45 protein-coding genes, 1 tRNA gene and 3 pseudogenes are annotated in these 57,671 nt (G+C 46.7%); 27 read left to right on the top strand and 22 right to left on the bottom strand.

Features of this window, described 5'->3' with window-relative positions:
* Window positions 1-52: 52 nt before the first annotated feature.
* The 5 genes from GTA51_RS10160 to GTA51_RS10140 all read right to left on the bottom strand — a co-directional run bounded on the left by GTA51_RS10160 (window position 53) and on the right by GTA51_RS10140 (window position 7,279).
* On the bottom strand, window positions 53-1,660 hold the full coding sequence (locus GTA51_RS10160; protein ID WP_160960852.1) for a sensor histidine kinase: 1,608 nt from the start codon (window positions 1,658-1,660) through the stop codon (window positions 53-55).
* 74 nt (window positions 1,661-1,734) lie between these two features.
* Window positions 1,735-2,433: a response regulator transcription factor gene (locus GTA51_RS10155; RefSeq protein ID WP_160960790.1), complete on the bottom strand. Its 699-nt coding sequence runs from the start codon at window positions 2,431-2,433 to the stop codon at window positions 1,735-1,737.
* Window positions 2,434-2,435: 2 nt separating this feature from the next.
* Window positions 2,436-3,974 (bottom strand): DUF4153 domain-containing protein, encoded by a 1,539-nt coding sequence (locus GTA51_RS10150; protein ID WP_160960788.1) that lies wholly within the window; start codon window positions 3,972-3,974, stop codon window positions 2,436-2,438.
* A gap of 275 nt (window positions 3,975-4,249) precedes the next feature.
* Window positions 4,250-6,430: a glutamine synthetase III family protein gene (locus tag GTA51_RS10145; protein WP_160960786.1), complete on the bottom strand. Its 2,181-nt coding sequence runs from the start codon at window positions 6,428-6,430 to the stop codon at window positions 4,250-4,252.
* A gap of 549 nt (window positions 6,431-6,979) precedes the next feature.
* Window positions 6,980-7,279, bottom strand: coding sequence for a MerR family transcriptional regulator (locus GTA51_RS10140; protein WP_160960784.1), 300 nt, complete (start codon window positions 7,277-7,279; stop codon window positions 6,980-6,982).
* Between the two features lie 235 nt (window positions 7,280-7,514).
* On the opposite strand from GTA51_RS10140, the gene GTA51_RS10135 reads away from it, so the two are divergent.
* Window positions 7,515-8,336, top strand: a complete 822-nt coding sequence (locus tag GTA51_RS10135; protein WP_160960782.1) for an alpha/beta fold hydrolase — start codon at window positions 7,515-7,517, stop codon at window positions 8,334-8,336.
* A 145-nt stretch (window positions 8,337-8,481) separates the two neighbouring features.
* Here the strand turns inward: GTA51_RS10135 and pheT are convergent, their stop codons facing one another.
* The 9 genes from pheT to GTA51_RS10090 form a co-directional block, all read right to left on the bottom strand.
* Window positions 8,482-10,887, bottom strand: a complete 2,406-nt coding sequence (gene pheT / locus GTA51_RS10130) for a phenylalanine--tRNA ligase subunit beta (RefSeq protein ID WP_160960780.1) — start codon at window positions 10,885-10,887, stop codon at window positions 8,482-8,484.
* A 49-nt stretch (window positions 10,888-10,936) separates the two neighbouring features.
* On the bottom strand, window positions 10,937-11,398 hold the full coding sequence (locus GTA51_RS10125) for a HepT-like ribonuclease domain-containing protein (RefSeq protein WP_160960778.1): 462 nt from the start codon (window positions 11,396-11,398) through the stop codon (window positions 10,937-10,939).
* Window positions 11,395-11,679 carry a nucleotidyltransferase domain-containing protein gene (locus GTA51_RS10120; protein ID WP_160960776.1) on the bottom strand — a complete coding sequence of 95 codons (285 nt, stop codon included), beginning with the start codon at window positions 11,677-11,679 and terminating at the stop codon, window positions 11,395-11,397. The genes GTA51_RS10125 and GTA51_RS10120 overlap by 4 nt, the downstream gene beginning before the upstream one ends.
* Before the next feature lie 92 nt (window positions 11,680-11,771).
* Complete coding sequence (gene pheS / locus GTA51_RS10115) at window positions 11,772-12,815, bottom strand: phenylalanine--tRNA ligase subunit alpha (protein ID WP_160960774.1); 1,044 nt, start codon at window positions 12,813-12,815, stop codon at window positions 11,772-11,774.
* The gene (rplT, locus tag GTA51_RS10110) at window positions 12,816-13,169 is read right to left on the bottom strand and encodes a 50S ribosomal protein L20 (RefSeq protein WP_160960772.1); all 354 of its coding nucleotides are present in this window, start codon (window positions 13,167-13,169) and stop codon (window positions 12,816-12,818) included.
* A gap of 41 nt (window positions 13,170-13,210) precedes the next feature.
* A complete protein-coding gene (gene rpmI / locus GTA51_RS10105) occupies window positions 13,211-13,408 on the bottom strand; it encodes a 50S ribosomal protein L35 (RefSeq protein WP_160960770.1) in 198 nt (65 codons plus the stop codon).
* A gap of 30 nt (window positions 13,409-13,438) precedes the next feature.
* Window positions 13,439-13,981, bottom strand: a complete 543-nt coding sequence (gene infC, locus GTA51_RS10100) for a translation initiation factor IF-3 (RefSeq protein ID WP_160960850.1) — start codon at window positions 13,979-13,981, stop codon at window positions 13,439-13,441.
* Complete coding sequence (gene thrS, locus GTA51_RS10095; RefSeq protein ID WP_160960768.1) at window positions 13,962-15,905, bottom strand: threonine--tRNA ligase; 1,944 nt, start codon at window positions 15,903-15,905, stop codon at window positions 13,962-13,964. Before thrS ends, infC begins: the two co-directional genes overlap by 20 nt.
* A gap of 73 nt (window positions 15,906-15,978) precedes the next feature.
* Window positions 15,979-16,053: transfer RNA gene (locus tag GTA51_RS10090), tRNA-Val, on the bottom strand.
* A 374-nt stretch (window positions 16,054-16,427) separates the two neighbouring features.
* On the opposite strand from GTA51_RS10090, the gene GTA51_RS10085 reads away from it, so the two are divergent.
* Both GTA51_RS10085 and GTA51_RS20940 read left to right on the top strand, forming a co-directional pair.
* Window positions 16,428-16,772 (top strand): hypothetical protein, encoded by a 345-nt coding sequence (locus GTA51_RS10085; RefSeq protein ID WP_160960766.1) that lies wholly within the window; start codon window positions 16,428-16,430, stop codon window positions 16,770-16,772.
* Between the two features lies 1 nt (window position 16,773).
* Complete coding sequence (locus tag GTA51_RS20940; RefSeq protein ID WP_246198079.1) at window positions 16,774-18,909, top strand: secretin GspD/PilQ domain-containing protein; 2,136 nt, start codon at window positions 16,774-16,776, stop codon at window positions 18,907-18,909.
* A 123-nt stretch (window positions 18,910-19,032) separates the two neighbouring features.
* Here the strand turns inward: GTA51_RS20940 and GTA51_RS10075 are convergent, their stop codons facing one another.
* Window positions 19,033-19,608 carry a MucR family transcriptional regulator gene (locus tag GTA51_RS10075; protein ID WP_160960765.1) on the bottom strand — a complete coding sequence of 192 codons (576 nt, stop codon included), beginning with the start codon at window positions 19,606-19,608 and terminating at the stop codon, window positions 19,033-19,035.
* Window positions 19,609-20,285: 677 nt separating this feature from the next.
* On the opposite strand from GTA51_RS10075, the pseudogene GTA51_RS10070 reads away from it, so the two are divergent.
* The 20 genes and pseudogenes from GTA51_RS10070 to GTA51_RS09980 all read left to right on the top strand — a co-directional run.
* Window positions 20,286-20,714 (top strand): annotated as a pseudogene (locus GTA51_RS10070) (flagellin N-terminal helical domain-containing protein); the annotation flags it as partial.
* A 36-nt stretch (window positions 20,715-20,750) separates the two neighbouring features.
* Window positions 20,751-21,320, top strand: a pseudogene (locus GTA51_RS21240) (LamG domain-containing protein); the annotation flags it as partial.
* Window positions 21,321-21,398: 78 nt separating this feature from the next.
* Window positions 21,399-21,797, top strand: a pseudogene (locus tag GTA51_RS10065) (flagellin); the annotation flags it as partial.
* A 423-nt stretch (window positions 21,798-22,220) separates the two neighbouring features.
* Window positions 22,221-22,376 (top strand): hypothetical protein, encoded by a 156-nt coding sequence (locus tag GTA51_RS10060; protein WP_156180977.1) that lies wholly within the window; start codon window positions 22,221-22,223, stop codon window positions 22,374-22,376.
* Window positions 22,377-22,506: 130 nt separating this feature from the next.
* Window positions 22,507-22,734: a hypothetical protein gene (locus GTA51_RS10055; protein ID WP_160960763.1), complete on the top strand. Its 228-nt coding sequence runs from the start codon at window positions 22,507-22,509 to the stop codon at window positions 22,732-22,734.
* Complete coding sequence (locus GTA51_RS10050) at window positions 22,721-23,110, top strand: DUF6573 family protein (protein ID WP_160960761.1); 390 nt, start codon at window positions 22,721-22,723, stop codon at window positions 23,108-23,110. Before GTA51_RS10055 ends, GTA51_RS10050 begins: the two co-directional genes overlap by 14 nt.
* 381 nt (window positions 23,111-23,491) lie before the next feature.
* Window positions 23,492-23,698 carry a hypothetical protein gene (locus tag GTA51_RS10045; RefSeq protein ID WP_160960759.1) on the top strand — a complete coding sequence of 69 codons (207 nt, stop codon included), beginning with the start codon at window positions 23,492-23,494 and terminating at the stop codon, window positions 23,696-23,698.
* 79 nt (window positions 23,699-23,777) lie between these two features.
* Window positions 23,778-24,692: a hypothetical protein gene (locus GTA51_RS10040; protein WP_160960758.1), complete on the top strand. Its 915-nt coding sequence runs from the start codon at window positions 23,778-23,780 to the stop codon at window positions 24,690-24,692.
* Window positions 24,693-24,813: 121 nt separating this feature from the next.
* Complete coding sequence (locus GTA51_RS10035) at window positions 24,814-25,587, top strand: hypothetical protein (protein ID WP_160960756.1); 774 nt, start codon at window positions 24,814-24,816, stop codon at window positions 25,585-25,587.
* A gap of 283 nt (window positions 25,588-25,870) precedes the next feature.
* A complete protein-coding gene (locus GTA51_RS10030; RefSeq protein ID WP_160960754.1) occupies window positions 25,871-26,809 on the top strand; it encodes a radical SAM family protein in 939 nt (312 codons plus the stop codon).
* 543 nt (window positions 26,810-27,352) lie between these two features.
* Complete coding sequence (locus GTA51_RS10025) at window positions 27,353-28,414, top strand: replication initiation protein (protein WP_160960753.1); 1,062 nt, start codon at window positions 27,353-27,355, stop codon at window positions 28,412-28,414.
* 1,497 nt (window positions 28,415-29,911) lie between these two features.
* Window positions 29,912-30,274 (top strand): hypothetical protein, encoded by a 363-nt coding sequence (locus GTA51_RS10020; RefSeq protein WP_160960751.1) that lies wholly within the window; start codon window positions 29,912-29,914, stop codon window positions 30,272-30,274.
* A 330-nt stretch (window positions 30,275-30,604) separates the two neighbouring features.
* The gene (locus GTA51_RS10015; RefSeq protein ID WP_160960749.1) at window positions 30,605-31,162 is read left to right on the top strand and encodes a tyrosine-type recombinase/integrase; all 558 of its coding nucleotides are present in this window, start codon (window positions 30,605-30,607) and stop codon (window positions 31,160-31,162) included.
* Window positions 31,163-31,286: 124 nt separating this feature from the next.
* Window positions 31,287-32,411 carry a tyrosine-type recombinase/integrase gene (locus tag GTA51_RS10010; protein ID WP_160960747.1) on the top strand — a complete coding sequence of 375 codons (1,125 nt, stop codon included), beginning with the start codon at window positions 31,287-31,289 and terminating at the stop codon, window positions 32,409-32,411.
* A gap of 77 nt (window positions 32,412-32,488) precedes the next feature.
* Window positions 32,489-32,746, top strand: a complete 258-nt coding sequence (locus tag GTA51_RS10005; RefSeq protein WP_160960745.1) for a hypothetical protein — start codon at window positions 32,489-32,491, stop codon at window positions 32,744-32,746.
* Window positions 32,747-33,914: 1,168 nt separating this feature from the next.
* Window positions 33,915-36,050, top strand: coding sequence for a methyl-accepting chemotaxis protein (locus GTA51_RS10000; RefSeq protein WP_160960743.1), 2,136 nt, complete (start codon window positions 33,915-33,917; stop codon window positions 36,048-36,050).
* Window positions 36,051-37,360: 1,310 nt separating this feature from the next.
* On the top strand, window positions 37,361-37,873 hold the full coding sequence (locus GTA51_RS09995; RefSeq protein ID WP_160960741.1) for a chemotaxis protein CheW: 513 nt from the start codon (window positions 37,361-37,363) through the stop codon (window positions 37,871-37,873).
* 55 nt (window positions 37,874-37,928) lie between these two features.
* On the top strand, window positions 37,929-39,935 hold the full coding sequence (locus GTA51_RS09990; RefSeq protein WP_160960739.1) for a methyl-accepting chemotaxis protein: 2,007 nt from the start codon (window positions 37,929-37,931) through the stop codon (window positions 39,933-39,935).
* Window positions 39,936-40,023: 88 nt separating this feature from the next.
* Window positions 40,024-40,371, top strand: a complete 348-nt coding sequence (locus tag GTA51_RS09985; protein ID WP_160960737.1) for a hypothetical protein — start codon at window positions 40,024-40,026, stop codon at window positions 40,369-40,371.
* A 259-nt stretch (window positions 40,372-40,630) separates the two neighbouring features.
* Window positions 40,631-42,727 carry a PAS domain S-box protein gene (locus GTA51_RS09980; protein WP_160960735.1) on the top strand — a complete coding sequence of 699 codons (2,097 nt, stop codon included), beginning with the start codon at window positions 40,631-40,633 and terminating at the stop codon, window positions 42,725-42,727.
* Between the two features lie 81 nt (window positions 42,728-42,808).
* Here the strand turns inward: GTA51_RS09980 and GTA51_RS09975 are convergent, their stop codons facing one another.
* From GTA51_RS09975 to GTA51_RS09960, 4 genes are all read right to left on the bottom strand, one after another.
* Complete coding sequence (locus GTA51_RS09975) at window positions 42,809-43,129, bottom strand: ArsR family transcriptional regulator (protein WP_160960733.1); 321 nt, start codon at window positions 43,127-43,129, stop codon at window positions 42,809-42,811.
* Between the two features lie 1,118 nt (window positions 43,130-44,247).
* Window positions 44,248-45,318, bottom strand: coding sequence for a GGDEF domain-containing protein (locus GTA51_RS09970; RefSeq protein ID WP_160960731.1), 1,071 nt, complete (start codon window positions 45,316-45,318; stop codon window positions 44,248-44,250).
* Between the two features lie 452 nt (window positions 45,319-45,770).
* Window positions 45,771-47,015: an EAL and HDOD domain-containing protein gene (locus GTA51_RS09965; protein WP_160960729.1), complete on the bottom strand. Its 1,245-nt coding sequence runs from the start codon at window positions 47,013-47,015 to the stop codon at window positions 45,771-45,773.
* 476 nt (window positions 47,016-47,491) lie between these two features.
* Window positions 47,492-47,968, bottom strand: coding sequence for a nitrogen regulation protein NR(II) (locus GTA51_RS09960; protein ID WP_211922521.1), 477 nt, complete (start codon window positions 47,966-47,968; stop codon window positions 47,492-47,494).
* Window positions 47,969-48,346: 378 nt separating this feature from the next.
* Between GTA51_RS09960 and GTA51_RS09955 the strand changes: the two genes are divergently transcribed.
* Both GTA51_RS09955 and GTA51_RS09950 read left to right on the top strand, forming a co-directional pair.
* Window positions 48,347-48,574 (top strand): hypothetical protein, encoded by a 228-nt coding sequence (locus GTA51_RS09955; RefSeq protein WP_160960727.1) that lies wholly within the window; start codon window positions 48,347-48,349, stop codon window positions 48,572-48,574.
* The gene (locus GTA51_RS09950; RefSeq protein ID WP_160960725.1) at window positions 48,561-48,950 is read left to right on the top strand and encodes a DUF6573 family protein; all 390 of its coding nucleotides are present in this window, start codon (window positions 48,561-48,563) and stop codon (window positions 48,948-48,950) included. The genes GTA51_RS09955 and GTA51_RS09950 overlap by 14 nt, the downstream gene beginning before the upstream one ends.
* A gap of 15 nt (window positions 48,951-48,965) precedes the next feature.
* Here GTA51_RS09950 and GTA51_RS20605 read toward each other — a convergent pair whose 3' ends face one another.
* Window positions 48,966-49,139 (bottom strand): hypothetical protein, encoded by a 174-nt coding sequence (locus GTA51_RS20605; protein WP_170300331.1) that lies wholly within the window; start codon window positions 49,137-49,139, stop codon window positions 48,966-48,968.
* Window positions 49,140-49,530: 391 nt separating this feature from the next.
* Window positions 49,531-51,351, bottom strand: coding sequence for a sigma 54-interacting transcriptional regulator (locus GTA51_RS09945; RefSeq protein WP_160960723.1), 1,821 nt, complete (start codon window positions 51,349-51,351; stop codon window positions 49,531-49,533).
* A 411-nt stretch (window positions 51,352-51,762) separates the two neighbouring features.
* Between GTA51_RS09945 and GTA51_RS09940 the strand changes: the two genes are divergently transcribed.
* Both GTA51_RS09940 and GTA51_RS09935 read left to right on the top strand, forming a co-directional pair.
* Window positions 51,763-52,911 (top strand): hypothetical protein, encoded by a 1,149-nt coding sequence (locus GTA51_RS09940; protein ID WP_160960721.1) that lies wholly within the window; start codon window positions 51,763-51,765, stop codon window positions 52,909-52,911.
* Window positions 52,912-52,964: 53 nt separating this feature from the next.
* A complete protein-coding gene (locus GTA51_RS09935) occupies window positions 52,965-53,855 on the top strand; it encodes a hypothetical protein (protein WP_160960719.1) in 891 nt (296 codons plus the stop codon).
* A 1,316-nt stretch (window positions 53,856-55,171) separates the two neighbouring features.
* On the opposite strand, the gene GTA51_RS09930 is transcribed toward GTA51_RS09935, so the two are convergent.
* Complete coding sequence (locus tag GTA51_RS09930; protein WP_246198078.1) at window positions 55,172-57,157, bottom strand: AAA family ATPase; 1,986 nt, start codon at window positions 57,155-57,157, stop codon at window positions 55,172-55,174.
* Window positions 57,158-57,671 lie beyond the last annotated feature (514 nt).

The following is a 57,671-nucleotide window of genomic DNA, read 5'->3' as shown; positions in this document are numbered from 1 at the left end:
TGACGCGCCGCCCCAGCCCCACTCCCTGCCCCGCTGACGTCTGCGCGCGTCCTTACGAATGACCACCAGGAATCCGCAGGGCAAAGACCGCTCCCAAAGCGCTTTCCAGCAGTTCAATCGACCCGCCATGCGCCGCCAGCATGGCGCGGACAATGGAAAGTCCCATGCCCGTGCCACCCTGGGTCCGCCGGGTGGTGAAAAAATTGTTGAAAATCTTGTCACGGTTGTTGGGGGAAATCCCCCGACCATTGTCGCGTACGGTCAGCAACACAGCGTCGCCTTGGTTTTTTGCGCGCAGAGCTTGTCCGTCCGGCGGCTTGAAAGCGTGCTCCACCCAGGCCCAGTCGCCTTTGTCCTCCACACTGAGAACAAGTTCGTCCGCGCCATGCCGCACGGCGTTATCCGCCAGATGCGCCAGCACAATACGGAGGTTTTCGGCCGAAATGGCCAACAGTTGCTCCGTGTCGCCGTGGAGAACAAAACGCAGCCCGGGAAAGCCGGCGCGCAAAGCGGCGCTCACCTGCGTAAGGCTCGTGCAGCCTGCGGTGGGCTGGGTTTCGGCTTGGGCGAGTTCGCGCAAACGGTTGACGATGGCGGCAAGCTGCTGCGTGTCGGTGATGATGTTATCGAGAAAGCGCCTTTTGGCCGCGTCATCCATAGCATCCGGCCCGGCGTCCAGGTCGTCGCGCAAGAGTTCCGCCGCCCCCTTGATCGCAGTCAAAGGCGATTTCAATTCGTGGGAAACATGGGCCGCAAACGTGGCCATAAAATCCGAGCGCGCGGCCAGACTGCCGGCCATATCGAGAAACCCCTGGGTCAAGGCGGCTATTTCCTGGGTGCCATGGCGGGATAACGGCTGGATAGCCTGCCGGTCTCCCTTGGCAATGGCCCGGGTGCGGACCACCAACTCGCGGATGGGACCAGTCAGGGTGCGGTGGAACAGCAAGCCGATAACCAAGGTGAGGGCCAGCATGCACAGCGTGGCCAACCCGACTTTGGTGCGTTCGATATAAAGATGTTGCAGCACGTTGGAGGGTGTGCGCGAGGCGTATATGACGCCAGCCACGTGGTTGCGAACCACAACCGGCATGGCGGTAAAAACGCGCACCCGACTTCCCCGGCTCAACGAATACAGCGGTGGCGGTTCATGCTTGGAGACCCGCAGCCGCAAAACACTTTGAAACGTGCCTTGTAAGGCCGCCTTGACCTCCTCGCACGCCGCCAGCGAAAGACCAATTTCTTCGCGGCCGGCAATCACCACGCCCTGGGGATCGAGCACGCGAAAACCGGCCAAAGTGATCTTTTGCGTCTCGACCAGTTCCGGGGCCAGCTCTTCGCCAAGGGCCAGGTAAAGCGGCGAAGGCGGCACAGCCGGCGGTTGCGCCTCGGGACGCCTGGGGCCCAGGGCGTCGCCGGCAAGATCAAGCCGGGGCAGAATCGGCCGGCGCGGATCAAATTCCAGCCCTGGCGGGCTTGGCGCAACCCAGGGGCCCAACAGTTCGTCCGGTATCGGCAAAGCCTCGATCTGTCGGCCCAAACGCGCGGCCAGCACCGCACTTTGCCCGATCAGTTCCGCTTCGGTCTGGTGGATGAGCTGATTTTCATAAATTCGGAAAAAAAAGAGGCCCATAAGCGGCAACATGAGGACGCTTAAAAGCATCAGGGCCACGCAAAGCCCGAGCCGAGGACGCCATTTGGGCCGGACCTGGGGAATACCTAGGCCTTGACTCGGGTTCACGTAGCCTTCTCGCAGGGACCAAGCTTGAAGCCGACCCCGTGGACAGTCTCCACCGCATGGGCGCAGCCGGCCTCGGCCAATTTGGCCCGGATATTGCGGATATGGCTGTCGATGGTGCGATCCGCCACCTGACAGGCCCCTGGGTAGGCCGCATCAAGGATTTGCTCGCGGGTGAGCACCTGGCTGGGCCTGGCCAGCAATGTTTTGAGAATGGCGAACTCAATGGCCGTCAACTCGACCAAAACGTTGGCAAACAGCGTGACATGGCCTGGCGCGTCAAGCTCCAGGCCGCCGTGGGAAAAACGCCCTACCCCGACAGGGAGCGGCTTTGGGCGCGACCGCTTTAAGATGGCGTTGACCCTCGCCACGAGTTCGCGAGGGCTAAACGGTTTGACCACATAGTCATCGCCCCCGATTTCCAGGCCCAGCACTCGGTCGATCTCCTCGTCGCGGGCCGAAAGAAACAGGATTGGCACCTCGCTGGTCTTGCGCAGTTGCCGACAGACCTCAAGCCCGTCCATTTCCGGCAGGCCGATATCCAAGACGATAAGCCCGGTCGGGGATGCCGCAAACAGCTCCAGCGCCGCGGCACCGTCCCCGGCAATCAGGGTTTCGTATCCGGCCTTGGCCAGGGCAAAACAAATAATTTCGCGAATATGCGGGTCATCATCGACCACCAGAATACTCTGGGCCATGCTTACTGCTCCGGGCCGTCAGACGGATGCGGTGCGTCCGATGCGGCTGTGCTGTCCAGGTAACGGGTCAAGCCCCAGGCTTCGAGGCCAAAGGCCCGCCAGTCCTGTTGCTGGGCGCGAAGGGCCTTGGCATAGGAACGGCGCGCCCGTTCAAGGCGAGTCGCATCGCGACCGCCCAGGCTGCTGGCCGCAATGGCCGCGTCCAGGGCCGGGATTGCCTGGGGTCCAAGTCCTATCAGATACGCTTCATCAAGTTTGCTCGGCCCATCTACACCCTGGGGAGACGCATGGGCAATATTGTACTGGCCGATCAGCAGGGGGAAATTGACAAAGCAGCAGCAGTAGAGCGTCACACCCACGGCCAGGGCGTTGACGCCGATGAGCCAGGCGCTGCTTTTATGATACACAATTTTAAGGCAAATAAGGAAAAGACCAAGCCCCACAAGACCCATCCAGAGAAAAGCCGCAACCCGCAAGGTCGTAAGCGAATAGGCCGCAACGTACAGATCAAGCCGTAACACCGAGGAAAGAACCAAAAAGAGGTTCTGGCCTACCCACAGCAGCAGCAAGGTGCGCAGCCGCCCGCAAGGGCCGGCCGCACCAAAGGTCGCCGACGACGCCAGGACAAACGCTGCGGCAATAATGGTCACGCCGCACAAGGGATAAGCCCCGTTATGGGCATAATCGGCATAGCTGAGGGTGTCGGGCAAGCGCAGCCCGCCCCACAGGTAGGCCATGTCCAGACCGGTCTGGACCGCAAAGAGCGCGTTAAAGACCAGGAGCGAACGCAACAGCACGGCCGGGTTTAATAACAGCCCAAGGTCAATCCGGCGCGAAATCGGATGTCGGGTTTGCCCGCGCCCGGCCATTGCCGGCTGCCGCCCGGAAGGCATGTGCAGATAGGGCCAGACGAGTCCCAAAACAAACAGCCAGAAGCACACTCTGGCCGGGGAAAGCGAACGCCAGAGAAAATGCAGGTCCACGACGCGCCAGACCTTGCCGATAAGGGGGTTGGCTGCGGCGAAAAGAGCCAGAAAAATCGTCCCCATAACCAGTGGCACAACCCAAAGCGTGAGCCGGGCAAATACGGGCTGCCTGGGCCTGCGAGCGCGCCACAATAAAAGTGCCCGCCCGATATCCCGGGGCAGCCAGAGATACCCGACCCAGAGAAAACGCCAATACTGCCGGATTCTGTCCGGCCATCGGGCAAGTTTCGCTCCGCTTAACATCTGGCTGTACAAGGCCATGGCCGCCGTGCCGAAGCAGAAAGAGAGGAAATTGAAGTCATAGACCACAGCCGCCAGCCCGGCTGCCAGTATCATGATCGCACGTTTGATTTCTTTGGCCGTGGCCCGCAGGGGATTCACACAGGCGCAAACCAGAGCCAGAAAAAAGAGGAACTGGGCAAACGAAATTCCAATCGTGTGCCTGAAAAACAGCCAGTCGGCCAAGACAAGGCACACGCCTGCGGCTCCTGCATGCAGGTACAGCCAGGCTTGGGGTGAAACCGGTCTGGTGATTTTGAGGCAAACAGCAGCCATGCGTCTCTCCCTTACGTACTCGTAGTTTCTTTGCAAGCCACCCAGCGTTGTCCATGCCCTTCATGGCTTGACCGGGGCCGTTAAGAGCGGACCGTAAGGGAAGCGCGTGCATGCGTTTTGGTGTTTCCGGTCAGAATTTGCAGGATTGTTGTGCAGAGTTTGTGCAGGCAGTCGCTGGGGCAAGCCCGCCTGACGCCCTCCCCGGCCGGGCGCGCAATAAAAAAAGGGCCGCCCCCGCAGGAGCAGCCCTTTAACGCGTCGTAAACGCGAAGCGGTTAGCGGATAAACAGCATTTCCTGGTAGCTCGGCAGGGGCCACAGATCGTCGGCCACCACGGCTTCCAGGGCGTCGGCCAGGGCACGGACCTCATTCATGGCCGGCAGGATGGTGCAGCACATGTACTTGGCCTCGGCCAGGGAGCCCTCGGCGCTGTGCTCCATGAGCTTTTCCAGCTCGGCGGTCTTGGCCTGGATGTCGCGCAGCTTGGTGGTGACGCACTCCAGGGTGTCCATTTTGAAGTTGTGGCCGATGGCCTTGAGGTTGGCGCAGGCACCGGCCAGTTCGCTCTGATACCGCACGGCGGCCGGGAAGATGACGGTCTTGGCCATGCGCACGACCAGATTGGCTTCGGTCTGAATCGTCTTGACGTACTGCTCCAGATAGATCTCTTCGCGCGACTTGAGTTCCGCCTCGCTGAAGATGCCGTAGGTGGTGAACAGCTTGACAACCTCAGGGCTGGTAATCTCCGGCAAAGCGTCCGGGGTGGTCTTTAAGTTGGCCAGGCCGCGCTTGGCCGCCTCGGCATGCCACTCCTCGGAGTAGCCGTCGCCGTTAAACACCACGGCGTCATGCTCGGTAATGATCTCCTGAATGACGGTCTGCACGGCGGCATGGAGCTTGGCCGGATCGCCGCCGGTAGCGGCTTCGAGCTTGGTGGCGATGTAGTCCAGGGACTCGGCCATCATGGCGTTAAGGGCCACCTGGGAGCCGGCGATGGACTGGCTGGAGCCCACGGCGCGGAACTCAAAGCGGTTGCCGGTGAAGGCAAAGGGGCTGGTGCGGTTGCGGTCGCCCGGATCCATGGGCAGCGGCGGCAGGGTATCGACACCGATGCTCATAACGCCTTTCTGCTTGGAGCCTTCAACCTTGCCCTTTTTGATCTGCTCGAACACGTCGGTGAGCTGCTCGCCGAGGTAGACGGACATGATGGCCGGCGGGGCCTCGTTGGCACCCAGGCGATGGTCGTTGGACGGGGTGGCCACGGTGGCGCGCAGCAGCGGGCCGAACTTGTGCAGGGCGCGGATGGCGGCGGCGCAAAACACCAGGAACTGGGCGTTGTCGTGGGGGGTTTCGCCCGGATCGTAGAGGCTGCCGAGTTCGGCGTTGCCGATGGAGTAGTTTAAGTGCTTGCCCGAGCCGTTGATGCCGGCAAAGGGCTTCTCGTGCAGCAGGCAGATCATGCCGTAGCGTTTGGCCACGGTGCGCAGCACGGTCATGACCATCTGGTTGTGGTCGGTGGCCAGGTTGGCGGTCTCGAAAATCGGGGCGATTTCGAACTGGCTCGGGGCCACTTCGTTGTGGCGGGTCTTGACCGGCACACCGAGCTTATAGAGCTCGCGCTCGACTTCCATCATAAAAGACAGGACGCGGCGGGGAATGACGCCGAAGTACTGGTCTTCAAACTCCTGGCCTTTGGCCGGCTTGGCGCCGAACAGCGTGCGCCCGGCGATGAGCAGATCGGGGCGGGAGAAGACGAAATTGCGGTCAATGAGGAAATATTCCTGCTCGGGACCGGCAAAGGAGCCGACCGGCAGCTTGGTCTCGACACCGAACAGATTGAGCACCCGTTTGGCCTGCTTGTTCAGGGCCTGGCCGGAACGCAACAGCGGGGTCTTTTTGTCCAGGGCCTCGCCGGTCCAGGACACGAAGGCCGTCGGGATGCACAGGAAGGTGCCGTTGGGATTTTCCAGGATGTAGGCCGGGCTAGTCACGTCCCAGGCGGTGTAGCCCCGGGCTTCAAAGGTGGAGCGCAGGCCGCCGGAGGGGAAGCTCGACGCATCGGGCTCGCCCTGGATCAGCATTTTGCCGGAAAATTCGGCCACGGCCCCGCCCTTGCCGTCGGGCACCAGGAAGGAGTCGTGCTTTTCAGCGGTCAGGCCCGTGAGCGGGTAGAACACGTGGGTGAAGTGGGTGGCACCGCGTTCGATGGCCCAGTCCTTCATGGTATTGGCCACGGTGTCGGCGATGGTCGGATCAAGCTTTTCGCCCAGATCAATGGTCTTTTTAAGGGACTTATAGACATGCTTGGGCAGGCGTTCGCGCATGACCTTGTCATTAAAGACGTTGCAGCCGAAGACCTCAGTGGGTTTCGTCTCGCTGAAATTTAAGGGGGCATGCGCCGGCTTGTAATTGATGATCGCCGAGATCGCGTCCAGACGAGCTTTGATTCCGCTCATAGGGTCCTCTTGCATTTGTGTTGAACAGGTTACACGCCAAGGCCCCGCGCCAGGCCTGCCCGCCCGTGGCCGCGCCCGTAAAACGGCGCGCCCGGGGTCGAATACGGCATTTACGCGTCGCGGCGACCCGTGTACCGGCCGGGCGATTGCCTCAGTGCATCGCCCTGTCCGGCCTCAAAAATTCCGCCTCTCGCCCCCGTGCGAATTCTCTCCACCCGCACGAGGGCAAACTAGCAATAATGTAAAATCCGTCCTGCGTCCAGAACCAATCAAGCCCCCAGACGCGCCCCGGACCAGTGCGCCTGGGCTCAGCGCATTGCAACCGGACCGCAACAATTGTGTAACGTGCTGTCCCCGCCGAGCTGCCACCCTGCCCCCCTGTCACTCGGCCGCCCTGCTACCCTGCCGCTCGGCCGCCCCGCCAGTCATCGGCCACCCGGCCATGGCCCAACCCGTCAGCTCCTGTCCGGTGCCTGCCAGGCGCGTGTGGCGAAGCGGGCTGGCTGCCACTGCCACAGGACCGGCATCTGTCCCGAACACGGCGCGGTTTCAAGTGGCAAGCATGCGTCGGATCACCGCCAGTTCAGCATAGACCTGTTTGAGGAGCGCCTTGTCCTGACCGGAACCGGCCAGCCGCTGCCGCGCACCGTCGATGGTGAGTTTTTCCTCGTAGAGCAAGGTCTTTATGGTGTTGACCAGGGCGAGGTGCTCGTCGGTGTAGGCCCGCTGGCCTTTTTTGGTGCGCACCGGGGCCAGCTGGGGAAATTCGGTTTCCCAAAACCGCAGCACGAAGGGCTTTAGCCCCGTCAGACTGGCGATCTCACCGATCTTATAGGTCTTTTGCAGCATATCCCCCCTTGTGCGCCAAGCCGCAGGCCAGGTCAAGAGTGCGGACCGGGCATAAATCTTTGCGCTTTGGCTTCCCGCAGCGCCCAAGAGGGGCTATGGCTTTTAGATTCGGAGCCCGCTCCCCCTTTCGGCCCGTCACGGGCAGGATGGCACGCGGCGGCAACTGTGACCTTATTCTTCCCAAACGCCGGTCGATCCCGCAAGGGACCAGCCACAAACCTCAAGGAGAACGACCATGGCGACGCTTACGACCAAAGACGGCACGACGCTGTATTATAATGATTGGGGGACCGGGCAGCCGGTGGTCTTCAGCCACGGCTGGCCCCTGTCGACCGAAGCCTTTGAGGACCAGATGTTTTTCCTGGCCGCTAGCGGCTACCGGGTCATCGCCCACGACCGCCGGGGCCACGGCCGCTCCAGCCAGCCCTGGACAGGCAACGACCTGGACACCTACGCCGACGATCTGGCCGAACTGACCCAGGCCCTGAACCTGACCGATGCCGTGCATATCGGCCATTCCACGGGCGGCGGCGAAGTGGTGCGCTACCTTGGCCGCTACGGCTCCACACGTGTGAGCAAACTCATCCTGATCGGCGCGATCACACCGCTCATGCTCAAAACGCCAGGCAATCCTGCCGGCCTGCCCCTGAAGGTCTTTGACGACATCCGGGCCGGGGTGCAAAAAGACCGCTCCCAGTTTTTCAAGGATTTGTCCCTGCCCTTTTACGGCTACAACCGCCCCGGGGTCGCAGTTTCCGAGGGCGTGCGCGAGGCCTTCTGGCGACAGGGCATGCTGGCCGGCTTTCCGGCCGCCTATTTCTGCATAAAGGCCTTCTCGGAAACGGATTTGACGGCCGATCTGCACAAAATCGACGTGCCGACACTCTTTTTGCACGGCGACGACGATCAGATCGTGCCCATTGATGCGGCCGCCCGCGCGGCCGTCAAGCTGGTCAAAAACGCCGTGCTCAAGGAATATCCCGGCGGCCCCCACGGCATCTGCACAACCCAAAAGGATACCGTCAACGCCGACTTGCTGGCCTTTATAAAGGCCTAAGGCTTTCGGACCCATTCCGGGCACCGCTGCAAACGCTGGCGACGGCGGGGCTTCCACCCGCTCCTCATACGCCTTTGGCACTAAAAAAGCCCCGGCACCTGAAGTGTCGGGGCTTTTTCTCGTTGGCAACGGCCAGAGGCTGGATCTACGGCCGCGTCACCGGCAACGTGGCCAGCACGGTCCCGACCAGCCCCTCGTGGACCTTGTCCACTTCCTTGTCCTTGAGTGTCTTTTCAGCGTGGCGGTAGGTCAGGCGGAAGGTCAGGCGTTGCCCCTCCCCGTCTTCGGGCTTGTAGGCGTCGATGAGCAGGACATCCTCAAAGATGGGCGCTTTGGCGGCAACCATAGCGTCCAGGATGGCCCCGACGGTCACGCCGGCCGGCACGGCCAGGGTCACGTCGCGGCGCACCGGCGGGAAGCCGGGCAGGGTCTTAAAGTCCCGGGCCACGCCGCCGGCCAGGGCGCGCAAGAGATCGAGATCAAGCTCGGCCAGCCACAACGGATGGCGGGCGTGGTAGGCGTCGGCCACATCCGGGGTTACCTGGCCAATAACGCCGAGCGTCTTGCCGGCCACGGCCACCGTCACTTGCGGGGCCAGCCACGGCAGGGCGTCGTCGCGGGTAAACGTGGCGGCCGGCAGATGGAACGCGGTCAAAAGCGCTTCGACCAGGCCCTTGATATCGGCGTAGCCGGCCAACTCATCCTTGGGCCAGGGGCAGCCCTCGGGGTGGCGCAGGCCGTGCAGGACAAATCCCAGCCGACCAGCCTCCCGGGCCGTGGACTCGGCTTCGCTGTCGGCAGTAAAGATGCGGGCCACCTCAAACAGGCGCAGATTGGCGTTGCCCTGGGACAGGTTGTGGCGCACCGTGCCCAGCAAGCCCGGAGCCAGCATGGGCCGCATGACGTTTTGGTCTTCGGTCAGCGGATTGGCCACCGACACCCGGCAGGCAGCGTCCAGGCAGAGAATGTCGAGATCGCTGTGGCCAACGAAGCTGTAGTTGACCGCTTCGCGCAGCCCCACGCCCACGGCAAAGGCCCGCACCCGCGACCAGAAGCCAAATTCCGATTCCGTCGGCACGTCGTCCAACGCCCTGGCCACCCGGGGCAGACGCGGGGCAATGCGGTCGAGGCCGTAAACCCGCCCCACTTCTTCGATCAGATCGGCCTCGCGCTCCAGATCCAGCCGATGCGACGGCGGGGTCACGGCGATGACGCCGGAGGGATCGGTGTCCGTCAGGCCACAGCCAAGGCCGGCCAGCACTTTGCGGCAAAAGGCCTCGGGCATGGCCTCACCGAGCAGCATGGTTGCCCGGGCCGGACGAAAGCCAATACCGCGCGGCGTGTACGGCTTAGGCTGCGCCGCCGCAACGCCGGGCAAGGCCGTACCGCCGGCGGTTTCGAGGATAAGGGCCACGGCCCTGTTCATGGCATAGACTGAACCGACCTGATCCACGCCGCGCTCGAACCGGTAGGAGGCTTCGCTCGGCAGAGCCAGGCGACGGGCGGTCTTGCGGATGGTCCCCGGACGAAAAACCGCGCATTCCAGCAGCACGTCGGTGCTGCCGGCTTCCATTTCGCTGTTGGCACCGCCCATGACCCCGGCCAGGGCCACCGGCTTTTCGGCGTCGCAAATAAGCAGGTCACGGCTGGTGAGCGCTCGCTCCTGGCCGTCCAGGGTGACGATGGTCTCGCCCTCGGTGGCATGGCGCACGCCAACGACATTGCCGGCCAGCTTGCTGCGATCAAAAGCGTGCAAAGGCTGCCCCAGCTCGAAAAGAACGTAGTTGGTGGCATCGACAATGTTGGAAATGGGGCGCGCACCGATTGCCAAAAGCCGCCAACGGATGCGGTCCGGCGAAGGGCCGACGGTGACGCCGCTTAAAAGCTTGGCCCGGTAGACCGGACACTGCTCACCGTCGGCAATGGCAATGGCCACCTGCCCGGCGGCGTCAGGGCCGGATTCGGGATAGGCAACGGCCGGCAAGGTCAGCGGCAGGTCAAAGGCCATGGCTGTTTCCCGGGCAATGCCAAGGACAGACAGGCAATCGGCCCGGTTGGGCGTGATGGAGACGTCGAGCACGCAGGTATCCAGGCCAAGGGCCACGGGCAGCGGCGTGCCGACAACGCAGGATTCGGGCAGGACCATGATGCCCGGACTTTTGACCTCGGCCAGACCCAGTTCCGATTCAGAGCAGATCATGCCCTCGGACGCCTGGCCGCGAATCTTGCTCTTTTTAATGGCCATCCCGCCCGGCATGACCACGCCGACCGTGGCCACGGGCACAAGCTGGCCGGCGGCCACGTTGGCCGCACCGCACACGATGGGCAGGATTTCCGGGCCGCCGACGTCAACGGTGCAGCAGGAAAGATGATCGGAATCGGGATGGGCCTCGCGGGTGACGACCCGCCCGACGACCACGCCCATGATGGCTTCGAAGGGATTTTTGATCTCTTCGATTTCCAGGCCCAACATGGTCAAACGGTCGGCCAGTTCCTGGGCCGTGCCGTTATAGGGGGTCAGTTCGCGAAGCCAGGACAGACTGAGCAGCATGATGCGTCTCCCGTTGGGGGGATAAATCCCCACGTCGCCGTGTGGCGGATCAGGCCGGGTGGTCGGCCGGGTAATTTTTCCGATAGGCCGTGGCGCGCCGCGCCGCCTCGTCAAGTTCGGGAACAAGCGCCTTGACTGTGGCAAAAAGTTCGCGGACATCAGCCAGGATGTATTCGTGGGCAATTTCGTTGCGCACGTCTTTGAGCTCGCGAATCCGCTCCGGATCATCAAAAAGGCCGCGCTTGTGCGCCCGGTTGACCACATCCAAAGTCGAACCGCCGGCGTCGAGTTCCACAGCGTCCATGGCCCGGTAGACTTTGTGGATGAGGAGATCCACAGCCCGGGCAAACCGGCTGGTCAGGTTTTCCAGGGCGTCGAAATCCGTTTCGGACAGGGGGCCAACAGGATCGATATCCCGGCAGCGCTGACTGGAACGCGAAAGCCAGCCCATGGCGGCCTGCAAGGCTGCCAGAGCATTGTCAAGATGGGCCAGACGGTCGGCCTGGGTCATTTGAGCCGCACCCCGCCATGTCGCGCCAACCGGGCAAAGGGATCGCCAAGGTCGCCCACGGCCGTGATATCGATTTTTTGTTCGCCGATGGCGTCCAGAATGCGCCGACGGATGGCCCGTCTGGCCTTGGCATCCACCAGGGCGGAGACCACAAGCAAATCGATGTCACCGCCCCGGGCGGCGTCATCGACCCGGGAACCGAAGAGATACACCTCGGCAGCGGCGTCCACGGTGGCGACAGCCGAGACAATGGCGTTTCGCTGCTGCGGCGTCAGGCGCATACCACCTCCGGGACAGGCGCGCGGGGCAGGGCAACCTGTCCCCTGCCCCGCGGCCCTACCGCCCCAACCGCCCTAAACCGGGTTGACGCGGCCTAGAATTGACTCAGAAACCGGATGTCGTTTTCAAAAAACATGCGCAGATCGCCAATGCCGTACTTGAGCATGGCCACGCGCTCAACGCCCATGCCAAAGGCAAAGCCGGTGTAGCGCTCGGTGTCATAGCCCACAGCATCAAAGACGTTGGGATCGACCATGCCGCAGCCAAGAATCTCGACAAAGCCCGTGCCCTTGCACACCCGGCACGGCCCGGCCGCAGTCGACCCCTTGCCGGCGCACATGACGCAGGAGATGTCCACTTCGGCGCTGGGCTCGGTAAACGGAAAAAAACTCGGTCGAAACCGGACGTTGGTGGCCGGCCCGAAGATGCGGCGCACAAAGGCGGTCAACGTGCCGCGCAGATCGGCCATGGACACGCCTTCATCGACCAAAAGACCCTCGATCTGATGAAACATCGGGGTGTGGGTGATGTCGGAGTCGCGCCGGTAGACCTTGCCCGGGGCGATGACCGCGACCGGCGGCTTTTGGGCCAGCATGGTGCGGATCTGCAAGGGCGAAGTGTGGGTGCGCAGGACTACCGCATCCGAGATATAGAGGGTATCTTGCATGTCCCGGGCGGGATGCTCCGGGGGCATGTTGAGCGCTTCGAAATTGTAGTAATCGGTTTCGATCTCAGGGCCGGTGACGATGGAAAAACCGAGTTCTTCCAAGGCCCTGCAAATTTCAGCCGTGACTTTGGTGACCGGGTGCAGACTGCCGCCAAAGGGGGCAAATCCGGGCACGGTGGGATCAAAATCAGCCAGGGCGGCGTCCATGGCGACCCGGTTGAGCGCAGCCAGACGGCCGTCGTAGAGACCGGTGAGGCGCTCTTTGACGGTGTTGGCGGCTTTCCCGGCCTCGCGGCGGGCGTCGGGGTCCAGCCCCGGCAGCCGGCTCATGATGGTGGCCAACTGGCCTTTGCGGCCGAGATACTCGACCCGCACGGCTTCAAGCTCCTCAAGCGCCAAGGCCTGGCCGAGGCGTGCAGCGCACGCTTCGACCAGGCCCTCAAGCTCAGCTACGAGCGAAGGTCCGGACACTTAATTCACCTTGGATTTAACCAGCTCCGCCAGCTTCACGAAGCTGTCCTTTTCACGAACGGCCATGTCGGCCAGAACCTTGCGGTCCAGTTCCACGCCGGCCAGGGTCAGGCCGTGCATGAACACGCTGTAGGACATTCCGTTTTCACGGGCGGCGGCATTGATGCGCAGAATCCAGAGCCGGCGCATCTGGCGCTTGCGCTGCTTGCGGTCGCGATAAGCATAGACCAACGAACGTTCGGCTACCTCGCGGGCGGTTTCGTACAGCTTGCTGCGAGCCCCGACGTATCCTTTGGCCATTTTAAGAAATTTCTTGTGCCGTTTATGGGCGGCTTGTCCCCTTTTCACGCGCATGTATCTGCTCCTTCAAGCGTGGATGCCAAGACCGGGAGGGCCTAGGCGTAAGGCAAAAGGCGGCTGACAGCCTTGATGTTGGCGGAATCGACCAGAGCGCCCTGTCCCAGACGGCGGGAACGTTTGGCGTTTTTCTTGGTCAGAATATGGCGCAGGTTCTGGCGACGGCGGGTGAACTTGCCGGAACCGGTCTTGCCGAAGCGCTTGGCGGCGCTACGGTTGGTCTTCATCTTGGGCATGACGGACTCCTTCAGTGACGCGCCGGGCGGTTACACCGGCGCGATGGGTTTTTTGACCTGGGGGGCCAGCAGCATGGTCATCATGCGCCCCTCTGTACGGGGCTCCTGCTCCACCTTGGCCAGCTCGCCAAGATCGACCACCACCCGGGCCAGAATGACCTGGCCACGGTCTTTGTGCACGATTTCGCGGCCACGGAAAAATACCGTGACTTTGCACCGGTCGCCGTCTTCGAGAAAACGACGGATGTGCTTCAGTTTGGTTTGATAATCGTGCTCGTCGGTTTTCGGCCGGACCTTGATTTCCTTCAGCTGAACCGTGGTTGCTTTCTTTCGGGCTTCCTGCACCTTTTTTTGCTGCTGGTACTTGAAGCGGCCGAAATCCATGATCCGGCAGACGGGGGGCTCGGCATTGGGCGCGACCTCGACGAGGTCCAGGCCCTTTTCCTGGGCCATGCGCAACGCCTCGCTGGTTGGGATGATGCCCACCTGCGAGCCGTCGTCGGCAATCACCCGCACCTCGCGGGCGCGGATCCGGTGGTTACACCGAGGATCACTACTGGGAGCAGAAGTTATAGCGCATCCCTCCACGCTTGAATGGTTCTTGGCAATCGGCCGTGATCAGCAACTCTACTTCGTCCAGGGTCTTGACACCAAGATTTTCCCCGGAACGCAGCCGCACGTTCAGGCCGCCGAGCTCCTTTTCCTTGTCCCCTGCCACGAGCATATAGGGGATCTTTTCTACCTGGGCTTCGCGTACCTTGAAACCCAGTTTCTCGTTGCGATCATCGAGCTCGGCCCGGATGCCGGCTGCTTTGAGCCGCTCCAGAGCCTGCTCGGCGAAGTCTTTTTGCGCATCGGTGACGATGAGGATGCGGGCCTGTACCGGGGCAAGCCACGTGGGCAGGGCCCCGGCGGTGTGCTCAATCAGCACGCCCAGAAATCGTTCCACCGCGCCCAAAATGACCCGATGCAGCATCACCGGCCGTTTCCGCTCCCCGTCCGTATCGGTATAAACGAGGTCGAAGCGTTCCGGCAAAGTGAAGTCGCACTGGATGGTGGCGCATTGCCACCGTCTATCTAAAGCATCTTTGAGCTTAATGTCAATCTTTGGTCCGTAAAAGGCACCGTCGCCTTCGTTGATTTCGTAGGGCAGTCCGATGGACTCCATGGCGTCGCTGAGCGCCTTGGTGGCCCGGTCCCAGTCCTCGTCGGAGCCGATGGACTTTTCCGGCCGGGTGGACAACTCGGCCTCGAAATCAAAGCCGAACAGCCCCAGCACATCCTGGACAAAGCGCACCACTCCGGTGATCTCGGCCTGCAACTGATCCGGCCGGCACAGGATATGGGCGTCGTCCTGGGTGAACTGGCGCACGCGCAGCAGGCCATGGAGCACGCCGGATTTCTCGTGGCGGTGCACCACGCCCAGCTCAAAATAGCGCTGGGGCAGGTCGCGGTAGCTGCGAATGCGCGACTTGTAAATGAGCATATGCGCCAGGCAGTTCATGGGCTTTATACCATAAGACTGCTCGTCGATCTCTGTGAAATACATGTTCTCGCGGTAATTGTCGTAATGCCCGGAGCGCTCCCAGAGTTCGCGGCGCAAAATCAGCGGGCCGCGCACCAGCTGATAGCCCCGGCGCAGGTGTTCGCGGCGCTCGAAATCTTCCAAAATAGTGCGCACCAGCTCGCCCTTGGGATGCCAGATGCACATACCCGCGCCCACTTCCTCGGAAAAGCTGAACATATCCAACTGCGTGCCGAGCTTGCGGTGGTCACGTTTCTTGGCTTCTTCCAGGTGGCGCAGGTACGTCTTCAAATCGGCTTCAGCGGCAAAGGCCGTCCCATAAATACGCTGGAGCATGGGCCGCTTTTCATCGCCGCGCCAATAGGCCCCGGCCACGGAAAGCAGTTTGACCGCCCGGACCATGCCCGTGGTCGGCACATGGGGACCGCGGCACAGGTCGGTAAAGGCGCCGTGGCGATAGAGCGATACCGTGTCCCCGACGATGTTTTCATCCATGATCTCGAGCTTGTAGCTCTCGCCCTGGGAAGCGAAAAGAGCCTTGGCGTCGGCCTTGGGCACATATGTGCAGGCAAACGCGGTGTTGGCGGCGATGCTTTTGCGCATCTCCGCCTCAATGGCTTCAAGATCTTCGGGGGTAAACGGGCGCTCGTAAGCGAAATCGTAGTAGAAGCCGTTTTCGATGGCCGGGCCGATGGTGACCTGGACAGCGGGAAAAAGCTTTTTGACGGCCTCGGCCATGATGTGGGCGGCCGAGTGTCGGATAACAGCCAGCCCCTGGGGGGTATCGGCGGCTATGGGCGTGATTTCGTGGGCATCGTCCGGCAGGGGCGAAGCGAGATCGCGGGCTTGACCGTCTACAAGACAGGCAACCGTATTTTTGTAACGCTTGCCGGAAATGGCCCGTGCCAGAACCTGGCCGCATGCCTCACCGGCTGCCGCCTCCAGGGATTGATCCTCAATTGTGACCTGCACGTCGCCTTCTCCGCGGGGCAGTAGCCCCATCGCGCTAGAAAAAAAGGGAGGCCAAAGCCTCCCTGTAAATTCGTGGTAGGAACGGGGAGATTTGAACTCCCGACCCCTTGCGTGTCAAGCAAGTGCTCTCCCCCTGAGCTACGCTCCTAAATTTCAATCAGGGAAGGGGATATCTATTCCAAACTCTTCCCGAAGTCAACCCGAAATTTTCCATTCCCCAGAAATTTTCGGGTACCAAAGACGTTGGCGCTTGTTGGCTCGTCGTTGGTCGGAGGGAACTACACTCCCACGGGCTGGGAGGTCAAGGGGAAATTTTAGGAAAAGTGCAGGTGGTGCTTATGTTAAATTTGACATGAGATAAATTTGGCGGGATACACCAAAAAATAACCCGTGAACATGGCCTTGATCATTCGGAATAATTGAGTTATTGGGAGGAACTTGTTTCGTTCAGAAATGCGTTGCATATTGAACGAAAAAATATAACTTTATTAAAAAAATTTGAGAGTTCGAAGGAGCTATTCTATGGTTAAGATCATAAATTTTTTCCCAAAAAAACTATTGCCCTTAATTTTAGCATTTGCTGTGCTTTTCGTACAGTTCGGTTGCGCAGAGAAACGAACGGCTATAAATCACATCGGATCCAGCGTTTCTTGCGTTGATAGTGACTTCAAGGCATTGAAATACACAGCCTATGTTGAATCTAATGCCAATAAGTTTGCCATTGTAAACGACAACGAATACCGAGCAGACGAGACAATCAAGGGAACGAATCTTTCGATAATTGAAATCACAAGATATAGGATCGAAGTGATGAACAAAATTACAGGTGTCAAAGAATTTGTCCTTCATGTCGATCAGGGCTTATAACATGAACAATCGAATTCTGATCAAGAGAAATGCAGGATTAAAGACCTTATATCGAGGTATCGTAATGAAATTTTTTCTTATTGCTTGTGTTCTTATTGGGACATTATCCGAGGGTTGCGTACAAAAACCTCAGAAATCTGCTTTCAAAGAACAATGGGATATTAAAGCAACTAAATCTGAAGGATTTTCCCCGAGTCCAAGGGAGCGGCGCATAGAATATTCAGAAGTAGTTGTTCAAGAAGAAAAAGAAAAGGATAAGAAAGAAGTAGTCAAGAAGCTACCCACTGACAGACTAACACTAAGAATGTATGACACGAATATTGTCACTGTACTTCGTGCAATGGCTAGAGTTGCAAAGCAAAATATAGTATTCTCCTCATCGATACCAGGCGTTAACAGTGGCGAAAAAGATAAAGCTATTTTAGTTAATATCGATGTAGACAATGCTCTATGGGATGAGACTTTTAAAGGATTGTTGTCTGCGAATCGACTGACATACGATATCAACGACAGCATTATTACTGTAATGAGACTAGAAGATCTTGAAGCACAAAATAAAATTAGCGCTGAACATAATAAAAGTCGAATGGAAGAAAAAACTAAGCGGAAGACGGAGGATTTCGCTACTGCAAAAATTGAGATTAATTACTCTGATCTTATAAGCATTAACAATACGATCTCCATGCTCTGTGGAAACAAGGCTACGGGCACGCCAGAACAAACTGATACTATAACAAGGAATGCTTCTTCCAATAACACCAGCCCGATTCAAGGTTCAACTCAGTTTACAAGTGCTGCGCAAGGACCATCAACAGCTCAAATAAATGAATATGGAAGGCAGCCTGGGCAACTGTATTGTTCAGTGGTACCTGACACACATAGCAACACTTTAATTGTCCAGGGTCCACCGTCTGATCTTAAAAAAGTAATTAAAATTATTGATAGCATAGACAAACCACCCTATCAAATCAAACTCAAAGCTTTTATAGTGGAAACATCCCAAGCTACCGCTCAGCAACTTGGTGTACAATGGGGTGGTCAGCTTAAGAATTCTAACTTCCAAATTACCCCAGCTCAAAGTGCTACCTCAAGTTCCACAACTACAGTTGGAAACGTAGGCAGTAATACGGCGACAACAAACGGGGCGACTAATAGCTCATTAAATACTAATGGGTCGCTTTCTTCTAACACAACAGGTTCAACCGTCTTAGGGAGAACGCAAAACGTTACAGATGCAACACGCACACCGCCAGGAGATGCAAACTTTCCGGGAGTTGACAACTATAATTCTACCAAGAACACTACAAACAATACTTTGTCTTCAAATAGTGCAACAGCAGCTGAAACTCTTGCTGCGTCCGTTGCTAGCGCTTTACTCGGTGCAACAGGCGCTTCTTCTAATGCTTCGACAGGAACCGCCACTTCAACGAATACGTCTATTCCTTTTTTTCAAGGTGGATCATCTGGATCGGGCTTTGGCTTGAATTATCCGACACTCACTAGTGCAGCTACAGCAGGCACAGGACTTAATTTTCTTTTTGGAAAGATTGGAGGCACTATACTTGAAGCGCAGTTAACTGCGTTAGCTGGAGAAAGTAAGGTTACAATTCTGTCAAGCCCTACGATAACTACGATGGAAAATCAAATAGCTTCAATTGAAAACGGAAAAGAAATCCCATACTCTACCACATCGCAGCAAGGAACAAATACACAGTATAAAAACGCAACACTTAAACTAGAAATAACTCCACATGTTGTTGACGGCACAAGCTTGCGTATGAAAATACTTGTTAAAGACGACCAAGTAGACGAAAATCAATCAAATTGGGTTCAAGGCACCCCGCCACTTTTTAAAAGGGAAACAAAATCCAATTTGGTGGTAGAAGATGGAGATACAATTGTTATATCTGGTTTGACTCGTGACAAAAATAGCGACACGGAAAATGGCGTTCCATTTCTAAGTAATATTCCTGGTCTCGGGTGGGCGTTTAAGTCTAAAGGTAAAGCATATGAGAAGTCAGATGTTTTGATTTTTATTACACCTACTATCTTGGGAGAAAAACCTATTGCATCCATTCCCCCCTCAACAGCCAAAGGATTAGGAACCTCTTCTCCGAATCAATCCTCTGGACAGTGACCTGTCCACCAAGAGTTTCCATTTTGGGCACTGCGGGGATGAAGAACATCCATAAAAAAACCCACGTCCACCACTTAACATGACAGACGTGGGCTTCTAAATTTTCATGAGTACGGTGAAACCCTACTCTTTTTTCTTTTTAGGAACAGGAACTTTCTCTTTCAAGAGTTCAAGCGCAGAAATACCCTTCTCTTTTGCTTGTGCCATCAAATCTACAAGGTCTGTGAATCCTTGTTTAATCACAAAAGGCTTTGCTTCTGCCCTCTTCAGGTTGTACTCTTTCATGACATAACTAAGGATAGTAAGTGAGTTGTCATCGCCCGTCTTGGCATGACGCTCGATTGTTCCTTGCATCTCCTTATCGTTAACACCGTACTTTATCATGTAGTCATCACGAAGAATGTTTTCATGTGTGTTTAAATGATTTTGTGATATAGATTTAAAAAGCTTACCACAGATAGCACACCTTACTTTACCATTAACGACTTCATGCTTAAACTTACTGTCAGAAGAAGCAAGTCTTTTATTTTGAGCACTAGTTGGAGTGACATCATACGTGTCTGGCACATCTTTAATATCAATCATTTGTTTATAAATTTCTTCTGTCACACTTCTAAGGTCTGAATAGTCAGCATTTCCATGCCGTACTTGAGCTTTCGCAAGGTTAAAGGCATCATCCCAGGTCTTTTTGTCAATCATAGATATCTCCTTTAGGAACTTTTTTTCGCTATAGCTCCGGTTTGGAGAAGATGTCAATTACCCACTAGAAAATTACGCATAAAATTTTCTTCCGCTTTTGGGTTCGGGAACGGCACGGCTCCTCATTCTCAGGACACCCCTCCCCTGCTCTCTACCGGCCCCTTCCTGGGGCTTTCCCCTGTCATCCGCCCCCTTCTATCCCCGGGACCACCAAACCCAGTCCTGGACCGTTCCGGGGCAATGTCCGTTGTCCGTTTTGAGTCAGGGTTCTTCCAGTATAATCCCGCCGCCCCCGTGACCACTTCCCCAAGGAATGGGTAACCTTCCCGTACCGGATTCCTTCATGATCCCGTTCGAACGTCAGTCTTTTGGCAGAACCATCTGATCGGTTTACCCCAATTTTCGAACACATTTCTATTCCTGTTCCGCCGGCGATTACTTACCTAACAATCTGATATTTAAACATATTATATGAGTATACCGGCTGTCTACTCAAGAATAAAATTCGGATGAGCAAACCGGGTATGCGAAATGCATTGAGTATCATGGAAACTATCCTGACTGCCCTTTTTTCCCACCGTCTCACGATCTCTAGTGATGTAGGTGCTGGGACACCGGAAATAATTGCCATCGAGAATGAGTGAAACCGCTTAGGACCTGGAAGGAGATGCCGTCGGATGGCATTGATCATAAACCACAACCTCATGGCGATGAATTCCGCCAGGAATTTGTCAGCCCACTATGGGGCGATGAGCACTTCTATCCAGCGGCTGTCGTCTGGATTGCGTATCAATTCAGCCGCCGACGACGCTGCCGGACTCGCAGTCCGTGAGTTGATGCGATCTGATGTCAGCACCTTGAACCAAGGAATCAGGAACGCTAACGATGCTATCTCAATGATTCAGACTGCTGATGGAGCTTTACAAATTGTTGATGAAAAGTTGATTCGTATGAAAGAACTTGCGGAACAAGCAGCAACTGGAACATATACATCAGATCAAAGAATAATTATTGACTCTGAATTTCAGGCAATGAAATCAGAAATTGAACGAATCGCACAATCAACAGAGTTCAATGGGACAAAATTACTGAATGGAGATTTAACAAGGATTGAAACAACAAAGAATCAATTATCCGACGATATGATGTTCAACTTAGATTTCAATGGCACGATTAATGATACATCAGGAAATGGATACACTTCCACTTCTACTGGTACATCATTTGTAACTGGGGTCGAGGGTAGTAGCGCAATTGAATTCAATGGTACGAACAGTGGTTTAACCACTGACTTTGGCATGACAGGTGATAAATTTACTATCCAGTTTTGGTTCAATACGAACAGTTTGACCGGACAAGAACAGCAATTATTTACATCTAATGCACCTTCAGGAAAGAGAAGATATGAGATTCAATTAAATTCAGCAGGCAATATTGAAGTATGGTATTCAAATAGTGTCTACACAAACCACTATTTGTCTCCAACTATGCCTTCTTTAAATAATTGGCATCTTGTTACAAATACATATGACAACGGCCAGTATCGTCTATACCTGGATGGTGATGAGGTAATTAGTTCTAACAATGGGACAGGAAACGTTGCATTTCTTGCTGATACCTATTTTGGCTACGACCCTTTTCAGGCAGTGCATGCTTACGAACGTTTTGACGGTTCAATGGATGACGTTCGAATTTATGATAAAGCACTATCTCCAGATGCTATTAAGGATTATTACGATGTGAGCGGTGATGTTAGCCTACTACAAGACAGTACACCCGACATCAACGACATAACCGTACATTTCGGGACAGGCAACAAAAAAGAAGAGGATTATTACAATGTAGGTATTGGATCTGTTTCGACAGATAATCTTGGGATAGCTAGTACAAGGATAGACACACAAGAAGGCGCAGAAAATGCGTTGGAATCTCTAAATCAAGCCATAGTCAAGAAAGACAAAATTCGAGCCAACCTTGGAGCAACACAGAATCGACTTGAAAACACTATTTCAAACATACAAACCCAAGCAGAAAATCTCCATGCCGCTGAATCGCAAATATCTGACACAGATGTTGCAGAAGAAATGACTTCATTCGTGAAAGAGCAAATACTTACACAAGCTTCAGTTGCCATGTTAGCTCAAGCGAACTCATTGCCAAAGATGGCATTACAAATCATCCAGGGATAAAGTGATATATTTTAATTTTAGATAGTTTGTAACAATATTCCATCCATACCCAAGCTTTACCTATAAACAACTTAATTTTCATGTTTCAAAGCACTTCCCTAGTTCTTTGTACTTTTCGGTTATCAGTACTAAGGGGAATTTTCTCCCCCATATCATCCCGACTTAGCCTACCCACCCGGACATCCCGCTAATTCGCGCCCTAGGCCCCCTTCCTGGGGCTTTCCCAGTGGCCTCCCCCCTTTGTCTCCCCCTGGGCCAAAACCCTAGGGAATCCCAGTTTAAGCCCAATGTCCGTTTCCAGTGCTCGCTGTCCCAACCACTCCACCTTCACCGTGACCTGGCCCCCGAGCCTAGGGTACTCTCACCCGAGTACCGGCACCTGCGACATTCCATCTCGATCCCAGTTAAACGGAGGTAATTCCTATGGTTGAGAATCCCTTTGGCCCCGTCTTTATCCCTGGCGCACCTGACCTCGGTCCTGATCCTGAACGTGAAGAGATGCATGACTCCTTCGAGCGTATGTCTCCTGCCGACCAGGAGCAGTTCGTTCAGGAGATGAACGACGCTTCCGACGAGTAAGTTTTATGCCGACTTCGCAGGGTGTTAGCAATAGCATCCTGCGAACTTTCTTAGTCCCAGCACTTCTTCTTGAGAAACTTCCACAACATAAAACATTCCTGACAACCTTTATAAAACAAAGGCGAGAACGATGGGGAAAGATCATCAAGACCTTCTTGATCTAAAAACGGAAATAATCAATGGATTTCATCCGATTGAACAACTTTTCAAGATCATGAGCAAACAATCTGAAGGAATCCATGACGACATGACCCGTTCATGTGCCGAGGTAGGTCTTGAATTATGCAATAGCTTTCGGATCAAACTCGATGCCCTTCTAACCACTCAAGAACAGGATCAAGAAGATGACCACCGATAACGAATGGAATCTTATTTATTCTTATACACGGCAACAAGCAATCGAGGACGGAGTTCTCATTGATGTCACCGATGCTGCCAGGGGAGTCGGGTTCAAGGTGAATACCGTCGTCACCGCTACCCTCTTTCACGGGTACGTCGAACCACCCACCGGACTCGAAGGCGAGGGTCAGTCCACAGCTGGCCGCCTCCACGACCTCCTGTTCCTTGTGCTGTGCGCTGCCAGAAAGAATCATGCCGGCGCGGATCGAGCGACAGTCCGGGTTGCTTTCCTCATGGCCCCTGGGAAAACGGAGACAGTCGAGGTCATCGCGCACATTGGCCCTGGTGATCAGGGGGAGCCAGTTCTGACCTTGATGCTGCACGAGGACGATTAGTTCTTTCAAAACATACTGATTTTATTCGATTTGTAACGCACAAATTCTATACAAAAATACGAGGAAATAAGTGCGTTGCTCTTCGAGCAAAAGTGGTGCAAAAAACCCAATAGCAACCAAGAACCACCAGATGAGTGGTAAATCCTAATCTCTAAACACGGATTTTCGAGCACTACCCCCTAAAAATTGGGATAAAAGTGGTAAATTGAGCATATTTACTGCAATCTCACAGTGAAAAAAGGTATCCACCGACACATTTGGCCGCGCCACCGGCACTTGACTTCAACCTCAAAGGTAATTACCAAAAGTCAATGACAAGTGCGCACTCTAATACAAATTTTTTAAAAAAGTAACAGCAAAATAATAGTACCAGGAAGTCACATGCAGCAATTAACCAGTGTTAAAGTCGAATATGAAGGGAAAACACCTGCACTGTGTTTATTACCACCCTATTTTATTCAACCGCTTCATCACTTTTATGCGACATTGCGTCGGGAGAACTTTGGTATAGATAAAGATAATTCCAGGAGGTATCTCGGCAAAAAGGTCACTGCTGTCTCACTTGCACATTTTTTTCAGTCATTTTAGCTGGTTAGAACAGATCGTCGGAAAGTTCGTCTTTTTATGCTAACTACCTTAAATTACTGATTATTTTTTGGAGATGAACATGATAGAGAATGATAACAACTTGCCCGTACTAGCAAATCAACAAGAACCCAACCAAAACCAAAGAAAACACCCAAATGAATGCCCTGAAGTTGAAGCTATTGACATTTTAATCAAGGAGAAATTATCAGATTCAGAAGAAAACTTAGAGAAGTTAAAACGAGCCTATACAGACCTTGAAATACGCATACGCCTGGATTCACATAAAGACGACATCTGGCAAGCAATCTTAAGAATACAATCAGGCAAGATAATATTGAAAGCAAAACAAACATGCACATACGGAACATGGGAAGTATTTGCAATAACACATTTTAATTTAAGCACTGAAGAACGAAAAATACGACAAAAAGTAGCCAAACTGAAAGACATCGAAAAGTACTACAACCTGGGCTGGAAAAGAATTAAGGCACTGGCTCAAGCAGTTGACACTCATAAGTTTACCGACCCAATCGATAAAATATTTCAAAACATTTCATACACCCTTGACCTTGACAAAGAAGATGACTTTGAAATGTTCACAATACTAGTTGAAGCATTCATAATTAACGAAAAATTATTTAAAAAGAAAAAAATAAATATACAGCTTGAGCATATAGCAGATGCAGTAGAAGTTGGATTAAAATTTGACAAAAAGCTGTTAGATAAATTGTACGAATCAAAAAATCCAACAGTAACACTTCTAAATATGATTGATTTTGAAACTCCTGAAACAAAACCTAGAAAACAACAAATTGCAAGATGCCGAGAACTAGCTTTGCTTCTAGAAAACCTTACAAAACTCGGAAAGCAAGCAATTGATCAAAGATATCCCATGAAATCAATCGAACTTTATCTCTTAGAAGATGGTGCACACTACATAACAGAACTTTTTAAAATAAAATGTAAAGAAGAAGGTCTTGATTGGGAAAAATAGCATGCGAATTTATCAATCATCAATAACAGCTGATATTTTGAGTAAACTTAATTCGAGAAGCCCTGAGTCCAAAATTAATGTCTTAAGATCCTATCGGACTGATGGCCCAGAGACATTGAGGATGATCGAAGAAAAACCTAAAAATATAAACTCATTAATACTTGACTCTGGAGTATGGGCTTTAAATCAAGGCACATTAAAGCACAAAAGTAACGTCAAAATATACTCGAAGTTTTTAACAAGGCGGAAACATTTATTCAATTTTTATTTTAACTATGACGAAAAATTTGATGGTGATCCATTAGAAATCAACTGGGCCAACCAAATATATTTGGAAGACAATGGACATAGACCAGTTCCAGTTATACATAGTTTTACAAAGCAAGAAATTAACCACTTTCTATCGTTTGAAGGCTACTATGATAAAATCGCTATTGGTTCAACTTTAAGCAAAGACCCACAACATTTGAAAGATGTTGTCGAATTATTTTATACCCATAATTTTAAAGTCCATGTTTTTGCATATGGTAGTTACAAAAGATTGCTTGGATTGAAAGCTTGGTCTACTGATTGTTCGTCTTTTGCTCGATGGGTGAGTGTTGGTAGAGTTATATTTTATTCTGAACTTATGAAAGAAGAAGTTACATTCTCTTTTTTGCCTGAAGACAGAAACGGCAATACAAACGATGATTTTATTGATGGTCATAAATACAAAAAGTATAATATACTCGAAGAGTACCAAGACTACATCTACACGAATCTTGGTTTAACTAAGAATGATCTGGCTACAGAAACTATTTTAAGAACTGTTGCAAATTCTTTTTACTTCAGCAGTTTGGAGAAAAAAATTACTGAACGGCAAATATCTGATGGATTAGTATTTGATACTTGGTGAAATCTTCAGTAGTTATTGCAAAATTTTATCCACTTAGTAGCAAAACGTATACTACGAATACCATTACAACAAACACCGATGTTCGATAATGAAAAAGGGTACGAAAGTGCCCTTTTTCTGTTTTATTTGCCTATAAGCATATCTTTTGCGTTCATTGACATTTTTCTGCACTAAAGAAACACAAAATTATAGATATTACAAGATGTGAATGTAAATATTTCGTGTAAAATCCCTGTCGTATGGTAAAACAACCAAACCAATTAGAAACAAAAGCAGGATGATTATGAATGAAATCAAAGAGTTTCAACGAAGTGTTGGTGTCACAAAGTCGGATGAATTCAAGAAAAAATATTTAGCAACCCATGCTATAAATGGAGGGTTAATCTGTGGACATGGTTGTGCTTATTGCTCTACGCCTTCTCTTTTACGAACCCACGCTCTTTTTCGAAATATTGGTGTTTCTTCTTTTCAATATTTTGAACAAGGTAATTCTATAGTTGATCCATGGACAGCAATTAGAGTTGGTAGACAGATAAGCAATTTAGGTCCAGAAGATATGGTCATGATCAGCACAATAACTGACTGTTGGTCACCAGAAGCACAGAAACATAATCTTGGAAGAAAGATTCTAGAACAAGTTCTTGTCAAATCGAAGTGCAAAGTTAGAATCCTGACAAAGAATGCTGCCGTTCAAAATGATTTTGATATCATCAAGCAATTTGGAGACCGCATTAGAATTGGATTAAGCATTACAAGTCCAGTTTCAAAAGAAAACATCATAAAGTTGATAGAACCAAACGCTTCCATGATATCTGAACGTATTGATACTATGATAAAAGCCCACTCCCTGGGGATTAAAACCTTTGGAATGATTTGCCCGGTATTGCCTGGAATTGGAAATGATACTGCAAGCTTTGAACAAATGCTTTCTTCTGTTTTAGAATGTGACCCTGAATCTATCTGGACAGAACCGTTGAACCCTCGTGGACCTGGAATAACTCGCTGCATGCAAATTCTTGAAAGTAATGGGCATAAAAGTATTGCTGCTCAATTTGACATGATTAGAACTTCGACTTTACATATGTTTTACGTGGAAGAGCTTATCAATATGACTACTGCTGTTGCAAAGAAATTGAACAGTGTCGATAAATTGAAAATATTGGTCTACGCGAACGGCGATGGTTACAAGGTTGACGATCAGGCTGTGATTTGGTTGAAATAGTATTTAACATTCAGTTGAAGGAGCCACTTGGTTGCCCCCAGGTGGCTCTTTTTTAGGGGTAAATAATCCTTGCAAAGGATAGGAAAAAGCAAAAAGACAATAAATAAAAACCAATGAGCATTCTTTCAACAGTCACAGCGTAAAATCACATTGATATCACAACCACATGAAATAATTAGATAAAAATTTCTATGGGCATAGAATTTTGCAAAATTTACCCCATAATCCTGGGTGATTGCCCACCACCGACAGGCCAACTTGACCGATCCCAGCAAACCTTACTGGAACGAAATTCAAGTTTCCTTAAAGTCCTAGAACTTTCTAAAAGGGCAATCGAAAGGATAGGTGAAATAGGCGTACCACCGGTACACCAACAAGTTTGAAGCAAAAATCACCTATAAATATCCTTATTGCTTACTTTATTTCTATATTATTTTGTTTCTTTCTTTATTATTAGTATTTTGACTTTGGCATTCAAAACATTACAGATATAAATTGACCATCGGCTATCACACCTTAAAGGTCTGATAAAGGTGGTCAATCATGATAAAATCGAATGATCCAAAGCAAAGATTCTATGACTTTCTTCCTGACAACCCATATTGGGGGAAAAATAAATCTCTAAGTAGAATTGGCAAGAAACAAGATATTATTACAACGGCAAATTACATTCAGCTTCCTACTCAAAAACGTGGCTACATATCTCTGGACCTAGATTATGATATGGCTGCATTTGCTTGGGAAAATGATATCCTTCCTGAACCAACTTTAATTATTATGAACAAAAAGAATCGACACGCCCAATACTTCTATGAGCTTGATAATCCAGTACTTCTGCCGTTAGAAAAAGGAACTATAAACATTAGCTGGAAAGCAATCCGATATTTCAATGCTGTGACAGCAGGATACCAAAATAAACTTGAAGCTGATAAGGGTTTTACCCAGTTTGGAATTAAAAACCCATTCTCTCCAATGTGGAGTGTTTTTTGGTCAAATAGGTCTTATGATCTAAAATATCTTGCTGAGTTTGTTAATCTTCCCTCCATCAAGTACAACGACGATGATGAATGGTTCTTCGAAGGTCGTCACATGCAAGTATTCCATCGTTGCAGAAAATTAGTTTATAAGATTGTAAAAGATTTTAATGACTATGATTTATTTAAAAATGAAGTCCAATCTATCTGTTTAAGATATACTGCTGAAAATATCTGGTATGGTGGACAAAACAAAGATTTTCTAAGAAATGAAGTTCTAAGCATAGCAAGATCGATAACTAAGTACACTTGGACTAAACGTCTTGATAAAAACTTTAAAAATTGGTCCAAAAATATCGGTATCATGGGTTTAAAGAAAAGAGAACTATCACTTGACTCTCCTGAAGAGAAAAAATTATTTATTAAAGATCATCAGTCACTTGGAGCTAAGCATACACATGAGGCGAGAAGAAGCAGTACACTAGAGACAATCAAGCAAACTATTGACTATTTAAAATTAAATAATAAAATTATAAACATAGATAACATAATAAGGTTTAGTAATTTATCCAAAAGTACAGTATACAAGTATAAGAATGATATTAAAAACATAATAGACAATATTAAATAAATTCATGATATTATTCCATTTATAACCTCTATCTTCAGAAGTTGTATTTGCTACCATCTAATATACCAAATGGGACTTGTTTTGTTCCTTCCCAATTTAAATTATGGCATTAACTAGCTTATTATTGAAGCTCTGAAAACACTAAAATAAACTAGATTAATATCAACTTATAATTAGCAAATATATTTCGATAATAATTTATCAATTGTATTTGATCAAGTATGTTCTCGACTCCTGCTACTCTCAGTATTTACCTAGATAAAGGCTATATCTTCTAGTAATTTAATTTGAATATAATTGAATTTTATCATAGATTTTTGATAGATATTAAAAACCATACACTTAGTTCTGTTAATCAGTATTGATAACACAACTTTTAAATATTTTAAATAATTGGTCATGGGAGCCGTGAAGCATCGATGTCCAAGTTCGTCAAGAATTAATCTTGGTGGACAAATAAGTCAAAAAATAAAAAGTCTCTTGAATAAGAGTTCTGATCAATTCCTTTTGAATCATGAACTCCATGAGATGAACCAATCCATCATTGAGCAATCAAGATGGAGGAGTGGTTGAGACAATCAGTAGCCCGCAATCTCTAGCGAGATGAAGCAGTGGTGGCCGATATACAGGATGAGAAACATGGCCGTTCGAAATCTAATACGAATGTATTCAAGTATATTGAAGCGATTATGCACGGGATGTTGAAAACAAGGACACCGATTTGACCACGGGAAGCCCATTTATACCAAACAAAGCAAAGGAAGCTTAAATAAATGGGTGGCTGCGGTCTGTAAGGGACCATTGAATGATGCAGTAATCATAGAAATTAGAATTTAAAAGTTAAATAAAATCATACTCAATTAAAAGAGCATAAAAAAGTTTATAATACCAAAATAATTTAAGAATTTTCTATACATTCTAGCACTGCATCATTCAATATAGCTGTATTCGGGAAAACCGAACGTACAGAAGTAACAAGGAGCTTGGACTGGCAACAATCCATTCGATCTTGGGGCTTTCTTGAGTATCAATTTAACTGATTGGTACTCAAGAAAGGCCAAAATGCTAGAAGAAGCTTGTTCCTTTATGGGATATGCTTCTTTTTCTATTTTTATCCCTTGATATGCGGATTATCGAACGGCCAGATCTCTTTTCCCTTGTCCTTGGACCCTCCCCCACTTCCGCCACCCAGGTGTGGCCAGAAACAGGCCCCCAAATTGCCGTTATTTTGGGCTTTCCACCCCGAACCCATAGTCTGGGGTCCGTACACCCCAAAAGGCCCGGGAATCGCGTCCTAGGGCCAAATTACGAATTCTATGCCCGTAGAAACATTTCTGAGGTCGCAACAACCGACGATTTCAAGCAAATTACTATGATTTTCTTAAAATTAAAGCATAAGATAAGGATGTCTTTTTAAACATGCTACTTTTTGCTTATTGTCTATTCAACTAAGACCTACAGATATTTAATAGTACAAATCCAACAAGGAGTCTTGTCATGTCGAAAAAAGACGATCAGCCCACCAAGGCACCGAAGATCGAATCGAAGTATAACCCGACCTTACTTCGAGAGTGCATCAAGAACAATGATTCAGCAACTGAAATCATGACGAAGCTTGGGATTGCCCACAAGCAAACCCTCAAGCAATACGTCTTGAAGCTGATCAGTGATGACCGCCACTTCTATGAAGTCAGGGGAATGTACGTTAAAAGTTCTACCAGACCAAAGGTCAATAAGAACAACGAAATCAAGCTCTATCTGAAAAACCTTGGACTTGAAGAACTTCAACTGGTTGAAGGCGACGAGTTCACAGTGATGGTGGAGAACGGTTCTATCGTTCTGACCAAGATTGAGCACTGACCATTTGTTGGATAATGCCATGCAAACACATGCTTGGCATTATTCTTTGTTTCGTCTTTAATTTCAATACGATTTACAAATAAATCAGCAAGATATATTCGCTCAATCTTGAATCTTCTTATGCGATTTTAAGCAAAAGAATATAGATATTCAAAAATATACCAATGTACGATTTTCCGTAAAAACGTACATTGGGAGTTAGAGGCTCCATAAGTCTTTGAATTCCAACAGGATCGTTCCAGTGTATCTGGGAGGTCCTGCTGAACCCCTGTTTTGAATGTACGATTATATAATCCTACAACTAAATTCGAACTTAGGAGGAACCTAGTTATGAAGGTAGACCCAATCATTGAGTTGAAAAATATTAAGAGCATTAAGAAGCTCTTAAGCAACAACCCTCGTGATCGACTACTTTTCACAATGGGAGTCAATTCTGGCCTGAGAGTGCAAGATATGCTTGCTCTTAAGATCAGTGATGTCAAAACATGCGACTTGGGAGAGAGAATCTCCATAAAGGAGAAGAAAACTGGCAAGGATAACGTGTTCATCATGAACAAAGAGATCTTTGCCGTTATGAACGAATATTTTCAAACCATTGACCTAGTTGATGATCACTTCCTGTTTAAAAGCAGGAAGGGTAAAAACTACCCGATAACCACCTATGCCGTTACGCAGATGGTCCAAAGATGGGCAGATGAGATAAATCTTATAGGCAACTTTGGAGCACATAGTCTTAGAAAGACTTGGTGTTACCATCAACGAAAAACATTTGGAGTTAGCTGGGAAGTTTTAGCTAAACGTTTAAATCATAGCAGTCCTTCCATAACTAGGCGTTATCTAGGAGTGCAAGAGGAGGAAGTTGAAGAAATTCTGCTGAATACCATTTAACTTACCTTAAAAGGGGTGTTCTGCCCCTTTTAGTTCAATTGATTACAAAATTCTGCTTTTGAAGATGAACATGTAACTTGTTCATCGTCTTTGTCTATTCTCAACTTCTACTCTGGAGTTTATTATGGGTATTTATCAACGTGATAGCCGATGGATGGTTTATTGGAATCAAGATGGTAAACGGCATGATAAGTCGTTTGGGAGAGGTGATCTCGCTCAAGCTCGTGCCGCTGCTTTCAACTCTGCGGTCCTTGATGCCCTTGAGCAGGGGCTTCCGATCCCTGATCCGGATTCGGTTGCCGGGGCCGTTCTGGCGGCTAATACGGCCAGTACAGGGGATATGGCGGCCAACCAGGCCATCACTCCGCAACCCTCCGGCATGACCCTGGCAGTTCTGGGAAAAAAATACCTCGATCACATGCGTGCTTCAGGGAGAACTGAGAAGCATATCAAAAACATTGATCATCTTCTGAATTATGTATTCGTCCCGGTGCTTGGTGACAAACCAATTAACTCCTTAACCTATCAAGATGACATGATTCCATTCATCTTACACTTCAAAGGAGTAAGTAACCGTACTGGCAAGGTTCGTTCACAGTATACAGTCAATAAATACTGTGACTATGTAAGTTTTATCTTCAACTTCGGTATCGACAATGGGTTTACTTCGGTCAATCCCTTGAAACACTGGAAGAAGCCAAAGGTACAACCATGGGACTTGAAATTAACTGTTGAAGACGTAAAGAAGATCATAGCACATGCTGAACCCCATTTACAATGGGCAATGGAAGTCTGCTTTAATCTAGGGACTCGTCCTGGGGAATCTGAACTTCTATCTTTGAGATGGCAGGACATAGATTTCAAAGATGGAACTATCCGTATCTATGCAAGCAAAACAAAAACATATCGAACTGTTCCAATCAATCCTGACTTTCTAAAACGAATGGAAGAGGTCAGAAAAAGTTCGATCTCTGGCTATGTAATTGAGTACATGGGCAGAAGCTTAACGACCATTCGAAAAGCATTTAAAAATGCTTGCCAACGTGCTGGGATTACCTATCCCACAAGAATGTATGATCTTAGGCATCTCTTTGCAACAACCTTGTTGAGCAAAGGAGCTGATCTAGCAGCTGTATCCAAGATGATGGGTCACTCCACCGTCAAGATGACTGCTGATACCTATTACCATTACATGGAAGGAGAAAAGGAAAGAGCAGTACGTTTACTACCTGGACTATCTATTGCCTAGGGATTGAAGCGGAATACCTCTACCAAGGTGTTCCGCTTCAACTATTTTTGTAAACTATAAAACTAACGAGAAATACTATGTCTAGAAAAACTTGTTTGTGGGACAACACCCATAAGTTTAATTGCAAAGTCGGTGAAGAGTGGAAGTTTCTTTGCAAGTCTTGCTATGCGAAGCATTATGTTCCAGTAAAAGATAAATATACTATGAATGAATTTAAATACAACATCAAAGCAATCAAAGCAGCAGAAAAAGCAAGATTTGACAGCAATTGTGAGACTTTTCATCAAAATCTTCAAGAAGAAAGAGATCTTGAAGCTTATTTTTGCAAGAAATAGGGGATGACCCGGAGGCAAGATACCTTAGCAGAGGTGTCTTGCCTCCATTTTTAAGTTGTCAAAGAACAATCAGACATTGACTAAGCTGGATTTAATATTATAACAAATCAATAAGTTTATCTTGTTTTAATTTAGCTTCGACTTCTGTAATTTTTTAAAATTCAATCTTTACGAAACACTTATTCGATTCTCTTTTAAAACAAAGATTCTCTTACAAACCCATGGAAACTCTTAAGGTTGAGGACGGAGGAGGATCTTTTAACGGCAAGTGTCGGGTTGTCCTCTGGGAAGTGTACCTGCCCTACCCCATGGGTATAACCAGTGCACATAAACCGCCACAGGGAAGGTCATTCCCCCGGATCATGGCCAGGACAGCGGGTTTTGACCGGATGCGGCGGACAGCCAGAATGGCACTGGTGCCAAGCAAACGTTAGCAGATGCCAGGGGAAAGAGAAACCGGCAGATTGGGAAAAGAAAATACCCAGGAGGTGGACCACAGTTTTATTCGGCACCAAACCCCAGAGGTGGCCGAGAAGGTCGATATTTGGCCCATAGAGAAGCCGGAGGCAGGCCCGGGGAAATGACATGGGCCAGGCCGTCCAAAGCCCAGGAGGGCAGATTTGGAACCGAGTTGGCTGGACCGCCACAGGCCGACCACGGATGCACCAAACAGGCCGAAAGTAGACCTAATAAAAACAGAAAATCCCGTTGGCTACTCGCCAACGAGATCACTTTTTCATAGGGATTTCTTTAAAGATTTTAGGGGTTTAAATCCTGCTTGTGGTGTGTCAAGCAAGTGCTCTCCCCCTGAGCTACGCTCCTAAATTCAAATCAGGGAAGGTGATATCTATTCCGAACTCTTCCCGAAGTCAACCCTAAATTTTCCATTCCCCAGAAATTTTCGGGTACCAAAGACGTTGGCGCTTGTTGGCTCGTCGTTGGTCGGAGGGGACTACACTCCCACGGGCTGGGAGGTCAAGGGGAAATTTTGGAAACAGTGATGTTGGAACTTGTGTTAAATTTGACATATGCCAAATTTGACTAGTACTTTCACATTAATTAATTATAGATATTACTTGCCCTCGGTCCCAAAATTGTGGTAAAAAATTACCAGACTGTGGCTCTAATCTCAGATCAATACAGTACGCTCCTAAAAGGATTTTTTGTTATGAAGATTTCCAGCAAGCTAATCGTTCTCGTAGCGATCCCACTCATCGCATTCTTAGCAATCAGTTTTGTCTATACAAAAATCAGCATAGATGAATCTAGTGTTATAGACAATATGGAGCATAATACAAAGCTTTTTGTGGCAGTATCCGACTTGGTACACGAGTTACAAAAAGAACGAGGGCGTACATCGATATATCTCTCCGGTGGTTCTCAAGATGATATGGCCAACCAGAGAAAATCTTCGACTAGCCAAATTTCACCTGTGATTAATGAATTAAAAACCGCGAAAGTCAGCGAAAGTACAAAAAACTTAACATCTCAAGCAATATCAGAAATTGATAAAATTCGAAACCGAGCTGACTCAAAAGGCTCGACAAAAGAAATTTTTGATGCTTACGGACAAATAATTGCAACTCTAATGGGAACAGAAACTGCTATTGCAAACTCAAAGACTACACGAGGATTCGGAAAAGCATTAACGACAATTATTATACTAGAAACTGCCAAGGAAAACGCTGGGAAACTCAGAGCCACTCTCTCTGGGATACTCACTTTAGACAAACCAATAAACGAAGAAATGTTTACTCGCCTCATAACGTTTAAGTCCAACATTGATGCAAATCTTGATTCAAAGGCTATGGTTTTGAGTTCACAGGCCAACACTCTGCTCGACGAAAGCAAAAAGTCACAAGCCTGGACTGACACAAACAAAACATTCAACACAGTCTTGACCAAAGCGAACGACGGGAACTTTGGAATAAATAGCAAAGAATTCTTATCCACAATAACGCGAGTTGTCGACTCGTTAAACGCGGTAAGAACGAAGGAAATGGCTTCCATTGCTGCAAATCTTTTAAAGATTCAGGATGAAATATCTTCTGCCTTAATACGAGTTTTCTGTGGCGTTGGTTTTACACTAATCTTGTCATTATCAGTCGCATACTTACTTGCGCGCTCGATAACTCACCCCATTAACCATCTAATTTTTTACGCAAAAGAAGTCTCTGACGGCAACCTTGACGCCAATCTTAACGAAAAGTTTTCGCACGAACTCGGGAGCCTTAAATCATCTTTAAACGTGATGATTTCAAACTTAAAATCTAAAATTGCTGAAGCAGAAGCAAATAGCCAAAAAGCTGAGGAAGAATCCAAGCATGCCAATGATGCTATGAAAGAAGCTGAAGAAGCAAAAGCACTTGCTGAACATGCAAAAGCTGAAGGCATGACTGCAGCGGCTAGTTCTATTGAAAGTGTCGTAGAAATTGTTAGCTCTGCATCAGAAGAGTTATCGGCACAGATAGAACAATCGACTCAAGGAGCTGAAATTCAGTCACAACGAGTAGCAGAAACTGCGACTGCCATGGAACAAATGAACGTTACGGTTATGGAAGTAGCAAAAAATGCTTCTCAAGCAGCAGAAACCGCAGACCAAGCTAAACATCAAGCACAAGATGGATTCACTGTGGTAACTGAAGTTGTCACAGGCATTGCTGAAGTAGAATCTACAGCTCTTGAATTGAAAAACGATATGACTTTACTTGGAAAACAAGCTCTAGAAATTGGGCAAGTTCTCAATGTTATTTCAGATATTGCTGACCAGACAAACCTTCTAGCCCTCAATGCAGCAATTGAAGCTGCTCGGGCAGGTGATGCAGGACGAGGATTTGCAGTAGTAGCTGATGAAGTTCGGAAATTGGCAGAGAAGACCATGACCGCGACGAAGGAAGTAGGCGATGCGATCAGGGGCATCCAGAACGAAGCCAATAAAAACATTGGAAACGTTGATTTAGCAGTAAAAAGGATCAGTTCGGTTACGATTCTAGCGACAAAAGCAGGTGATTCTCTCAATGAAATTGTCACGCTTGTTGATTTAACTACGGATCAAGTGCGGGCTATCGCAACAGCTTCCGAACAACAATCCGCAACTAGCGAAGAGATCAACCGAAGCATTGAAGACGTCAACAGGGTTTCCATGGAAACCTCCGATGGAATGAGACAATCGGCACAGGCAGTCGGTGAGTTGGCCACTCAGGCACAGGTCCTAAAGCGACTCATTGATGAGATGAAGTCGGACGGTGGTTCTAGTGCGTCTGCTCTTCCTGCCGGCAAGAAGTCACTTGCACTAGGGAAATAATGATGGAAAATAATATTTAAGCATATCAACCTACTGTCTGATCCGTTAGTGCATATCGTCAGTAGAAGCTTTGGCCAAGATCAACTGGGGTGAGTTCATATTATCTGAAAGACATTTGAGCTCACCCCCCAACCCTCAGAAAAAATATGCCCTACAAAGATCTTAGATTTATATCAAACGGCATTCTCGGCGAAACATATCCGTCCTCTTTTGAACGAAAGGTTCTACTCGTCATGTATTATTCTGAATTGTTAGCAATCAACTTTGAAGAGATCGAAAGTTTCCTGAATATGTATAGCAGGAAAAAGCTGCTCAAGATTTTTTATTTAGACATAAACTTTGTTGAACATATTTACACTGATTTTGTAAACTCAGGGATAGACACCATATTGCCTAAAATTTTCGATAGGCTCATAAAGATCCAAGAACTACTCCACCAGAGAGAAATGCTTAAATCTTGTAAAACTTTGGGACTCGCCCAATAATTGCTTTTCAGTCCAGTCAAAAACGAAAGAAAACTCGTATTTGAAAAATATATTATATTTTAGACAGATAGCTATGCCGTACGGCCCCTCCCCCACTCCAGGTCCAGGTACTGGACAGTTTCAAAGGGTTTGGTCGCTACCGGGGGCTGGAAATGGCAGGATTATGCCATCGGAAACCATCATTTTTGGTTCGAAATGGCATTCAGAGCCAACTAAGCGAACTTTCAAGCTATCTGCTGAAAATCAATAGTTCCAGTAAACTGGAATTTTCAAAAGTCGGTGATGTCACAGTTTATCTGTATACAAACAGCTAAAGCCCTTGCCCGGGATAAATTTGGGCTTGCGTTTCCCTTGGACACCCCAAATCTCTCTACCAGCCCCGTCTTGAGGCTTTTCCAGTGGCCGGATCCTTGGGGTTCCCTCTGGGGCAAAAACCCAGGAAATCGCAAACGTCATTGTTTAAAAAACATCTGCTTTAAATAGCAATTTTCTATGCCAGACGAGACATATATCTGTTTACAAATGCAACGACAATGCAAATTCCACTTTGAGCGTAAGCTCCCAACCCTATAACTTATCCCACTGATTTTTTTTGCGCAACTACTTTGCTCAAAACATTTAGCTTGAAAAAATTTTGCACCGGAGGTAAAAAGTAAATATATTTCCATAACCTAACAGTTTCTGCAAAGTGATGTTTGGGAGCGTATATGAATTGCTTTTTAAAAAATCACCACTCTCATAGCATTAGTACAACGCGCGATGCTTCATCGAAAGAAATAGCACGGCCACTCACCCTGAAACCCGGGAACCTGACGGGAGAAATCGATGAAAGAACCAACAGATAGCTGCGATGACCAGTACTTAACTTTTACCCTAGAAAAAGGGTTATACGCCTTAAGCATTAATCATGTAAGAGAAGTTCTTGAGTATGTGACCATCACCAGAATGCCCAGGACGCCGGACTATATCTGTGGTGTTATCAATTTAAGAGGGCACGCAGTCCCAGTAGTCGACCTCAAAGTAAAGTTTGGCCTCGGGCAAACCGAAAAAACCATCAATACGTGCATTATAATTACAGAAGTTAATTTTGAAGGCGACCAAACTATTTTCGGTATTCTATCTGATTCTGTCCGTGAAGTCTACGAAATGGATGAAGGACAAATCGAGCCACCACCCAATATGGGTACTGCCATACGAAAAGATTTCATTGTCGGGATGGGTCGGTCAGATGAAGTATTTATCATAATTTTGGACATCAACAAAGTTTTCAGCTCACAAGAGTTAGCTGTCGTTCTTGATGCTGTTGGGCAAGACAAAGCGCCGGTCATAGCTCTTTGATAGTTTTTTTACTGATGCGCTGATTTTTTAAAAACACACATCACCGGAGGATAAAATGCGAAATCTTAAACTTGGCATGAAGATTGGCATTGGCTTTGGCATACTTATATTAATAGCGTGTTCGCTTGGTGGAATGGCTGTTTTCAATATGACAACTGTTGAGAAAGATGCAAAAAAACTATCTGACCAGTACGTACCAGAAGTAGCGGTTGCCACAAATGTTGAGCGGCATTCATTCCTCACAATGTATGCGTGGCGTGGATACAGTCTTTCAGAAGAAACATCTTTTCTCGAGGAAGGTAAAAAGGAACTTAACCAGGTTCAGAAGTATTTATCTGATGCAAAAACACACGCTGACAAGTACTCTGACCTGGTCAAACTACGGGAAAACGTTGCTCTGGCCCAAAGCAAAGTCAATGAGTATTCAAAACTTGCCGATCAAACTGTAACTCAAATCCAAGCACTAGATAAAGACCGAAAACTGCTTGACACAGCAGCTGCTAGTTACATGAAAAATGCCAATGATTTTCTTAAAAGCCAAGAAGATGCCCTTGCCAAAGAAATTTCCAACGGAACATCTGGCGACAAACTTAAAGAAAGGACAAGCAAGGTTTCTTTAATAAATGATGTCATAGACATCGGAAAAGAAACACGCATTTTGGTCTGGAAAGCGCAGGCACTTCGAGAGCCCAAGGTACTCGAAGGAGCAATGAGTAACTTTCAAAAAATTGAAGACTTGCTCTCGAAAATTAAAACCATCACTTTTAATGAAATCAATCTCAAGCAACTCGCAGTTATATCTGATTCTGCACAATCTTACAAAGTTTCGATGACGGGTCTTTTAACCAACTGGAATGAATTGCAAAAGATCAACGTCAAAAGCACAGAAATCGGTCAAGCAGTACTAAGCGCTGCCGCACAAACTTCAATGGCTGGGATGGATCAAACAAGTGAGATTTCGAAGGAAGCAGTCACCAGTCTTGGGACTGCCTCTACTACCATGGTTGTAGGACTTTCTATCGCCCTTCTCCTAGGTATTATCGTTTCAGTCGTTTTAACAAAAGCAATTACGGGGCCAGTTCAAAAGGGTGTTCAGTTTGCCGAAGCCATGTCTAACGGAGATTTCACCAAAACCCTTGAAATAGATCAAAAAGACGAAATCGGTATTTTGGCAGCATCCCTTAATACTATGGTTGTAAAATTGCGTGAGGTTGTGGCTGAAATTCAATCTGCCTCAGAGAATGTTGCTTCTGGTTCAGAAGAATTATCTGCTTCAGCTCAAAGCATGTCTCAAGGTGCAACAGAACAAGCGGCCAGCGTTGAAGAGATTTCTTCATCCATGGAGCAAATGTCCTCAAACATAAAACAAAATGCTGAGAATGCCCAGCAAACCCAGTCTATTGCAGTCAAAGCCGCACAAGACGCTCAAGAAGGTGGAAAAGCTGTCATTTCAGCTGTGACCGCCATGAAAAATATCGCTGAAAAAATTTCGATCATTGAAGAAATAGCACGTCAGACCAACCTGTTAGCCCTTAACGCAGCTATCGAAGCAGCTAGAGCAGGTGAACACGGTAAAGGGTTTGCGGTCGTAGCCGCAGAAGTCAGGAAACTGGCCGAACGTAGTGGAAGTGCTGCTTCGGAAATTTCTGATCTTTCTACCTCAAGTGTTCGAATTGCTGAAGAAGCTGGAGAAATGCTGACCAAAATGGTTCCAGATATTCAGAAAACGGCCGAACTAGTACAGGAGATAGCGGCTTCAAGTATGGAACAAAATTCAGGTGCAGATCAGATAAACAAAGCCATTACTCAACTTGATCAGGTTGTCCAACAGAACGCATCTGCTTCCGAGGAAATGGCATCGACATCTGAAGAACTCTCAAGTCAAGCTGAACAACTTCAAAGCACAATTGAATTTTTCCAAGTTGGTAATACCGTTAGACAACGAAAAAAAACCCTCAAAGCTTTACCCACTAGCCACGCACGTAAGACTAATACCACAAGACAAACATCAGCCGCTAAGTTTGATATCGATATAGATGACAACGATTTCGAAAAATTCTAACGATTACAATCAGGGAGGTGGGGGTAGGAACTACTCCACCTCTCCTGATATGAATAGAATACCAACCCACCTTAGGAAGAGAGCTCACATGGAAATTTCCAGAATAATTGAGACTAATCCAGCTTTAACAGAAGCCATTCAGTCCATTGGAATCAAACTCCTTGGCACTCCAGAAGAACGCACTCAAATCAATAAAAGTTATTTAGCTATTTACCTACTAAATATAATTATTCTTCACGAATCACGGCTACTCAAAGCGTACAAGAGGGTCGGAAAAGAAAACGTCCTTATTGCCTTGTACAACACAGAGACATTTCTTGAAGACCTTGAAATCAATTTTTTAGAATTAAATTATAAAAAAATAATGCAAGACTTGGCGAATTTTTTAACGAATTTATCTGCTCGTTCTTTAAATTCTAAAATAAAACCCTACTGACTCATATCTACATCTTGACCGTTATCTTGACCTAAACTCTTTTACAAATTCAGAGCATGTTTGTTAAAAACCAAGATTTTTACAACACAAGCTTCAGATTTTTTAAACTTTTTATGTTTATTTTAGCTGCAAGTATTCTACAGCAAAAAATATTTTAAGCCTGGATTTGTTATTTTTTGGTGATTTCCCGAATTAAACCTGACTTGTGGCTATTTACGCCAAGTCAAAAACCTTCATCTACTACAAGCTAGGACGGTACATGACTTATTCAAAATGTCTTGACATCATTTGTCAAAAAAAATTTAATTCTGCCATCAATCGCATCAATGGACTTGAAGACTACATTAAATCTTCGACAGAATCAAATCATCTAAACACAATAAATTTGCAGAATTCATTAGAAGATTTGAAACAAAAATTTTCGATAATAGTAGGCCATTGCTACGACTGGGAATACTGGAAGGGATTAGACAACAAATATATTTGGGTTTCTCCTTCATGCGAACGTATCTGTGGCTACACACCGAACGATTTTATTAATAGCGAAGTATCTATTCAAAAAATAGTTTACGAAGAAGATGCAATTTTATGGGAAAACCATCTGGAAGAAATGAAATTCTGTAGAGTCCAGTCTCCACACATCGAAATCGAATTCCGCATAATAAATTCAAGAGGGGAAATCGTATGGATTAGCCATACCTGCAAGGCTATTTACAACTCCGAAGGGATTTGCCTAGGACGCCGAGGATGCAATCGAGATATTACTGAAAAAAAATTTATTGAAATATCTCTCAAAAAAAACCAATCGATTCTAGAGAAGCATCTTTTATGGAAAGAAAATATTTTAAAAACTCCTGCAGTGGCAATTCTTGTTGTCAAGAAGGATCGCATTATAGCAGATGTAAATATCGGCTTTGAAGAAATGTTTGGATACTCTAGAGAAGAAGTCATAGGGCATCCTGTCAGAATAATCCACGTTAACAATGAACTTTTTTTGAAATATGGAGAAAGTTATTGGTCAAAGGCATCAACAATTAAAGTTGTCAATTGCGAATGGCAACTAAAAAAGAAAGACGGCTCAATAATAACCTGTGAAGTGAGCGGTTCTGCAATAAATCCCTACGATTTATCTGAAGGTATCATATGGATCGCAAAAAATATCACTGAAAAGAAAAAATTCGAATCAGAATTGATCTTTTCAAAGACAACAGCAGACGCAGCAAATAAAGCAAAATCTGAATTTTTAGCCAACATGAGTCATGAGATAAGGACACCCCTGAACGGCATCATGGGGATGCTCCAGTTGCTTGAGTCAACGGACACGGACAGCGAGCAAAACGAGTATATCGACATCGCTTTGAATTCAGGAAGGAACTTGACTAATTTAATTACTGATCTTTTAGACTTGTCTCGTATCGAACAAGGTTACGTCGCCCTAGAGAGTCATGGATTCAGCGTCAACCAACTTGCCGAAGACGTTATAAATACTTTCATTACAGAACTAACTTCAAAAAACTTAGAGATTAAAACATTTATCGATGAATCAATCCCTGGATTTATTTATGGAGATTCTGGCCGGTTAAGACAAATCATATTCAATATATTCGGAAATTCAGTCAAATTCACATCTCAGGGACACATTTTCCTATCGATTACGTCGCTCACATATAAAAATATTATTCACATTTTTATTGAAATTTCAGACACAGGCATTGGGATACCTGAAGACAAATTAGATGAAATTTTTGACCCCTTCACACAAGTCGATGGATCTTTGACGCGTAAATACGGAGGGGTGGGTCTTGGACTTTCTATCGTAAAAAAGCTACTCCTTGTTATGGGAGGAAGTATCACTGTCGACAATAATGACGGAGGGGGCACTACGACTTGTGTTGCGATTCCTTTTAAGATCACTGAGCCTCCGATCCTAGAATATACAGATCAAATTAACGACATCGCTCGCGGAAACATTTCGACCCTAAAAATACTTATCGCAGAAGATGATAAAGTCAACCAATTGGCCATATCTAGCTTTGTAAAAAAAATCGGCCATATTTCAAAGTGCGTCAACGACGGGGCAGAAGCGTTACAGCTATTGCAATCAGATCAATTCGATTTAATTCTCATGGACATCCAAATGCCGAATCTTGATGGAGTGGAAACGACCATAGCGATAAGGAATTCAAACAAAAACTTCTCCAAAATACCTATTATAGCTCTGACTGCTCATGCGATGGCTGGAGACCGAGAAAATTTTCTGGCCCATGGCATGAACGGCTACCTATCAAAGCCAATCATCCTCGAAGACTTAAAGAACGCAATAGATCAAATATTTAGCCCCGACACAAACGTTTAAGCTTCACAAAACGTACAAGTGATAAAAGCCCACGCCCCAACTTGGACCACGTGGGCTTTAATTTTACTCTACCGAAACAAGCTACTTCTGCTCCAGCAATATCTTCCCTTCTTCCAAGCTCGAAACTTTAAATTCGTCACCCAAGGTGAAACCGTAGTTGGACAGAAGTGTCGGGGACAAGCGGAGACCATTTTTCGAAAACTTGGCATTCCCAGAAACCGCCCGAGCTTCCATCCCTTCGATCTTATAAAACTTCTCATCCATCTGCATCAACTTCAGAAGATGGTTTTTCAAAGTCACTTTATCAATTTCAAAACCATCTATGATTTGCTGAGCCGTCTTCCCTTCGGTGATCATGGTACGAAGTTTCATCGCGTCGAATTTTGATTCTCTTCCAGGCATGGGTAAAACTCCTTAAGAAATGTTTCGGATTTGATTTCCAGAATGTAGCTTAAAACGTAAAGATGTCAATACAGTTAGTGATTAACGGCAACCGCTGATTTACTCGCAAAACGTCAAATTTCGTCCAGTCAAAAACGAAGGAAATTTCGTATTTGAAGAAATTGAGCTATTACTAGGTGTTAACGCCACGATTCAGCGTACCCAATGCTCAAGGACCAGGAAACAGGCCAGTTCCCGTGACATTGTCACCATCACGGGTCTTAAAATTCACAGGATCCTGCGATCCGACACCATCGTTCTGGTCGAAAATGCCATACCCGCGCCGTTAACGCTTACCCAGTACCGATAAGCATAATTTTTTACCATCAGCTGAAAATCAAAAGTTCCAGTAAACTGGACTTTTCAAAAGTCGTCGAAGTCACAGTATTTATCTGAGCAAAAAGCTGGAACCCTTCCCTTGGGCAAATCTGGGCTTGGCCTTCTTCCCTAGACACCCCTCCCCTGCTCTCTACCGGCCCATTCCTGGGCCTTTTCCAATGGGCGGGGCCTGGGGTGTCCCTCCGGGTCAAAATCCCAGGAAATCGCATCCTACACGCAACTTCCGATTTCCATAGGGCTTTGTCCAACGCCACGCCAGTTCGTTCTAATCGAAATCTAGATTAGCCAACTTTAATTACATTTTCGATCAGGGTGAAATTTACCCAAGTAAACCTTGGCACAACGGGCTCAGTCGTGTAAAGATAAAAGCCAATCCCAAGGAGGTCCCTTCGATGAAAGACCATTTCGACCCCCTGAAACATCTCCGAGAACAATGTAACTGCCAAGTATACCTAGATAATTTTCAAAATGTTTGTCTTCGGTTTGGACCAGGGAGCGGCTTGGAAAGCATCATGACAGCGCAATCATTAGCCAAGCAATACAATACGCAGCTACAACTTAGGCTTAAAAATCAATGCATCATAAGCTATGCAAAGTTTTCAAATCCAAACTCATCGCAACATCATGCAACCCTTCTCACCAACAAGACAAAGAAAAACTTTGCAGCCTAATAGATGCTCTTCACTGGACTACAGCAGAAATAACCTTCTCTTTCGAAAACTGAATGCGCAACAAAAGACCTACGAAATTTCTTTATTCTGTTCAAAAACAGCAACATCATTTTTCCCAGCCATTTTAACTTTATACATAGCCTTGTCAGCAACATCAACCAGATCATCAGAAGTCATCCCCCTGACATACTCACCGATGCCGATGGAAATTGTAAACTTAACACTAGGCTTTTGGACTTTTTCGTCTTTTCTCGTGTAAAAATCATAATTCTGGGCAGCAATTTTAATTGCATCTGCATGTAGCATAACTTCTTCTGCTGATGACTTACAAACGACGACAAGCTCATCCCCACCATACCTAGCTGCATACCATTTATACATTGCAGCATGGCTATGAACTATTTTAGCCAAAGCTCTAAGGACATCATCCCCAATATGATGACCAAATTCGTCATTTATTTCTTTGAAATTATCTATATCCATCATCAAAACAGTGAGTTCACTGCCAGTTGCCGAAGAATTAGCAATTTCATTCCGTAGATATTTTTCGAGGGCACCTCGATTGTGTAACGGCGAAAGCAATGAGTCTACGTTGACCATCTGCTCTAAACTTTTTGCTTTCTGTTGCCACTCTTCAGCTTCCTGCCTGTACGCAGTCAGCATTTCTGTAACCATGACTTTCATTTTATTTACAATTTCAGCTGGTTCAACATGTTTGTTCAGAACTTCAAGCGACTCGTTACCATACTTTGTAACTAGATCACTTCGAGACGACTCAGAAAAAAATAGCTGTTTTAAAAATCCATCAATTTCTCCAGTCATGCCACCCAACATTTCATTCTGGCGAGCAAATTGAGTTTTTAAATCCTTACATTTTTTATTGTCTTCAAAGAAATGCTCAAGGCGCTGGATCACTTCATCTAGATGCTCAGGCGATGCATCTTTTTTCTTAAGCTCAGAAAAAACATAACTTTTCAACATAGATTTTTGAGACTCAGAAAAACACGAAAACTTTGCCAATAAATTCCTGACGATTAAGATAATCGCTAACCACGCAGGATCGTCTCCATATCCGAGCTTATGAATTTCAGAACAGACATTCTGTACTTTACACTTATCACTCGGACAAGATTCTACCATCGGAACAATCCTTCTTGTATTTTCGTATCATCAAAACTTTAGTTAAGCACTAACTAGAAAAGTCACGTTTACAGTCAAATAACCTTATTGGTCCGCCCTTACCAAATGCTCTAAGACCAGGGAAAGGACAGTTTCAAAGGTTTTGGTCATTACCAGGGGCTGCAAATGGCAGAAGTATTCAGAGGAAACCAACGTTTTTGATTCGAGATGTGATCCACCGCCGTTGTCGCCGATCAAGCTCTAAACGAACCGATATCCTGGCGCATCTGTCTAATATTAAAAAATGCAGGAACCTGCAGTTTATAACTAGCTGGAATAGCATTACTTTCTTCAGGGAAACAGTCGAAGCTTCCCTTTGGGGGAATTTGGGACTTGGTCTTTTCCCTTGGACACCACGCTAATTCACGCCCTACGCCCCATACCTATGGCTTTGGGCTGGCCCCGGCATCCAATCAATTAGCAACAGACTTCATAATTGCTAAAGTTTTTGCAAAGGATTTATTATAGATCGCGTCTACCACATCAAGGTCCAACGATAAAGAAGTCACTAATGTTTTGATTTTATTTACATCCCATTTCTCATAGGCCCGAACAAGCTCGATAAATGGAGTTAACTTCGCATCGGTATCCAGCATAACATTTTTTATTTTATCATCCAAGGCCAATGGTTTCAATATGTCACTTAAAGATATTTCCATTATAGAATCAACTAGAGTAAGGATCCCAATTAAAAACATTGTCTCCGGCTGAAATTCATAACAACTAACAAGATTCGACAAGGCTTGAAAGAAAAAACCACGGTTAACAGCCATAAATGAAAGTTCATTAGCTTTCATCGAAGAGCTCATATCTGAGAGGATTACCGCTCGAAGCCATTGAACCAGCTGGCGTCGCCCCAAGACTGTAATTGCCCGTTCTACAGAATCAATACAACGCCCGGTGTTCTGCCCAGCCATATTAATATATTTCAGCAATCTAAAGCTAATGGAAGGATCAGATTTAACTATCTCTGACAAACGAACAACGTCTAAATCATCTTTCCCTAGTTCGTTTAATAGATTGATTTTTGAAACTTCTTGAGCAGAAACTTTCTTCCCTGGAACCACTTCGGGACGCGCAAAAAAATACCCTTGGAATAAAACAAACCCCATATCCATCAGCTTTTCATACGTAAATATGTCTTCAACTTTCTCTGCCAACAGAATCACACCATTACCTTCGAGGCTTTTCACAATTTCATTTGCTTGATCGAGGCTATCCAATGCAAGGATATCGATTTTAACAATTTTTACAAACGGCAAGAATGGTTTCAGCTCTTCCTGACCAATGTAGTCATCGAGTGCTAATGTGTAATTATTTGCCAACAGCACATGCAGCGAATCTAAAACATCTTTGCTTGGATAAACATTTTCAAGTATTTCTACGATACATTTATCTGATGGCAGGGCAAAAGCTGCTTCAGATGTCAATAAGCTACAAGGGAAATTAACTAATAATTTCTGACTGTTGAGCAAACTTTCACACACCAAAGAAAATCCATCAGAAATTACTTTGATCGTTGCCAAATTTTCATCATTAATCTGTGCGCCGACAGCAGAAGCCGATGAACGGTACAAAAGCTCATAACCCCAGATATTTCCTGAAGTGTCAAATATCGGTTGCCGTGCAACAAAAATATCTTCGCAACTACTTTCCATTCATAGACCTTTGATGTCCACAGAAATACACTCCAATGTGATGCTGGGATCTTAGTTTAAACACCCACCCCCAACGCACCTACGCCCCCTTTCCTGGAATTATTCCAATGGCCTCCCCCCTTTGTCTCCCCCCGGGCCAAAAGTCCCGTAATTCCCAGTATAACTCCAACGTCCGATTTCAATAGGGCTTTTTCCGGGCCAAGGAACTAGAGAGGATGGGCGAACAATTCACTTGGGTCAAGATGTCCAAAATTTCACGGTGCTGACCATAAATTTCTTCTGGCCGCATCATCATTGTCAATCAGTCCGAAAGAATGGCACAAAAAAACTCAGGATATGGTGGTTCACCCTTTTGCTCTCATTTATCCAAGTAAGTTGAAAATCTCTCATGCTCTTTTACTTGGTCATGACTATCCTTCACCAGAATGAACCACCAGGGAGATAAAACAACTTCTCTTTACCTATAACGACAAGACTCAGGCAAGAGAACCTTCAAAAACCATTTCCACAACGCCTCCCAACTCTCCTCCCTCATTGTAAAAAGGGACGTTTACGATGGTCAAAGTCCCATCAGGTCCATCCATGGTCAGATGATTGATTTTAATTTTTTTGGATGCAAAGTCCTGATAGATCATTTTCAGTTTTGTCATGGTAGCTACTTGGTGGCATGCGGCCATATTCTTACCAACTTCCAATCCGGCAATCTTCAACTCTTCAAAAAGAGTATAAGCCCTCTGATTGGCATACGTCACATTGAAATCAGGGTCGGAAACAATCAGTGCCGTGTTCAGATTCTCCCAAACCTTAGTCACATCACACATTTCAAATCCTCCATAGATAAATAACGTAATAGCGTCGCAACATGGCATCGACAGCCTTTCAACGATACCACAAGACACCAAGTTAATTAACAAAAAATCTTTTTCAGCCGAAGTTCGAAACTTTACTACCATATAAACTGGACGATGGTTCCTGTCAACTCAAGCTTGTGCCAAGGAAGAATGGAGAACGATGAACCGTTAGCAGTGAGGTATCCACACCTCCATTTACTTCTCCGGTCGAAGACGAGCTGACTCTTTCATCCCGGACCAACCACTGGGATTTCCTCTCGGACACCCCTCCCCTGCTCTCTACCGGCCCGTTCCTGGGCCTTTTCCTATGGCCGGGGCCTTGGGGTTCCCCCCGGGCCAAAATCCCAGGAAATCGCGTCCTACAACCAACGTCCGATTTCCATAGAGCTTTGTCCAGTCCAATTCCCAGCCTATCCCAAACTCCCGTGACCGCCCCACTGGTCCAGGCTATTCTTCTACTTAAAAAACAAAGGAGGCCATATGGGTCAAAAAGATCATGATCTTCTTCAAAGCAAGGACGAAATATTCAATGCTTTTCGTTCGATTGAACAGCTTTTCAAAATAATGGATACATCGTCGATCGAAATCTATGGGGAACTAACGCGCTCATACGCCGATGTTGGAATTACACTGTGTCAAAGTTTCCGTCAAAAACTCGATGCCATTTTAACTGCCGAATCTGGAGATACCAAAAATGACCACCGATAAAGACTGGAACGTCATCTACAGCTACACCCGGGCACAGGCTATCGAAGATGGTGTCCTAATTGACATCACCGCCGATGCCAAAGCAACCGGGTTCAAAGTCCACACTGTCGTCACCGATAACCTCTACCACCAATATATTGAAGTTCCTACCGGATTGGACAGGAGTTATGGGCAATCCAGTGCTGGCCGACTCCATGATCTGCTGACACTGGCGATGTTCGCCGCCCGGTCCAGCAAAGGGACAGATCGGGTGTACTTCAAAGTGTCGTTCCTGATGGGGCCAGATAAAAAAGAAACCGTTGATATCATCGCTCACATCGGCCCTGGTGACAATGCTGAGCCAGTGCTGACGATTATGCTGCCCGAGGATGACTGAATAAAGTTACTAAACTTACCATTTCGTCTTATCGAAGACCCCACGCTTGGAAAGTTCACGTTCTTTGTATCGGTCAAAACTGAAGAATCCAGGACCGGAGCGTTTCTTATGGCCTTTCTTTTTGCCAAGAAACAGCCCGAGAACGACGACTATGCCCATGACCAGGGTTGATCCGATGAACCATTCCATGCCGTCGATTTACCAGAAAGGGTCACTGGCTGTCATGTCAGAAAATATTACGCAATAACAGACTATTAGGCAATTGTTCTTCGATTTGCAACGCACTAATTCCATACGAAAATCCGAGGAAATAGCTGCGTTGCTCTTCGAGCAAAAGTGGCTGAAGAATTGTACAAAAGAGCTAAAAATTGACCATTGGTGGTAGACCTAAAAGTCAAAACCCGCTTTTTGGAGCACCGGACAATCCAAACAAGGGGTGAAGTGGGAAACCTGCGATAATGCTTCCAAAGTGACCCTGAAAATTCGCAGGATCCTGCGTGTTGGAATAAAAAATTTCGACATTTACGAGCTGAAAAACGGGCCCTCTTTTAATTTGGTATTTCTTCTGAAAAACTCACACTCATTTATCCTCCTTCATCTGTTTCGGCAACAACCCAAATTCTCTGAGTTTATTACGACATGTTGACTCGTTAAGCCCAGCATGCCTACAAACTTGCACAACAGTATCGTAATTCGAGCGTAAGTATTTATAATAGGAGCGCAACAGTTCATCTTCAGTACATTTATATAAGACTGATTCGCAAACCACGCGGTTTTCTACTGGTTGAACTTGTCCTGACGCAACACCGGGAGTATCATCATTCCGCAGCACTGATTTAACATACTCACCCCAATCTGTTTCGACTCGATACTTTTTTTTAAAAATCAATTTTCTTCCGGAAGCAAACTTAAGAGCTCCTGGAACCAAGCCGGCATCAACAAAAGCTGTTATTATAGATTTTTGAACTTTTCCAAAAGAATCAGAACCGGCGAGGTGAACCTCCGCCTGATCGAATACATTCAGATGAGAAGAACTATTTTTCAAAAAAAAATTGCATATACACGAGAAACACACACCAATTTCCTCAATTTTATTTACCCTAGAAACTACAGCTACATTCTTCAAATGGCCAAGGCGCTGCATGTTCTCTTCGAAACAAATTTTTATTTTTTGATAGAAACTTGCCTCATCGTTTATGTTGTTTTGCATTTTTTGAATCAAATCAAGCATAGGGTGATTGTCGTATTCTTTTTGGAACCCATCAGGATAATAATACAAAATGAATCCTTTATCCGTAGGTCCAAGGATTTGGGGTTTCCCAAGAAATTTACGATTCAACTCCCAGTCTAAAATTGGTTTTGTAAAAGATCTTTCAGAAAATGATTTTTTGCCAAAATAGTAGTGACTAGTTTGCTTTTTTTCTAATTCTGCATAAATTTTTTTGATTTTTTTTAATCCATCTGAGATAGAAAAAGAATAAGGGACTTGCAAACCATAACATGATATTATCGAATTAAAAGACTCGATATCAAAATCTGCAGCAAGCAAGTCGCTACAAAAACGGCTAAGATACATTTCAGCCAAAGATGTTTGCCTTGTGTCCACAGGAAAAAATAAAGGGATAGGTTTATTTTGAACATGCTCGCCGGTCAGGGGCTGTGATTCACGCATCAAATCTTCAGACATTATTATTGAAATGACCCGTTCGAGTTCACGAATATTCCCAGGCCAATTATGCGCCAACAAACTCAACGCATGCTGCGGTGTCAACCGATTAAATATAAGTGGATACTTTAATGCAATATAGTAGAGGACATCAAGCCTACGTTCATGCAATGCCGGGATAAATATTGGAAAGAATCTATACCAAAAATCAGCCCTAAATTTACCCTGCTTTTGATTCGTAGTTCCAATAATAAATACATTCGAGCGTTCTATTTTATTCGAACCAACCCTTCTAAACTCTCCTTCTTCAATGAATATAAGTATCTTTGCTTGTACAGATTCTGGAAGTTCACCTATTTCATCTAAAACCAACACACCTCCGCCAGCCTCCTCGACAATGCCTTTCTTCTTCTCAGTTGCACCTGTAAACGCACCTTTCTCATGTCCAAATATTTCGGATTCAGCTAAGTCTTTTGTAAATGATGCACAATTAATTCTGATAAAAGGGCTGGCATTTTTAACGGCTTGCAGAGAAGGAGCTGATTCAGCTCTGCATTCGAAAAGTTGCTTTGCACACTCAATAAATAGACCCTTACCGACACCAGAATCACCTATTATCATTAATGGTTTATTGTGAATGGCTGATTTTCCAGACAAATATTCTTTTGCAATAGATAGATAACGGAGAAAAACTTGGGTCATCCCAGGAAGCACTAACCATTCACGCCCAGCCATAAGTACTCCATCTATCCAACATGATAGAAATCATTGGTTTTTCTACAGGCCCGCAGACTAGTACGTGCATACCGCAAATCCTTTCAGTTTGGCAAAAAAATTCTGCCCCATAGACTCAATGCTGACCAACCCCTCAGCCGCACCTAAGTCTCTCCCACATGCGAATTTAGCATGACATGAAAACCACACGGCCGTCAAATACGACGGTCGTCCGTTTAGTATGACGGATATATTTAACACCTCGGAAGCTCATAAAAAAATACTTGTGTTATTTTAGCAAGTTAACCGACAACACTTCCTGGCACGATCCTTGATACTATAAGAGGCAGAACGGCGCTGCGAAAAACTTCACTGGGAAGTAGTTTCAAAGCGACACCCTCTCCCTTAACTGGGAAGATCAAGGAGTAAGAAATGTCAGCTGATCATGATCATAAATCTGAGTTGCCAATTGGTGGCACTGGCGGTGCTGGTGCTACACCGAAAACTGGCGATGCACGCGGACACGCAGTTCCCACCAAGTGTCAACCGAACGAGTCCCAATCCTATGAACAGTTTCGCGCCCAGTTAGATGATGAAGCTGTTACCATCATGCACAGCGCAACTGGTGGAATTGGACGTATTCCTGACACTCTGGAAGAAGTGAAGGCCAAAAAGATCACCCCCGTTGACTTCTTGGATGAAATTCGAACGGGTGAATTTAAGACCCTCTCCTTGGATGACAAATACAAGAAGATTGTCGAAACCAACATCGGTTTCCAGCCAGTCTTCGCCGCGGCACAAAGACAGTTAGGTATTGTTGCACTCACACTCGGCGAAATGGCAACCATCACCCAAATTCAAACATGTGCGGAAAAAGGCGGTCTCAAAGGTTGGACACGATATCGTATGGAACGCTTGGACCCGCACATTCATCCCAGCACGTTACGAGGTTATATGAGCGCGGCTTCTCTTGGTGATGCCGTGGAACATCTGGAATTAGGCATTGACCGCCTCGTACGGATCGCGTCAATTGTTAAGGATTGCCACCTGGAAAAGGATCCCAAGCCTATCGCGACGGTGATGAAACTTCTTGGGGACAACATTAACGTTAACAGCGACATGCCAATGTACGAGTTCAAAGCCAATTGCGACGCTGCCATTTACCGCCATCGGCTGAACCGTGAAGGACTTGAGATTCCGTTCCAAACCCTTCGGATGGTTTGCGGCAGCGGAATCAAGATCGAAACGGCGGACATCGACGAGATGAAACACCGCAAGGACGCCGGCATGGAGCCAGTCGAATACCTGCTGGAGTTGGTCAATGAACCTGAAAACCGCAATGACCTGTTAACCCATAAGAAGCCTGGGAGCAAAGAAGGCTCTTCAAAGGCCCGCGCCCAGCGCCCAAAAGATATCAATGTTGCTGTGCAGCTGTTGAAGGAGACGGTCATTGATATCATCAATCTCGACTCCTACGAAACCCCTGTCGAAACTGACCGTATTGATGCCTTAATTGCGCAACTCGAAATCCTCAAGAAGAAGGAAGAGTTAAAGCGCAAGCCCAAGCAAGTAGCTGCATAACACATAAAGGCTCCCCTGGTCACGTACTGGGGGAGCCACTCAAGGAGTATATTATGCGCGTGTTTATCTCATCGCCCAATATAAATGTCTTACAGGAACTACTCAAACGGTGCCCCGACATTTTGCTAAGTATTCTTTGGACGGCAGCTAGGATGCCCAGAAAGTACAAAGAATATCTCAAAGAATTTGAGTCAATCATCAGCAGTATTGTTCTAGACAACGGAGCATTCAGCGCAATGTTCTCGAATCTCGACGTTACTGTAAGTGAACTCATCACTCGATTCACTGTACATTGTTCGATGAACCCAACTGGTTATCTAATGGTGTTCAGCCCTGATTTCAACTTTGGACCACAAGGATTCGCAAACAACTACGAAGAATTGGTCAAGCTAGAGAATGCAAACGTAGTTGGCGTACCGGTTATCCATAACCTGAAAAACCATGAAGCTTGGTCCTACACGGAAGATTGTCCGGAATTTATAGCCATCGGCCAAAGTAAAGGGAGATTAATCCCGGAAAATTTATTCCCGCCGGTATTCTGGTTGCACCAAACAAGGAAAGTCAGGGTGCATTTGTTCGGTATTAGTGATTTCGAACTGATTTCCAACTGCCCAGCATTCTCCTGTGACTCTAAATCTTGGCTCAACGATGCCATAACAGGAGTCGTAAGATTTTGGAATCCTGAACGGAAAGAACGGAACAAAACAGATATCATTTACTTTCCTGAGGAACTGGACAAAAAGAATGGACATATGTACACGCGTTACAATTATCCATACATGGATGTGTTCGAAAAATTCTTGAACGACAGACTATCGCTAACGATGGATGAGTTTACCGGGTCCAAAAGGGTTCTATATAGGCAAGTAGCACAAGTAGTGTACTACAACACCTTGGAAAAGGTGGTTACAGAACTCCAGATCAAGGACGGTCTAATTTTCTAAAATATGGGAGAGAAGGATTCGCAGGAATCGGTGGACTCATTCTCCGACCAAAACATGAAGGGTCGCGAAAGCGGCCCTTTTTCTTTTATTATCAGCTAGAAACGACAAGAATGGGTATTTGGAGCAATTCCACAACTTAAAACTCGCAGGATCCTGCGACTGACCATGCTCAAAAATTGCCGATTTGACGAGATTCACCGACTTCTGGGCCGGCAGCCAGCGACAACAAGAATGAGAACTTGCCCTATGATAACGGAGCGTTTTAAGCAGGTTGGCACGAGCGCCCCGCTTTCTGCCCGGCGGCATTGTCATTCTCGGTCTGGGCATCGGCCAGGATCGTTCCCAGCTGGGTAAGTTCTGGTTTTCATGTGTCCCATAGGGTCCAGATAAGAATACCCATGAGCCAAAGTAGGGTTTGTCAATCTTGATGGGTAATAAACTTAGACAAAAAAGTTCAATTTGTGATGAAAAAGCCGGGATACCCCTGTCCTATGAAAACAAAAGAGAAAACAGCATGTCCTGATAATATCTTTAACATCAAAAACTTTTAAAACTGGCTTAACTATCCCACGAAAGAAGCCGCCGAAGTGGCTCTTAAAAACTATGCCAATAGCTCTCATTCTGAATAAAATAGCAATAAACCGGCGATTAGATCGGTTACAAAAAATGTAACCTACGAGAAAAATGACAATATCTGGTGAAAATATTATTTGCACTTGGATAAAAATAGCCGGAAGTCCATTACGTTCCTTCAAAAGCAAATCTTCTTCACCACAAACATCACCCTGAGCAGGAGAACTTTTTCATCGACAAATGGACAAAAACCCGTCCATAGACTACACTTTTTTAGCTATATTGGATCCATATAGGACAAGGTTCTTTATGATCATGGCGAAGAAATCCAAGTTACATCTTTTACCATCAGCTCCAGCGAAACTTAAGAAGCCAAAAATCCGATACTTTCTAAACTTTGTTTTGAACTTGGATGAAATTAGCAAAGTTTGTTTCAAAAGTTGCTGGAAGTTCCTTTTCGTTCCTTTAAAAGGAAAGTTTCATCGCCATCAACATTGCTAAACTATTGTGAGACAGGAGGGGGTGCGAAAGCAACCCCCCTCTAATATATAACAGAATTTTTGCAGTTGAACCTTAAAAATTTCAAAGGGTTACAGTTGCAAACCGCAAACTTGCAGTTGCAGCTGAAAAACAGCAGTAACAATCTAAAATCTTTCGATTTTTTGTTGCAAATTTGAAATTTGTCGAAAGTTGCAACCGTTGCAACCCAACAAAACTTGCAGGTGGAGTGTCAATATCTTAGGTCAAAGCTGATAGGATATTGATCCTTTCGCACCATGGATGGTTTTAACAGCTTTCTTGCCAACGGCATCCTTAATGTACTTGACAGCAGTCACGGCAGTAATACTTTTACCTGGATTCTCCGCTTTGTATACATTGACAACTTCATTTTTCAAAACAGTTTGGGTCTGAGCAACTCCGTTCAAGTTTTGCAAAGCTTTGATGACAAAGTAAGTAGTATCGTTCTTTAAGCTACCCGACTGAACGCTAACAGCAAACCTCAAGTTGCTCAATTCAAGTGAAAGATCATCGTTTAACATGAAATTTCTAGCTTTCTTATGAATGAACTTAAATTTCTTATCCTTTTCTTTGTATTCGAGTTCCCAGGTGTTAGGAGACCAATCACCTATAGCACTCGCACCGCGTCCTCCACCGACTCCTCTTTCTTGCTTAAATTTTCCGTGGTGGTGTATGATTAACGGCGAGACCTTAAGACTTTCACAAAAGTCAGAAAAATTGTCCAAGAGTCTACGCATCTCGTCATTTGAATTTTCATCCTTACTGTGAAAACTTATGAGCGGGTCTATCACCAGAATATCGAATTTTATCAAATCATGCTGTTTCTTGATTACATCTTGAAACCGTGGACTATCAAGATCGCCAGTAGCACGAATATCCTTTTTTCTACCGACGAAAAAAAGCTTCTCTCGAATAACATCGTCTGGGATAGCATAAGCGCCGCGTATAAGCTCGAGTCTTCGCTTCATTCCAACTAAAGAATTTTCAGATTGTACAAAAAGGACGCGATGTCCTCCATGTAGTACTTTGTATTTATTTAAGAACCCATTGGCTGGAGGGAAAACCAGATCCATTGCTATTTGCAAGGTCAGGACTGACTTACCAGCCCCACCATATCCAGTGATTAACAACGGCTCATCTTTAGGCCAGAAATTGTCTATAAGAAACTCAAAGTTTGTTTGCGCCGTTAACACATCAAACGCATTGACAATACCATACTCAGAATCAGAAGAAGAACCATTCGTCCCAGAAGAGAAACCAAGTTGCATATGAACCCCTATTGGATTCTGAGCTATAGTTTTCTTAGCTGCTTCAATTTCCCGTTCAAACCAATCAGATTTTTCCCTAGACTTTTCACCAATGGGATAGCTTTGGTAGATAGACCTGATTGTCCTTTCATCAACACCAGCGTTGAGCAGACCAAGCAGAACCGACCAGGATGGTTCTGATCTAGTGCCCCGAAGATATGGCGTCATGATCTTTTGCTTAATGTCTTCAGAAATAGGCAATCCTGCAATAAGACTATCAAGATCAACCGAATTAGCTTCTAACGTCTCTATTTCAAAAGCTTTATTTCGAGAGGCGGGAAGTAAATTTTTTTTGGAACGTCTATCTTGATCATCTTCTGTGAAAATATCTCGTGCCCCTGAAGAATATTCGAGCAACCAGTTTGGAGCATCTAAAATATCTTCATTAGTGGCAATAACATAAGGCTTTTGAGTCTCTGGGTGTAAAGACCCGGGACAGATTACTTGTCCTCCTGTTCCTCTTACGTCAAAGCATTTGGCCTTAGATCGGCAGGAGTATTTCTTACCATCATTAGGATATCTAAAATAATAGTGGTAACGATCACCTCTTCCTCCGGATTTAACGGCAAAAGTAGATGGGAGCATGGGATCAATACCATTGAACTTAAGGACTTTCCAAAATTCATCAATGTAATCAACATCTAAGACCAGCACGCCACTCGCTGGGCCACACGCTATTCCTGCCCTGTCAGCTTTAAAATCTTGATGGTTGAACGAGCGAATCGTTTCGCACCATTTTTCCCAACCGCTTTCAATTGGTCTTTTCAACTTGTTAGCCATTCGCTTCATTTCATCTGGATCACCAGAAGCTTCTATTGGAGAAGCAAATCCACCGCGCAAGGGGATTATTGAAAATTTCTGCGACAAGTATTCAAAGATTGACAGACGGTCATCATCTTTCAACTTATCTGATCTCTGAATCATCTGGTATATGTCGTCTTGAATGAAACTCATACGCAACCATTGTTTATGTGTAATTCCATGACTCGGTTCAGGAAAGCTCTGTGCCTCCCCGAAATGACAGGTAAAAATAGCACAGCGATTCGCCGCCCTCAAGCCCCAGAGCGGGAAACCATGCCAGCCCGGAAATGCTACTGCTGACCTACAGAAAGCAAGCTAATTTACTCAGTAATTTGCTACAGTTATTAATATCCAGCAAATTGTTTAGAATTTTACTTTGCGGTTTACAAACGCCATGGGTGCTTTGTATATTTTAAATCCTATCCTAGCAAAAGCTAGGAGATGTCTTCTCTTGAATAGACATCAAGTCGAAAAATAAACACGTCTTAACATTACTGTCCGGCTAAGAAAAGGCTTGACGCCTGAAAGCGACAACTGGTGCAAGCTCATGATGCCTTTCCACTTAGGCGATCAATTTTGAAAAAATGGCATAAATTGCCATGACATCAAGTTCAAA

The organism is Solidesulfovibrio aerotolerans, assembly GCF_009856865.1.
GTDB classification, from domain to species: Bacteria; Desulfobacterota; Desulfovibrionia; order Desulfovibrionales; family Desulfovibrionaceae; genus Solidesulfovibrio; species Solidesulfovibrio aerotolerans.
The sequence above is the reverse complement of the archived record's forward strand: the minus strand, read 5'-3'. Positions and strand labels throughout refer to the sequence as shown.

Coding starts and splice junctions, on each gene's coding strand:
- GTA51_RS10160 (WP_160960852.1), bottom strand. CDS start 1,660: ATGCTTTTAAGCGTCCTCATGTTGCCGCTTATGGGCCTCTTTTTTTTC.
- GTA51_RS10155 (WP_160960790.1), bottom strand. CDS start 2,433: ATGGCCCAGAGTATTCTGGTGGTCGATGATGACCCGCATATTCGCGAA.
- GTA51_RS10150 (WP_160960788.1), bottom strand. CDS start 3,974: ATGGCTGCTGTTTGCCTCAAAATCACCAGACCGGTTTCACCCCAAGCC.
- GTA51_RS10145 (WP_160960786.1), bottom strand. CDS start 6,430: ATGAGCGGAATCAAAGCTCGTCTGGACGCGATCTCGGCGATCATCAAT.
- GTA51_RS10140 (WP_160960784.1), bottom strand. CDS start 7,279: ATGCTGCAAAAGACCTATAAGATCGGTGAGATCGCCAGTCTGACGGGG.
- GTA51_RS10135 (WP_160960782.1), top strand. CDS start 7,515: ATGGCGACGCTTACGACCAAAGACGGCACGACGCTGTATTATAATGAT.
- pheT (WP_160960780.1), bottom strand. CDS start 10,887: ATGCTGCTCAGTCTGTCCTGGCTTCGCGAACTGACCCCCTATAACGGC.
- GTA51_RS10125 (WP_160960778.1), bottom strand. CDS start 11,398: ATGACCCAGGCCGACCGTCTGGCCCATCTTGACAATGCTCTGGCAGCC.
- GTA51_RS10120 (WP_160960776.1), bottom strand. CDS start 11,679: ATGCGCCTGACGCCGCAGCAGCGAAACGCCATTGTCTCGGCTGTCGCC.
- rplT (WP_160960772.1), bottom strand. CDS start 13,169: ATGCGCGTGAAAAGGGGACAAGCCGCCCATAAACGGCACAAGAAATTT.
- rpmI (WP_160960770.1), bottom strand. CDS start 13,408: ATGCCCAAGATGAAGACCAACCGTAGCGCCGCCAAGCGCTTCGGCAAG.
- GTA51_RS10085 (WP_160960766.1), top strand. CDS start 16,428: ATGGTTAAGATCATAAATTTTTTCCCAAAAAAACTATTGCCCTTAATT.
- GTA51_RS20940 (WP_246198079.1), top strand. CDS start 16,774: ATGAACAATCGAATTCTGATCAAGAGAAATGCAGGATTAAAGACCTTA.
- GTA51_RS10075 (WP_160960765.1), bottom strand. CDS start 19,608: ATGATTGACAAAAAGACCTGGGATGATGCCTTTAACCTTGCGAAAGCT.
- GTA51_RS10060 (WP_156180977.1), top strand. CDS start 22,221: ATGGTTGAGAATCCCTTTGGCCCCGTCTTTATCCCTGGCGCACCTGAC.
- GTA51_RS10055 (WP_160960763.1), top strand. CDS start 22,507: ATGGGGAAAGATCATCAAGACCTTCTTGATCTAAAAACGGAAATAATC.
- GTA51_RS10050 (WP_160960761.1), top strand. CDS start 22,721: ATGACCACCGATAACGAATGGAATCTTATTTATTCTTATACACGGCAA.
- GTA51_RS10045 (WP_160960759.1), top strand. CDS start 23,492: ATGCAGCAATTAACCAGTGTTAAAGTCGAATATGAAGGGAAAACACCT.
- GTA51_RS10040 (WP_160960758.1), top strand. CDS start 23,778: ATGATAGAGAATGATAACAACTTGCCCGTACTAGCAAATCAACAAGAA.
- GTA51_RS10035 (WP_160960756.1), top strand. CDS start 24,814: ATGATCGAAGAAAAACCTAAAAATATAAACTCATTAATACTTGACTCT.
- GTA51_RS10030 (WP_160960754.1), top strand. CDS start 25,871: ATGAATGAAATCAAAGAGTTTCAACGAAGTGTTGGTGTCACAAAGTCG.
- GTA51_RS10025 (WP_160960753.1), top strand. CDS start 27,353: ATGATAAAATCGAATGATCCAAAGCAAAGATTCTATGACTTTCTTCCT.
- GTA51_RS10020 (WP_160960751.1), top strand. CDS start 29,912: ATGTCGAAAAAAGACGATCAGCCCACCAAGGCACCGAAGATCGAATCG.
- GTA51_RS10015 (WP_160960749.1), top strand. CDS start 30,605: ATGAAGGTAGACCCAATCATTGAGTTGAAAAATATTAAGAGCATTAAG.
- GTA51_RS10010 (WP_160960747.1), top strand. CDS start 31,287: ATGGGTATTTATCAACGTGATAGCCGATGGATGGTTTATTGGAATCAA.
- GTA51_RS10005 (WP_160960745.1), top strand. CDS start 32,489: ATGTCTAGAAAAACTTGTTTGTGGGACAACACCCATAAGTTTAATTGC.
- GTA51_RS10000 (WP_160960743.1), top strand. CDS start 33,915: ATGAAGATTTCCAGCAAGCTAATCGTTCTCGTAGCGATCCCACTCATC.
- GTA51_RS09995 (WP_160960741.1), top strand. CDS start 37,361: ATGAAAGAACCAACAGATAGCTGCGATGACCAGTACTTAACTTTTACC.
- GTA51_RS09990 (WP_160960739.1), top strand. CDS start 37,929: ATGCGAAATCTTAAACTTGGCATGAAGATTGGCATTGGCTTTGGCATA.
- GTA51_RS09985 (WP_160960737.1), top strand. CDS start 40,024: ATGGAAATTTCCAGAATAATTGAGACTAATCCAGCTTTAACAGAAGCC.
- GTA51_RS09980 (WP_160960735.1), top strand. CDS start 40,631: ATGACTTATTCAAAATGTCTTGACATCATTTGTCAAAAAAAATTTAAT.
- GTA51_RS09975 (WP_160960733.1), bottom strand. CDS start 43,129: ATGCCTGGAAGAGAATCAAAATTCGACGCGATGAAACTTCGTACCATG.
- GTA51_RS09970 (WP_160960731.1), bottom strand. CDS start 45,318: ATGGTAGAATCTTGTCCGAGTGATAAGTGTAAAGTACAGAATGTCTGT.
- GTA51_RS09965 (WP_160960729.1), bottom strand. CDS start 47,015: ATGGAAAGTAGTTGCGAAGATATTTTTGTTGCACGGCAACCGATATTT.
- GTA51_RS09960 (WP_211922521.1), bottom strand. CDS start 47,968: ATGGTAGTAAAGTTTCGAACTTCGGCTGAAAAAGATTTTTTGTTAATT.
- GTA51_RS09955 (WP_160960727.1), top strand. CDS start 48,347: ATGGGTCAAAAAGATCATGATCTTCTTCAAAGCAAGGACGAAATATTC.
- GTA51_RS09950 (WP_160960725.1), top strand. CDS start 48,561: ATGACCACCGATAAAGACTGGAACGTCATCTACAGCTACACCCGGGCA.
- GTA51_RS20605 (WP_170300331.1), bottom strand. CDS start 49,139: ATGGAATGGTTCATCGGATCAACCCTGGTCATGGGCATAGTCGTCGTT.
- GTA51_RS09945 (WP_160960723.1), bottom strand. CDS start 51,351: ATGGCTGGGCGTGAATGGTTAGTGCTTCCTGGGATGACCCAAGTTTTT.
- GTA51_RS09940 (WP_160960721.1), top strand. CDS start 51,763: ATGTCAGCTGATCATGATCATAAATCTGAGTTGCCAATTGGTGGCACT.
- GTA51_RS09935 (WP_160960719.1), top strand. CDS start 52,965: ATGCGCGTGTTTATCTCATCGCCCAATATAAATGTCTTACAGGAACTA.